The 55,646-nt window shown below is 55.9% G+C and carries 54 protein-coding genes, 5 tRNA genes and 1 pseudogene (1 of these 60 running past the window's edge); 44 read left to right on the top strand and 16 right to left on the bottom strand.

Annotated elements, in window-relative coordinates:
- From J1G33_RS25355 to J1G33_RS25340, 4 genes are all read left to right on the top strand, one after another.
- Positions 1-454, top strand: partial view of an SDR family oxidoreductase gene (locus J1G33_RS25355; RefSeq protein ID WP_032880253.1) — the 3' portion only. The gene continues 311 nt to the left of window position 1, outside the view; only the last 454 of its 765 coding nucleotides appear in the window; the start codon falls outside the window, past its left edge; the stop codon is at positions 452-454.
- Between the two features lie 107 nt (positions 455-561).
- Positions 562-637 (top strand) — tRNA-Val (locus J1G33_RS25350).
- Between the two features lie 56 nt (positions 638-693).
- A tRNA-Asp gene (locus J1G33_RS25345) sits at positions 694-770 on the top strand.
- 105 nt (positions 771-875) lie between these two features.
- Positions 876-952 (top strand) — tRNA-Asp (locus tag J1G33_RS25340).
- 206 nt (positions 953-1,158) lie between these two features.
- On the opposite strand, the gene J1G33_RS25335 is transcribed toward J1G33_RS25340, so the two are convergent.
- A complete protein-coding gene (locus J1G33_RS25335) occupies positions 1,159-1,338 on the bottom strand; it encodes a hypothetical protein (protein ID WP_032880254.1) in 180 nt (59 codons plus the stop codon).
- On the opposite strand from J1G33_RS25335, the gene J1G33_RS25330 reads away from it, so the two are divergent.
- Genes J1G33_RS25330 through J1G33_RS25320 form a run of 3 tightly spaced genes read left to right on the top strand, consistent with a single transcriptional unit; the run spans position 1,337 to position 5,938 of the window.
- Complete coding sequence (locus J1G33_RS25330) at positions 1,337-4,168, top strand: xanthine dehydrogenase family protein molybdopterin-binding subunit (RefSeq protein ID WP_223018996.1); 2,832 nt, start codon at positions 1,337-1,339, stop codon at positions 4,166-4,168. The genes J1G33_RS25335 and J1G33_RS25330 overlap by 2 nt on opposite strands.
- Positions 4,161-4,700, top strand: a complete 540-nt coding sequence (locus J1G33_RS25325) for a (2Fe-2S)-binding protein (protein ID WP_005789732.1) — start codon at positions 4,161-4,163, stop codon at positions 4,698-4,700. The genes J1G33_RS25330 and J1G33_RS25325 overlap by 8 nt, the downstream gene beginning before the upstream one ends.
- Positions 4,701-4,702: 2 nt before the next feature.
- Positions 4,703-5,938 (top strand): cytochrome c, encoded by a 1,236-nt coding sequence (locus J1G33_RS25320; RefSeq protein ID WP_223018995.1) that lies wholly within the window; start codon positions 4,703-4,705, stop codon positions 5,936-5,938.
- A gap of 63 nt (positions 5,939-6,001) precedes the next feature.
- Here the strand turns inward: J1G33_RS25320 and J1G33_RS25315 are convergent, their stop codons facing one another.
- Complete coding sequence (locus J1G33_RS25315) at positions 6,002-7,285, bottom strand: FAD-binding oxidoreductase (protein ID WP_223018994.1); 1,284 nt, start codon at positions 7,283-7,285, stop codon at positions 6,002-6,004.
- A 184-nt stretch (positions 7,286-7,469) separates the two neighbouring features.
- On the opposite strand from J1G33_RS25315, the gene J1G33_RS25310 reads away from it, so the two are divergent.
- The 5 genes from J1G33_RS25310 to J1G33_RS25290 all read left to right on the top strand — a co-directional run bounded on the left by J1G33_RS25310 (position 7,470) and on the right by J1G33_RS25290 (position 11,046).
- Positions 7,470-7,546, top strand: a tRNA-Val gene (locus tag J1G33_RS25310).
- Between the two features lie 638 nt (positions 7,547-8,184).
- Positions 8,185-8,901 carry a DUF969 domain-containing protein gene (locus J1G33_RS25305; RefSeq protein ID WP_005789724.1) on the top strand — a complete coding sequence of 239 codons (717 nt, stop codon included), beginning with the start codon at positions 8,185-8,187 and terminating at the stop codon, positions 8,899-8,901.
- Positions 8,898-9,848 (top strand): DUF979 domain-containing protein, encoded by a 951-nt coding sequence (locus J1G33_RS25300; RefSeq protein ID WP_032880266.1) that lies wholly within the window; start codon positions 8,898-8,900, stop codon positions 9,846-9,848. The genes J1G33_RS25305 and J1G33_RS25300 overlap by 4 nt, the downstream gene beginning before the upstream one ends.
- A 7-nt stretch (positions 9,849-9,855) precedes the next feature.
- Complete coding sequence (pcp, locus tag J1G33_RS25295; protein WP_223018993.1) at positions 9,856-10,470, top strand: pyroglutamyl-peptidase I; 615 nt, start codon at positions 9,856-9,858, stop codon at positions 10,468-10,470.
- A 78-nt stretch (positions 10,471-10,548) separates the two neighbouring features.
- The gene (locus J1G33_RS25290; protein ID WP_223018992.1) at positions 10,549-11,046 is read left to right on the top strand and encodes an anti-virulence regulator CigR family protein; all 498 of its coding nucleotides are present in this window, start codon (positions 10,549-10,551) and stop codon (positions 11,044-11,046) included.
- A 12-nt stretch (positions 11,047-11,058) separates the two neighbouring features.
- Here the strand turns inward: J1G33_RS25290 and J1G33_RS25285 are convergent, their stop codons facing one another.
- From J1G33_RS25285 to J1G33_RS25275, 3 genes are read right to left on the bottom strand one after another with little or no spacing between them, the layout of a single operon-like run.
- On the bottom strand, positions 11,059-12,459 hold the full coding sequence (locus J1G33_RS25285; RefSeq protein ID WP_223018991.1) for a heavy metal sensor histidine kinase: 1,401 nt from the start codon (positions 12,457-12,459) through the stop codon (positions 11,059-11,061).
- Positions 12,456-13,127 carry a heavy metal response regulator transcription factor gene (locus J1G33_RS25280; protein ID WP_122734617.1) on the bottom strand — a complete coding sequence of 224 codons (672 nt, stop codon included), beginning with the start codon at positions 13,125-13,127 and terminating at the stop codon, positions 12,456-12,458. Before J1G33_RS25280 ends, J1G33_RS25285 begins: the two co-directional genes overlap by 4 nt.
- 42 nt (positions 13,128-13,169) lie before the next feature.
- Entirely contained in the window at positions 13,170-13,430 is a 261-nt protein-coding gene (locus tag J1G33_RS25275; RefSeq protein WP_032880274.1) for a DUF2790 domain-containing protein, read from the bottom strand.
- A gap of 216 nt (positions 13,431-13,646) precedes the next feature.
- On the opposite strand from J1G33_RS25275, the gene J1G33_RS25270 reads away from it, so the two are divergent.
- A complete protein-coding gene (locus J1G33_RS25270) occupies positions 13,647-14,324 on the top strand; it encodes an HAD-IA family hydrolase (RefSeq protein WP_103733795.1) in 678 nt (225 codons plus the stop codon).
- A gap of 14 nt (positions 14,325-14,338) precedes the next feature.
- Here the strand turns inward: J1G33_RS25270 and J1G33_RS25265 are convergent, their stop codons facing one another.
- Both J1G33_RS25265 and csrA read right to left on the bottom strand, forming a co-directional pair.
- Positions 14,339-14,599 carry a hypothetical protein gene (locus J1G33_RS25265; RefSeq protein WP_223018990.1) on the bottom strand — a complete coding sequence of 87 codons (261 nt, stop codon included), beginning with the start codon at positions 14,597-14,599 and terminating at the stop codon, positions 14,339-14,341.
- Between the two features lie 210 nt (positions 14,600-14,809).
- Positions 14,810-15,004, bottom strand: a complete 195-nt coding sequence (csrA, locus tag J1G33_RS25260; RefSeq protein WP_003192511.1) for a carbon storage regulator CsrA — start codon at positions 15,002-15,004, stop codon at positions 14,810-14,812.
- 261 nt (positions 15,005-15,265) lie between these two features.
- On the opposite strand from csrA, the gene J1G33_RS25255 reads away from it, so the two are divergent.
- On the top strand, positions 15,266-15,631 hold the full coding sequence (locus tag J1G33_RS25255; protein WP_223019013.1) for an SPOR domain-containing protein: 366 nt from the start codon (positions 15,266-15,268) through the stop codon (positions 15,629-15,631).
- Between the two features lie 31 nt (positions 15,632-15,662).
- Here the strand turns inward: J1G33_RS25255 and J1G33_RS25250 are convergent, their stop codons facing one another.
- The 3 genes from J1G33_RS25250 to J1G33_RS25240 all read right to left on the bottom strand — a co-directional run bounded on the left by J1G33_RS25250 (position 15,663) and on the right by J1G33_RS25240 (position 17,863).
- A complete protein-coding gene (locus tag J1G33_RS25250) occupies positions 15,663-16,352 on the bottom strand; it encodes an endonuclease I family protein (protein WP_005789706.1) in 690 nt (229 codons plus the stop codon).
- Positions 16,353-16,354: 2 nt separating this feature from the next.
- Complete coding sequence (locus J1G33_RS25245) at positions 16,355-16,606, bottom strand: DUF1654 domain-containing protein (RefSeq protein ID WP_005789704.1); 252 nt, start codon at positions 16,604-16,606, stop codon at positions 16,355-16,357.
- A 168-nt stretch (positions 16,607-16,774) separates the two neighbouring features.
- Positions 16,775-17,863, bottom strand: coding sequence for an asparaginase (locus tag J1G33_RS25240; protein ID WP_005789702.1), 1,089 nt, complete (start codon positions 17,861-17,863; stop codon positions 16,775-16,777).
- Positions 17,864-18,417: 554 nt separating this feature from the next.
- Between J1G33_RS25240 and J1G33_RS25235 the strand changes: the two genes are divergently transcribed.
- From J1G33_RS25235 to J1G33_RS25205, 7 genes are read left to right on the top strand one after another with little or no spacing between them, the layout of a single operon-like run.
- On the top strand, positions 18,418-19,374 hold the full coding sequence (locus tag J1G33_RS25235; protein ID WP_223018989.1) for a sugar ABC transporter substrate-binding protein: 957 nt from the start codon (positions 18,418-18,420) through the stop codon (positions 19,372-19,374).
- 57 nt (positions 19,375-19,431) lie between these two features.
- On the top strand, positions 19,432-20,985 hold the full coding sequence (locus J1G33_RS25230) for a sugar ABC transporter ATP-binding protein (protein WP_005789698.1): 1,554 nt from the start codon (positions 19,432-19,434) through the stop codon (positions 20,983-20,985).
- Positions 20,982-21,959: an ABC transporter permease gene (locus J1G33_RS25225; protein ID WP_032880283.1), complete on the top strand. Its 978-nt coding sequence runs from the start codon at positions 20,982-20,984 to the stop codon at positions 21,957-21,959. The genes J1G33_RS25230 and J1G33_RS25225 overlap by 4 nt, the downstream gene beginning before the upstream one ends.
- A 3-nt stretch (positions 21,960-21,962) precedes the next feature.
- Positions 21,963-22,985 (top strand): LacI family DNA-binding transcriptional regulator, encoded by a 1,023-nt coding sequence (locus J1G33_RS25220; protein WP_032880284.1) that lies wholly within the window; start codon positions 21,963-21,965, stop codon positions 22,983-22,985.
- 23 nt (positions 22,986-23,008) lie between these two features.
- Complete coding sequence (gene rbsK / locus J1G33_RS25215; RefSeq protein WP_005789694.1) at positions 23,009-23,926, top strand: ribokinase; 918 nt, start codon at positions 23,009-23,011, stop codon at positions 23,924-23,926.
- On the top strand, positions 23,923-24,327 hold the full coding sequence (rbsD, locus tag J1G33_RS25210; protein WP_005789692.1) for a D-ribose pyranase: 405 nt from the start codon (positions 23,923-23,925) through the stop codon (positions 24,325-24,327). The genes rbsK and rbsD overlap by 4 nt, the downstream gene beginning before the upstream one ends.
- A 27-nt stretch (positions 24,328-24,354) precedes the next feature.
- The gene (locus J1G33_RS25205; RefSeq protein ID WP_032880287.1) at positions 24,355-25,383 is read left to right on the top strand and encodes a nucleoside hydrolase; all 1,029 of its coding nucleotides are present in this window, start codon (positions 24,355-24,357) and stop codon (positions 25,381-25,383) included.
- 34 nt (positions 25,384-25,417) lie between these two features.
- Here J1G33_RS25205 and J1G33_RS25200 read toward each other — a convergent pair whose 3' ends face one another.
- A complete protein-coding gene (locus J1G33_RS25200; RefSeq protein WP_032880288.1) occupies positions 25,418-25,618 on the bottom strand; it encodes a hypothetical protein in 201 nt (66 codons plus the stop codon).
- 153 nt (positions 25,619-25,771) lie between these two features.
- Here J1G33_RS25200 and J1G33_RS25195 point away from each other — a divergent pair, with 153 nt between their 5' ends.
- The gene (locus J1G33_RS25195; RefSeq protein WP_032880289.1) at positions 25,772-26,077 is read left to right on the top strand and encodes a hypothetical protein; all 306 of its coding nucleotides are present in this window, start codon (positions 25,772-25,774) and stop codon (positions 26,075-26,077) included.
- Positions 26,078-26,221: 144 nt separating this feature from the next.
- On the top strand, positions 26,222-26,542 hold the full coding sequence (locus tag J1G33_RS25190) for an I78 family peptidase inhibitor (protein WP_032880290.1): 321 nt from the start codon (positions 26,222-26,224) through the stop codon (positions 26,540-26,542).
- 72 nt (positions 26,543-26,614) lie between these two features.
- Here J1G33_RS25190 and J1G33_RS25185 read toward each other — a convergent pair whose 3' ends face one another.
- Together J1G33_RS25185 and J1G33_RS25180 are read right to left on the bottom strand one after the other, a co-directional pair.
- Positions 26,615-26,827 (bottom strand): cold-shock protein, encoded by a 213-nt coding sequence (locus J1G33_RS25185; protein WP_003234260.1) that lies wholly within the window; start codon positions 26,825-26,827, stop codon positions 26,615-26,617.
- A gap of 289 nt (positions 26,828-27,116) precedes the next feature.
- A complete protein-coding gene (locus J1G33_RS25180; RefSeq protein WP_078821838.1) occupies positions 27,117-27,431 on the bottom strand; it encodes a hypothetical protein in 315 nt (104 codons plus the stop codon).
- A gap of 366 nt (positions 27,432-27,797) precedes the next feature.
- Between J1G33_RS25180 and thrS the strand changes: the two genes are divergently transcribed.
- From thrS to J1G33_RS25135, 9 genes are all read left to right on the top strand, one after another.
- Positions 27,798-29,720, top strand: a complete 1,923-nt coding sequence (thrS, locus tag J1G33_RS25175) for a threonine--tRNA ligase (protein WP_005789682.1) — start codon at positions 27,798-27,800, stop codon at positions 29,718-29,720.
- Positions 29,720-30,271: a translation initiation factor IF-3 gene (gene infC, locus J1G33_RS25170; RefSeq protein WP_169851780.1), complete on the top strand. Its 552-nt coding sequence runs from the start codon at positions 29,720-29,722 to the stop codon at positions 30,269-30,271. Before thrS ends, infC begins: the two co-directional genes overlap by 1 nt.
- A gap of 60 nt (positions 30,272-30,331) precedes the next feature.
- Positions 30,332-30,526: a 50S ribosomal protein L35 gene (gene rpmI, locus J1G33_RS25165; RefSeq protein ID WP_002553160.1), complete on the top strand. Its 195-nt coding sequence runs from the start codon at positions 30,332-30,334 to the stop codon at positions 30,524-30,526.
- A gap of 30 nt (positions 30,527-30,556) precedes the next feature.
- Positions 30,557-30,913 (top strand): 50S ribosomal protein L20, encoded by a 357-nt coding sequence (gene rplT / locus J1G33_RS25160; protein ID WP_005789679.1) that lies wholly within the window; start codon positions 30,557-30,559, stop codon positions 30,911-30,913.
- A 109-nt stretch (positions 30,914-31,022) separates the two neighbouring features.
- Positions 31,023-32,039 (top strand): phenylalanine--tRNA ligase subunit alpha, encoded by a 1,017-nt coding sequence (gene pheS, locus J1G33_RS25155; protein WP_003192486.1) that lies wholly within the window; start codon positions 31,023-31,025, stop codon positions 32,037-32,039.
- Between the two features lie 26 nt (positions 32,040-32,065).
- Positions 32,066-34,444, top strand: coding sequence for a phenylalanine--tRNA ligase subunit beta (gene pheT / locus J1G33_RS25150; protein WP_223018988.1), 2,379 nt, complete (start codon positions 32,066-32,068; stop codon positions 34,442-34,444).
- 3 nt (positions 34,445-34,447) lie between these two features.
- Positions 34,448-34,750, top strand: a complete 303-nt coding sequence (gene ihfA, locus J1G33_RS25145) for an integration host factor subunit alpha (RefSeq protein ID WP_002553164.1) — start codon at positions 34,448-34,450, stop codon at positions 34,748-34,750.
- Entirely contained in the window at positions 34,731-35,087 is a 357-nt protein-coding gene (locus tag J1G33_RS25140) for a MerR family transcriptional regulator (protein WP_003174972.1), read from the top strand. The genes ihfA and J1G33_RS25140 overlap by 20 nt, the downstream gene beginning before the upstream one ends.
- 90 nt (positions 35,088-35,177) lie before the next feature.
- Positions 35,178-35,254, top strand: a tRNA-Pro gene (locus J1G33_RS25135).
- 210 nt (positions 35,255-35,464) lie between these two features.
- Here the strand turns inward: J1G33_RS25135 and J1G33_RS25130 are convergent.
- Entirely contained in the window at positions 35,465-36,337 is an 873-nt protein-coding gene (locus tag J1G33_RS25130; protein ID WP_223018987.1) for a WYL domain-containing protein, read from the bottom strand.
- A 119-nt stretch (positions 36,338-36,456) separates the two neighbouring features.
- Between J1G33_RS25130 and J1G33_RS25125 the strand changes: the two genes are divergently transcribed.
- The 12 genes from J1G33_RS25125 to brxL all read left to right on the top strand — a co-directional run bounded on the left by J1G33_RS25125 (position 36,457) and on the right by brxL (position 54,678).
- Entirely contained in the window at positions 36,457-36,711 is a 255-nt protein-coding gene (locus J1G33_RS25125) for a hypothetical protein (RefSeq protein WP_223018986.1), read from the top strand.
- Between the two features lie 9 nt (positions 36,712-36,720).
- Entirely contained in the window at positions 36,721-37,005 is a 285-nt protein-coding gene (locus tag J1G33_RS25120; protein WP_223018985.1) for an ADP-ribosylglycohydrolase family protein, read from the top strand.
- A gap of 85 nt (positions 37,006-37,090) precedes the next feature.
- Positions 37,091-37,687 (top strand): DUF1819 family protein, encoded by a 597-nt coding sequence (locus J1G33_RS25115; RefSeq protein ID WP_223018984.1) that lies wholly within the window; start codon positions 37,091-37,093, stop codon positions 37,685-37,687.
- Positions 37,678-38,256, top strand: coding sequence for a DUF1788 domain-containing protein (locus tag J1G33_RS25110; protein WP_223018983.1), 579 nt, complete (start codon positions 37,678-37,680; stop codon positions 38,254-38,256). The genes J1G33_RS25115 and J1G33_RS25110 overlap by 10 nt, the downstream gene beginning before the upstream one ends.
- A 5-nt stretch (positions 38,257-38,261) precedes the next feature.
- Positions 38,262-41,939, top strand: coding sequence for a BREX system P-loop protein BrxC (gene brxC, locus J1G33_RS25105; protein ID WP_262416944.1), 3,678 nt, complete (start codon positions 38,262-38,264; stop codon positions 41,937-41,939).
- 84 nt (positions 41,940-42,023) lie between these two features.
- Complete coding sequence (locus J1G33_RS25100; RefSeq protein WP_223018982.1) at positions 42,024-42,653, top strand: hypothetical protein; 630 nt, start codon at positions 42,024-42,026, stop codon at positions 42,651-42,653.
- Positions 42,650-46,252 (top strand): BREX-1 system adenine-specific DNA-methyltransferase PglX, encoded by a 3,603-nt coding sequence (gene pglX, locus J1G33_RS25095; RefSeq protein ID WP_223018981.1) that lies wholly within the window; start codon positions 42,650-42,652, stop codon positions 46,250-46,252. Before J1G33_RS25100 ends, pglX begins: the two co-directional genes overlap by 4 nt.
- A gap of 52 nt (positions 46,253-46,304) precedes the next feature.
- On the top strand, positions 46,305-47,993 hold the full coding sequence (locus J1G33_RS25090; protein ID WP_223018980.1) for a DUF262 domain-containing protein: 1,689 nt from the start codon (positions 46,305-46,307) through the stop codon (positions 47,991-47,993).
- A gap of 175 nt (positions 47,994-48,168) precedes the next feature.
- Positions 48,169-48,933: a type IV toxin-antitoxin system AbiEi family antitoxin gene (locus J1G33_RS25085; protein ID WP_223018979.1), complete on the top strand. Its 765-nt coding sequence runs from the start codon at positions 48,169-48,171 to the stop codon at positions 48,931-48,933.
- On the top strand, positions 48,923-49,855 hold the full coding sequence (locus tag J1G33_RS25080; RefSeq protein WP_223018978.1) for a nucleotidyl transferase AbiEii/AbiGii toxin family protein: 933 nt from the start codon (positions 48,923-48,925) through the stop codon (positions 49,853-49,855). Before J1G33_RS25085 ends, J1G33_RS25080 begins: the two co-directional genes overlap by 11 nt.
- 163 nt (positions 49,856-50,018) lie before the next feature.
- A complete protein-coding gene (gene pglZ, locus J1G33_RS25075; RefSeq protein WP_223018977.1) occupies positions 50,019-52,640 on the top strand; it encodes a BREX-1 system phosphatase PglZ type A in 2,622 nt (873 codons plus the stop codon).
- Positions 52,624-54,678 carry a protease Lon-related BREX system protein BrxL gene (gene brxL, locus J1G33_RS25070; protein ID WP_223018976.1) on the top strand — a complete coding sequence of 685 codons (2,055 nt, stop codon included), beginning with the start codon at positions 52,624-52,626 and terminating at the stop codon, positions 54,676-54,678. The genes pglZ and brxL overlap by 17 nt, the downstream gene beginning before the upstream one ends.
- Before the next feature lie 92 nt (positions 54,679-54,770).
- Here the strand turns inward: brxL and J1G33_RS25065 are convergent, their stop codons facing one another.
- Together J1G33_RS25065 and J1G33_RS25060 are read right to left on the bottom strand one after the other, a co-directional pair.
- The gene (locus J1G33_RS25065; protein ID WP_223018975.1) at positions 54,771-55,391 is read right to left on the bottom strand and encodes a hypothetical protein; all 621 of its coding nucleotides are present in this window, start codon (positions 55,389-55,391) and stop codon (positions 54,771-54,773) included.
- Positions 55,384-55,646, bottom strand: a pseudogene (locus J1G33_RS25060) (DDE-type integrase/transposase/recombinase); the annotation flags it as partial. The pseudogene J1G33_RS25060 and the gene J1G33_RS25065, both read right to left, overlap by 8 nt.

Raw genomic sequence — 55,646 nt, 5'->3', positions numbered from 1 at the left:
CGATCTGGCGTACTGGAATCGCGTGCTGGCGGTGAACCTCGGCGGGCCGATGCTGTTGGCCAAGCATTGCGCGCCGTACCTGCGCGCCCACGGCGGTGCGATCGTCAACCTGGCCTCGACCCGGGCCCGTCAATCGGAGCCGGATACCGAAGCTTACGCGGCGAGCAAGGGTGGCTTGCTGGCCCTGACTCACGCCTTGGCCATGAGCCTGGGGCCAGAGGTTCGGGTCAATGCGGTCAGCCCTGGCTGGATTGATGCGCGTGATCCTGCTGCACGCCGTGCGGAGCCGCTCACCGATGCTGATCATGCCCAGCATCCGGCGGGCAGGGTCGGTACGGTAGAGGACGTGGCGGCGATGGTGGCCTGGTTGCTGTCGCGTCAGGCCGGGTTTGTCACCGGGCAAGAGTTTGTAGTGGACGGTGGCATGAGCAAGAAGATGATTTACAGCGAGTAGGGCGGTTAGCCGTCTTGAAGTGATTTTGTCTTTTTCAGAAAAACTTCAAGCAGGCTATTGACTTAGGTCCGCTACCTGCGTAAATTTCGCGGCCTCAACGAAGCAAAGGGTGATTAGCTCAGCTGGGAGAGCATCTGCCTTACAAGCAGAGGGTCGGCGGTTCGATCCCGTCATCACCCACCACTTCTTGAGAGTCTTGCACTTGTGGCAAGACGCAACTTTAAAGGTTGCACCGACGCGCAGCGGTAGTTCAGTCGGTTAGAATACCGGCCTGTCACGCCGGGGGTCGCGGGTTCGAGTCCCGTCCGCTGCGCCATATTTTACAGGTTCGATGTGTCGGGCTTGAGATTGAACAACCCAGGTTGATCGATCAGATGTTCAAAGGTGGTTGAGGGTTTACGCTCAATCAGCCAAGCGATACGCAGCGGTAGTTCAGTCGGTTAGAATACCGGCCTGTCACGCCGGGGGTCGCGGGTTCGAGTCCCGTCCGCTGCGCCATATCTGCATCAAGGCCCACTGAACGCCTTGAAGCACAAGAAAGCCACTGGCTGACTTGATCCGATAGCAAAGACCCTGGTCGAAAGACCGGGGTTTTTTGTGTCTGGCGTTTGAAAAAACGTCATGGTGTTTGTGACATCGTCCTCATTTATAGGCAAGCGGCTGACAGATCGTCTCGATCTTGTCGGCCGTTTTGCGTTGTTGTGTCAAAAAATTTCAATGTGGTTATTTGCCGCAGGCGCAGAAACCTTTAAAGTTAACCCTTCGGTCAACTTTGCACTGTCATCATGGCCTTTTGATTCGTCGTAAAAAGGCTTCTGCAAGTCTCGATATTCGGTGTACTTAACCATAAGGGCGGATTTATAACCGCTCAGAGGATGATCCATGTCCAACCGTGAAATAACCCGGCGCTCGTTCCTCCAGGGCGGCCTGGTGGCGGGTGTGAGCGTCACGCTGACACCGCTGAGCACCCAGGCGCTGGCTGCCCTGATGGAAAACAGCGTTACCGTGCCGTCCGAAAAATGGCTGGGCAATAACGGCAAGGCGCGTCAGCGTAACGATGCGTTGTCCAAAGTGTGCGGCAGCAAAGTCTTCGCCCGCGACATCCGCTCCAAGGACATGCCCGGCTGGCCCGTGCAGCAAGGTCACGCCATGCTGCTGAAAACCATCAAGGCCGACCATATTTATGCGGGCTACGACCTGGCGTGGCTCGGCGCCGATCTGCAGCCGGATCGTATCGTCACCGCTGCCGATCTGGACAAGGACGGTATTGTTTTCCCCGAGGAGCATGCTCCGGATCCGCTGCTGCCTGAAGGCAAGGTGCCGATGTTTATCGGTCACCCGGTGGCGATCCTGATCTGGAACGATTTCGAGCGTTTCCGCCAGGCCAAGAACAAACTCAAATTCAACGACAAGGCGATTCGTTACGGCGCCAAAGTGCCGTACTACGAAGGCGACCCTTACGGTAGCTTCCGCTATGTGCGCGTTGGCGGCGCCACCTCGGCCGATGAAGACGAATTTGCCAGCCTCAAGGATTCGATTCTGTTTCCGATGCTGAAAAACCGTCGCCCGGTATGGAATTCACAACCGAATCTGCACGGCAACCTGACCGAGCGCGGGCTGTTCTACGCCGACCGCATGAAGAGTCAGATCAACACACCGCCGGACAACTGGCTGGTGTTCGACGAGCGCTACAAGACCCCGTCAATCGAGCCGGCAGCCATGGAGCCGGACAACGGCAACGGTTGGTACGATCCGGCAACCAAGACCCTGCATTTCGTGGTGGCCACCCAGTGCCCGTTGGAGGTGGCCACCGAGACTGCGAAAATGATCTCGCCGTCGCGCTTCGGCCTGGCCAACCTGAACATGCACCCCGGTTACACCGTGGGGTACGGCTCCAAAGACCACAACATCTTTGTCTACTACGCCGCCCTCGCGGCGTTGTACGGCGCCGGCGTGCCGGTGCGTCTGGCCAATGACCGTTACGAGCAGTTCCAGAGTGGCATCAAGCGTCATCCGTTCGACATTCGTTACCAATTGGCTGTCGACAAGAACGATCACAGCTTCAAGATCTTCCTCGCCGACATGAGCGTCGACGGCGGTGGCCGGATCAACTACAGCCCCTCGGTAGCCGCTGTAGGCGCCACGGCCGCACAGTCGATCTACTACATGCCGCAGAACGACCTGCAAGTCACCGCGTATCACTCGCGGGGCGTTGAAGCCGGTTCGATGCGTGGGTACGGCACCCTGCAAAGCATGGCTGCGACTGAAATGATGGTCGATGAAATCGCCGGTCGTCTCGGTGTAGATGCTATCGAGTTGCGCCGCAAGAACGCACTGCGTTCGGGCATGAAAAACACCCAGGGCGCCATTCCTGCCGGTGCGTTGCGCCTGCACGAAATCCTCGACAAAGCCTCTGTGCACGAGGTCTGGAAAAACCGCGACGCGATCAAGCAACAACGCGAAGCCGCGGACCCGGATAACTGGTACGGCGTGGGTTTTGCTATCTGCCAGAAAGACTTTGGCACTGGTTCCGAAGCTCCGATGGCCAGTATCGAATTCAGCGCTGACGGTCGCATCAGCCTGCGTCATATCGGTATCGAAATCGGCACCGGTATGTCTACCTCGCAATCGCTGGTCGTTGCCGATTTCCTTGGCAGCCCGGCCCACGAAGTGAAGACTGGCGAAACAGAGTGGAAGGAAATGCAGCTGATCACCAGCGGCAACCCTTACATCATGAGCCAGGCCGAGCAGGACAACCTGCTGCGCAACCCGCGCTGGGTGGGCAAGCTCGCTTCGGCATCTTCGGCCACCAACTCGGCGTACTACTTCAGCCACGCCACCCGTGAAGCGGCGCGCGTGCTGTTCAACCATGGTTTGTGGCCGGCGGCGCTGGAGATCTGGCGTCAGGGCCCGTTCGGCGGTCAGGCCAACCCGTATGTGGTGCGCCGCGAAGATGCGCATTGGGTCGACGGCAAGCTCACCGCCAACGGCATGCAGCCGCTCAGTTTTGAAGAATTGGCCAAGCGTGCCCACGAGCGCGGCCTGGTCACCGCGGCGACTGTGCACGGTTTCAACCGCTGGAGTTGGGCCGAGGCTGAATACAGCATCGACGGCGTGCGTGAGCGCCTGCCGCTCGACGGCCTGGCCGTGAAGTACGGCGACGGCGCGCCAAAAGCCAAGCAGGCGCTGATGAGCACTGCCGGCTTCCATCTGCTGGATCGCCAGAATATCAGCTACCCCGCGACGCAGTTGAACAACGCTGCCGTGACTTACTACAGCCCGGTCGCCACATTGGTCGAGCTGAAGGTCAATAAGGGCTCGGCGCAGGTGGAGGTGCTCAATCACCATTCGTGGATCGAGTGCGGTCGCGTGTTGGTTGAGGAGTTAGTCAAAGGTCAGCTTGAGGGCGGTGTCGCCATGGGCATCGGCCACGCATTGATGGAGGAAATGCCGCTGTATGAAGGCGGGCCGGGGGAGGGTGACTGGAACTTCAACCGTTACCGTCTGCCGATGGCGCGTCACGTTGCCGTGTGGAAACAGACGTCGGAGATTTTGCCGGCGCTGTCGCCGAGCGATCCATCCAAGGGTATCGCTGAAGTGGTGATGATCCCGATCGTCGGGGCCATCGGTAATGCCGTGGCGCACGCCATCGGTAAACGTGTTCGCGACCTGCCAATCACTGCTGCGCGCATCAAGGAAGCCCTCAATGCCTAACCGTCCGCTTCAACTGACCCTCAATGGTCAATCCGTCGGCCCAGTGGACATCCCTGATGACCTGCCGATGATCGACTACCTGCACGAATACAAAAACCTCACTGGCTCGCGTCTTGGCTGCGGCCAGGGTATTTGCCACGCTTGCGTGGTCATCGTCGACAACCCGGACGGCACCAGCGAAGAAGTGCGCACTTGCATCACCGGCGCGCATTACTTTGAAGGCAAGCGAGTGCGCACCATCGAATCCCACGCCAAGCGCGATGAGTCGGGGCAGGTTATCGAACTGAACCCGATCCAGCAGCGCTTCGTGGATGAGTTTGCGTTCCAGTGCAGCTACTGCGCGCCGGGCTTCGTCAACGCAGCGACCGTGCTGGTGGAAAAGCTGCAACGTCAGCCGACCGTACACAGCAAACTGGAACAAGTCATCGAGGACAGCCTTGGGCATCACGTCTGCCGTTGCACTGGATACGTGCGTTATTACAACGCTACCCGCAACGTGCTGACCGATCTCGGCCTGGTCAAGGAGGGTTGAGCATGAAGCTTTTTCTGACCCGAATGACCCTGGCGGTCGGCCTGGCTGCGCCGGTGCTGTTTGCTCATGCCGATGATCAGGTCAAGCGCGGCGAATACCTGGCCCGCGCCGCCGACTGCATGGCGTGCCACACTGCGGCGGGCGGCGCGCCGTTTGCGGGCGGGCTGCCGATCGTCTCGCCGTTCGGCACGATCTACGGCACCAACATCACGCCGAGCAAAGAGCACGGCATCGGCTTGTACAACGATGACGAGTTCTTCGCTGCGCTGACGCAAGGCAAGCGTCGCGATGGGGCGAATCTGTACCCGGCGATGCCGTACACCTCCTACCACCTGATGCCGCGCGAAGATTCGGATGCGATTCATGCGTACCTCAAAACCATCGAGCCGATCGAACGTGCAGGGCCGGTGACGAGCCTGAGCTTTCCGTTCAACGTGCGCCTGGGCCTGATGGGCTGGAATGTGCTGTACGGCAAAGCGCTGAAACTGGAGCCGGCCGAAGGTAAAAGCGAAGCCTGGAAACGCGGCCAGTACATGGTCGAAGTGCTTGGTCACTGCGGCGAATGCCACACGCCACGCGGCCTGCCGGGCGCGATGGAGCTGGACAAGCGCCTGACCGGCGGCATCCTCAATGGTTATCTGGCGCCCAGCCTGCTCGCCACTGACCTGGCTGCGCGCGGCTGGAATGAACAGGACTTGGCCACATTCCTCAAGCACGGCATGAGCGCCCAGGGCACGATGTTCAACGAGATGTTCCCGGTGTTCCACAACAGCACCCAGGGCCTGAGCGATCAGGATCTGGCCGCGATGGCCACGTTCCTGCTGGGTGATAACCCGCCAGCCGCCAAAGCGCTGGTCGACGTGCCGGTGGATAAACTCACCCAGAGCGCTCAGCGCGGCCGCCAGGAATACCTGAACGTCTGCGCCGGTTGCCACGCCGCGGGTGGCGAAGGCAAGCCGCACATCGCGGTGGCCATGCGCGGCAACACCACGTTGCGACTGGAAGACCCGCGCAACCTGCTGCGTGTGATTGAGGACGGTATTGGCGAGCAGAAATTTTCCGGATTCGAGCACATGCAACCGATGCCGGGGTTTTCCGAGAAGCTCAGTGCGCAACAGCTGACTGATCTGCTCAATTACCTGCGTCAAGGTTGGGGCGGCCAATCGGCTGAGCTGGCCGTAGGCGATGTGCAGAAGCTGCAAGCCGAGGCGCCTTCCGTCGAACACAAGGCGCATTGACGGCAGCGTATGAAGCGTACAGCCGGTGTGGGAGTGAGCAAGTCGCTCTCACACCGGATGTGTTTACATTCCGAATTTATCGCGCAACCCGTAGTACCAAGCCCCCAGCGCTGCAAACGGCGTGCGCAACATCTGCCCGCCCGGGAACGGGTAATGCGGCAAGTCCGCAAACGCATCAAAACGCTCAGCCTGCCCGCGCAATGCCTCCGCCAGTACTTTGCCTGCCAGGTGCGTGTACGTCACGCCATGGCCGCTACAGCCCTGTGAGTAATAGATGTTGTCGCCAAGGCGGCCGACCTGGGGCAGGCGCGACAGGGTCAGCAGGAAATTGCCGGTCCAGGCGTAGTCGATCTTCACGTCTTTGAGTTGCGGGAATGCCTTGAGCATTTTTGGCCGGATGATTGCCTCGATATTCGCCGGGTCCCGCGCGCCATACACCACGCCGCCGCCGAAGATCAGGCGCTTGTCACTGGTGAGGCGGTAGTAGTCGAGCAGGTAGTTGCAGTCTTCGACACAGTAGTCCTGCGGCAACAGCGTCTTGGCCAATTCATCGCCAAGGGGTGCGGTGGTGATCACTTGGGTACCGCATGGCATCGACTTGGCCGCCAGCTCCGGCACCAGGTTGCCCAGGTAAGCGTTACCGGCAACGATAATGAATTTGGCCCGGACCCTGCCTTCGGCGGTGTGTACCACAGGGTTGGCGCCGCGCTCGATGCGCACCGCTGCCGATTGCTCATAAATCGTACCGCCCAGGGATTCCACGGCCGCCGCTTCGCCCAGTGCCAGGTTGAGCGGGTGGATATGCCCGCCGCTCATGTCCAGCAAACCGCCCACATAGTTGTCACAGGCCACCACTTCGCGGATGCGGCGCTCGTCGAGCAACTCAAGCTGCGTATGGCCGTAGCGCTCCCACAGGCGCTTCTGCGATTCCAGATGACCCATGTGCTTGCTGTTGAGTGCGGCAAATACACCGCCGTCCTTCAAGTCGCACTGGATCTGGTATTTAGCCACGCGCTCACGAATGATCTTGCCGCCTTCAAAGGCCATCTGCCCCAGCAACTGAGCCTGTCTGGGCCCGACACTGCGCTCGATCACATCGATATCACGGCTGTAGGTATTGACGATCTGCCCGCCATTACGACCCGAGGCACCAAAACCCACCTTGGCGGCTTCCAGTACCGTGACGCGAAAGCCGTTCTCCAGCAAAAACAGCGCGCTGGAAAGCCCGGTATAGCCGGCACCAATCACACAGACATCGGTTTCGACCTCACCTTGCAGCGTCGGGCGAGGTGGGGCTGCATTCGCGGAAGCGGCGTAATAGGACTGGGGGTAGGGGGTGTTCGCCATCCTGGAACCTCTGTTTTATATTTTTTACGAGTGCGGCGATCCTACCTGAGTTGAAAATTGCCTGCCAGCCACCCGGAAATCCCAGGTGTACCCGGCATAAATAAAAAATTCGCATATTCATAGGCTTAGCTGCAAAAAAGATGTTGACACCCCTCCGGAATTCCGTAGAATGCCGCCTCACAGCAGGCACGTAGCTCAGTTGGTTAGAGCACCACCTTGACATGGTGGGGGTCGTTGGTTCGAGTCCAATCGCGCCTACCAAACAAAATCCGCTCTGCTGGGCGGTCTGGAAGGGCTCACCGAAAGGTGGGCCCTTTTTTGTTGTCTGGAATTTGGGCAATAGCCATCCCTACACGGCTCAAGGCGTGTATTCAGGGGTTTGAACGCTCGATCAGCAGAACAGCGTAGCCACCGACAGCAGGCAAATTATCTGGACGAACACCTGGCAGCGTATTTCGCCAAACGTGGTCGCCATATCACTCATTTGTCCGGCATACATAGCGCGAGCCCTCATTGTCGGTATAACACCGTGAACGAACTGCAGGTACACACAGCTGCATGATGGAGTATAGGTTCTGATTGAGAATCTACACGGTTGAACGATTTTGAGCTCCTCATCAGGTTGGCTGCGCGACTTTCCCCTTGAGGCCTGGACGCTTTCTCCTGATAGCGCCCGACCGTCGGCGCCATCCCCCCACAAAATTTATTGGTGTGCAGCAACAATTTTTCTTGTTGGACACTCCCGGTCTCCAGACAGCAAAGTTGCCGCCACTGACGCTCGACCTTCCGGGTCAACAATAAAAAAACCGAGCCGACTGCACGCCACTTCCAAGCTGTGAGCCCTTTGCCCACATCCTGCTGTTATGGCGCCGCAGCGCGCACTAAAGGACCTCTGTGCCATGCAAACAGTTGTGAACCTATGGCCGCTGATCGGCGTGCTTGTCATCGTGGTCGGCTTTGTATTGCGCTTCAATCCGCTGTTGGTGGTCACCGCCGCCGCCATCGCCACCGGGCTTGCTGCCCAGTTCCCGCTGGAAAAAATTCTCGCCACCATGGGCGATGGTTTCCTTCAGACTCGTGCCCTGCAATTGATTCTTTTATTGCCGCTGGCGGTGATTGGCCTGTTGGAGCGTCATGGCTTGCGCCTGCATGCGCAGAACTGGATCGCGCGCTTTGAGCGGGCAACGGTCGGGCGCTTGTTGATCATTTATCTGTTTGTGCGTGAGTCCACGGCGGCCATGGGGCTGACCAGCCTGGGTGGGCATCCGCAAATGGTGCGGCCACTGTTGGCGCCGATGGCCGAAGGTGCCGCGGAAAAACGCTACGGCAAGCTGCCAGACAAGCTGCGCCACAAGGTCTTGGCCATGTGTGCGGCCACCGATAACGTCGGGCTGTTTTTTGGTGAGGATATCTTTGTCGCCTTCGGTGCTATTGCGTTGATGCACACCTTCCTGTTGGGCTCGGGCATTGATGTGGAGCCGCTGCACATCGCGGTGTGGGGCATTCCGACGGCGATTTGTGCGTTCATCATTCATGCGATCCGCCTGCATCGCTTTGATCGACGATTGACCCGCGAAATGAGCCCGGCCACCACGTCCGTGGAGGCTGCTCAATGATTATTTCCATTCAATACCTTTATTGGCTCGCCGGTGTTCTGTTGCTGATCACTGCGGGCATGATCCTGCTCGATCGCACCCATCCCAAACGCTGGTCCAGCGCGCTGTTCTGGTTGTTGTTCGCCATTCCGTTCCTGGTGGGGGAGCGTCTGCCCTCGGTGGCCATCGGCATCGGTGTGGTGGTGATGGCGTTGATCGCCGGCTTGGGTGGCGTTGGTCGCGGCCAGCACGCCGAATTGCACGTCAAGGCGTCCCGCGCCAGCGCCGGGCGCCTGGGCCACAAGTTGTTTATCCCGGCCTTGGCGATTCCGTTGACTACGGTGATTGGCTCGGTATTGCTCAAGCACACCGAAATCGGCGGTGTACCGTTGCTGGACCCGAAGAACACCACCTTCGTCTCCCTCGGCATCGGCTGCCTGATTGCTCTGGGCCTGGCCTGCTGGCTGACCCGCGATACGCCGGTACAAGCCCTGCGCGAATCCCGTCGCCTGACTGAAGCCCTGGGCTGGGCCATGGTGTTGCCGCAGATGCTGGCGATGCTCGGATTGTTGTTCAACGAGGCCGGGGTGGGCACGGCAGTCGCCCACGTCACCACCACCTACATCAACCTGGACTACAAGCTGGTGGCGGTGATGGTCTATGTACTGGGCATGGCCCTGTTTACGGTGATCATGGGCAATGGTTTTGCGGCTTTCCCTGTGATGACTGGCGGCGTCGGCGTGCCGGTGCTGGTAGGGATTTATGGCGGCAACCCTGCGGTGATGGCGGCGATCGGTATGTTTTCCGGTTACTGCGGCACGTTGATGACGCCGATGGCGGCCAACTTCAATATCGTGCCGGCGGCGTTGCTGGAGTTGCCCGACAAGAACGCGGTGATCAAGGCGCAGATCCCCACGGCGCTGATGATGCTGGTGGTCAATATCGTGCTGCTTTACCTGTTGATGTGAGGTCACTATGCAAACTGTACTGCTGACGGGGTTCGAGCCCTTTGATAACGACCTGGTGAACCCGTCATGGGAGGCTGCGCGCCAGTTGGATGGCGTGCAACTGGGCGAGGGTGCACGCATTGTCGCGCATTGCCTGCCCTGTGCATTTGCCACGGCGGGTGAACACCTGGCCCGATTGATCAGTGAGTTGAATCCGGCAATGGTGATTGCCACCGGCCTGGCGCCCGGGCGCAGCGAGATGTCTATCGAGCGTGTAGCGATCAATATCAATGACGCACGCATCCCCGACAACCTCGGGCAGCAACCGGTTGATACGCCAGTGGTAGCCGGTGGCCCGGCTGCATACTTCTCGACATTGCCGATCAAGGCCATGGTCAAGGCGCTGCGTGACGCGGGGGTGGCGGCTGCCGTTTCGCAAACGGCGGGCACGTTCGTGTGCAATCAGGTGTTCTACCTTTTGCAGCACCGGCTGGTCGAGGCCGGGGTGCGCAGTGGGTTTATCCATGTGCCGAGCGCGCCGCCGGCCGACCAGCCGCCTTTGGTTGAGGCCTTGCGACTGGCGGTCTCGACGGCCTGGCTAACCGAAACGGATGTGCGGGAAACAGGCGGGCAGGTGAGCTGACGGTCGGGCTGTGAATGGAGTCATTCGTGGGGCAACTTCGACTATAGTTCACAGGTGTATCCACCTTGGAAAACCATCATGATCAAGTACCCGAAGTTCGTATCTGTCGTGTTGTCCCTCGCGCTGTTTGCGGGTAGCGGTCTTGCCTTGGCCGATCCCGGTAATGGCAAGGGGCAGGGTAATAACCAAGGGGGGCAGGGCCAGGGTAACAAGGGCGGTCAGGGGCAGGGCAATAACAAAGGCAATAACCCCGCAGGGCAGGCCTACGACAAGCCCAAGGGCAAGGGCGGCTCAGGTGGTCCCGGCCCCAGCGTTGACCGAGGGAGCGTATTGAATGTGCTCGGCGGTTATCGCGATTACTGGAGCCCAGGGCCTGCATTGCCGCCGGGGATCCAGAAGAACCTGGCGCGCGGCAAGCCGCTGCCACCCGGTATCGCCAAGAAACTCGATGGTCGCCTGCTGGGGCGGCTGCCTCACTACGACGGTTATGAATGGCAGCAAGTGGGAACCGATTTGATTCTGGTCGCCATCGCCAGCGGCATCATCTACGAAGTACTTAATGGCGCCTTTGATTGAACGGAAAAACCCTCACGTCTCCTGCGCGGGGAAAAACAATTCAAAGCACGTCACGCCGTCTTCACTGCTGACGCCATACCGACCGTTATGCAGCTGCATGATGGTCGCCACAATCGACAATCCCAGTCCATTGGACTGGGATGAACATTCACGGGATTCATCCACCCGGTAAAAGCGTTCGAACAGCCTGGGCAAATGCTCCGCGGCAATGGTTGCACCCTGGTTGCTGACCTTGATGCAAGTGCCCTCGACTGTCGGGACGGCCCGGATGCTCAGCTCGGTGTTCGGCGCGCCATACTTGATGGCATTGGCGCACAGGTTCGCCAGGGCCCGGCGCAGCAGCATCGGTTCCGCCCAGATCACACCTTCGCCCACGCCAACGATGTGCATACCCACATCACCGGCCAGGCCCTCGAAATAATCGGCGATGCGCTCCACTTCATCGGCTGCGTCCAGCGCCTGGCGCTGACGCAGGGCGCTGGCGGGGTCGGTGCGGGCCAGGAACAGCATGTTGTCGAGCATCCGTGCCAGGCGTTCAAGCTCTTCAACGTTTGAGGCCAGCAGTTGCTGATAGTCTTCAATAGTGCGGCTCTGTTGCAGCGCGACCTGGGTTTCACCGAGCAAGTTATTGATGGGGGTGCGCAGTTCATGGGCCATATCGGTGGACACCTGGCCCAGTTGAATAAAACCTTTGGCCAGCCGTTCAAGCATGGTGTTGAAGGCGTCAATCATCGGCAGCAGCTCCTTGGGCGCGCCTTGGCTGCCCAGGCGCTCGGCCAGGTTGTTCACGCCGATGCCCTGTGCGTGTCCGGCCAGGCGCCGCAAGGGCACCAGCCCACGGTGTACCAGCACATAACCAACCAAGGCGAGAATGACCGCCGCGATGCTGGCCAGGATAAAAACACTCAAGCGATAACTGGCAAGCATGGCTGTGCGTTCAGCCATCAGGCGCCCGACGGTGACTTGCAGGCTCCCCAGGTCACCGGTGTCGATGAAAGCCGCCACGGTGGCGAAGGGCACGCCATCTACGCCGGGCAAATGGTGTACGTCGGCGAGTCCAAGGTCGTGGTCTTTTGCCACGGCCGGCACGGCCGGTATTTGAATGTTGCCCGGGTTGACGAGCAATAACGGAGTCTGCCCAGGTGCAGCGATGCTCAGTACCGACTCACTGTTGCCCAGCATGTTCTGGAACAGCTGGGGCTTGGTCTTGATCAGCTCGCGGGTATTGCCGTCATTGAGCACGTTGCGCAGTTGGTTGGCGCGCGAGATCAGCGCGGCGTCGTCACGCTTGATCAGCTCACGCTCCAGCTCGTGGTATAGCGTCACGCCCAGGGTGGCCAGCAGGGCGAAGGCGAGCAGGGCAAAGATCAATGCCAGGCGCAGGGTCAGGGAATAATGGCGATCGCGCTTCATGGTTGGGTATCGAAGCGGTAGCCAATGCCCCGCACGCTGTGGATCAGTTTGAGCTGGAACGGGTCATCGATCTTCAGGCGTAGGCGGCGTACGGCAACATCGACCACATTGGTGTCGCTGTCGAAGTTCATGTCCCATACGCGTGAAGCGATCAGCGAGCGCGACAGCACCTGGTCCTGGTGGGTGGCGAACAGGTGCAGCAAGGCGAATTCCTTGTTGGTCAGGGTAATGCGCGTACCGGCGCGGGTCACACGGCGCTTGAGCACGTCAATGTGCAGGTCGGCGATGTGCAGCTGTTCTTCTTCGCGGCTCGGGCCACGTCGGTTGAGGGTGCGCAGGCGTGCAACCAGTTCGGCGAAGGAGAAGGGTTTGATCAGGTAGTCGTCGGCGCCCAGTTCAAGGCCCTTGATGCGGTCGGCGATGTCATCGCGAGCGGTGAGGAACAGCACCGGTGTATCGGCCTCTTTGCGCAGGCGACGCAGCACTTCCCAGCCATCCATTTTCGGCATCATCACGTCCAGCACGATCACGTCGTATGGTGTTTCCAGGGCCAGGTGCAAACCCTCTACGCCGTCGCGCGCCAGGCTCACCGAGTGGCCCAGCTCCTGCAAGCCATTGAGCAGGTAATTGCCGGCCTTGGGTTCGTCTTCGACTACGAGGATGTTCATGGAAAGTGTCCTGCTTCAATAAGTGGCGCAAGTGTAGCCCGATCAATTGTCACTGGCGCAACCGACGCCCTGGACTTGGTAATCGAGTAGGTGTTCGCGGCCCTGATGGTCCAGGTAGCGCAAGTGCGCCGGGACAATCCCGCATTGGCCAGAGATGTCGGTGCTCGATAGCACCTTGTCGACATCCAGGTGTAGGAAGAAGCCGGTTTTGTCGTGGATGACATCGCTGGCAGACGTTACGTCGGCAGCGAAGGCAGTACCGGTGGCGAGCAAGGCGGCAAAGCCCAGGGCGAACAGTTTCATGACGGTCTCTCTCGTGGCTGGGGGCTGCCGGGTTGGCAGTGAGTTCACAGTAACCAGGCGACCCCAACAGCCAACCAACAGGATCATGACAAGTTCGTCATTCTTGGTTCGAGCCTGGCGCGTGGGCAATGAGTGTCCGGTCGAGGAGGCTCTACGTTTACAAGTGCCGAGGTGATCCGTAGATTGCAGGGGTCCAGCTCATGAGGAAGCCGCGCAGTGTCCATCTCAACTTCATCCGTGTTCAACCGGCGTTACCGCGCTTTCCTGTTCGATATGGATGGGACCCTGCTCAACTCCATCGCTGCGGCCGAACGTGTATGGAGCATCTGGGCCGAGCGCCATGGTCTGGATGTGGAAGCGTTTCTGCCTACCATTCATGGCGCGCGCGCGATTGATACGATCACCCGCCAGGCGTTGCCGGGTGTCGATCCAGAAGTTGAAGCCCAGTGGATTACCGACGCGGAGCTCAACGATGTCGACGGCGTTGTAGCGATTCCCGGCGCAGTGGCGTTTTTGAAAGGCGTGCCCGCGGATCAATGGGCACTGGTCACGTCTGCCCCCAAGGCGCTGGCGTTACGTCGACTGCAAGCGGCAGGCATTCCCGTGCCGGCCGTGTGGGTGACGGCCGAAGATGTGGCCAACGGTAAACCCGACCCTGCGTGCTATTTATTGGGCGCGAAACGCCTGGGGGTGTCGGTTGAGGACAGCCTGGTGTTCGAAGACGCCGCGGTGGGCATTCGAGCGGGTGAAGCAGCGGGGGCGGATGTTGTGGTTGTCACCTCGGCACACTTGGAGCCCATGGTGACTGCACACGCTTGCATCAACGACTATGGCGATTTATGCACCGAGCATGGCGCTGATGGCTTGTTGTCTTTGCGCAAGCTGGCGCCGTGATACGCAGCAGGTCCTCAGCGTGTGGTTTTCTGATGGGCACGATGCGCTGCGCGCTGGCATAGCTTGCGCAAGATAACTTTTTGGATGGGTTTGAGGCAGAACACCAGCAGGTAGCCGCAGAGAAGGAGCGCCAGGTCCAGCCAGGAATGGGCGTCGGGATCGGCGCCCTCGACTTCGACTCTCAGCCCATACCCAAGCGCCAGGAAGGCCAGCCCGATCAGCAGGGCGATCATCCAGGATCTGGAAACAAGAGGTGGCGTCGCGACTGGCCTCATCGACGTATTCCTGAATGCACACGGATGGCAGGATAAAGTGTCAGAAATTGGGCTGCGAATACTTCAACAAGTTCCAGATGCCCAGACAGTTTCATCTTGCAGCGAAGGGGCATGCTCAAAGCGCACTGGTCAGGCTGGAAGACGCGAGCAGGCCGATTGGGTTTTCGCCAGCCATTACAGTGAACGAAAGGGCTGGCTACTGGAGGCGTTTCAAGGCGTCTGGTTTTTGTCGGGTGCAGTCAGGCCGGCCTGGATGCGCTGGTAAATCTCCTCGCGATGCACGGCAACGTCCTTGGGTGCGTTGATGCCGATTCGTACTTGCTGGCCGCTAACGCCCAGAATGGTGATCGTAATGTCATCACCGATGTTTATGCTTTCACCAACTTTGCGGGTGAGTATAAGCATGGACTTCTCCTTGATTACTTTTAAGGACACATGTGTCAGACAGGGCAGGTGTCGGATGTGTGTAGCTTACTGCGAAGCGCTTCCCTGTGGCTGCCTCTTTTAGGACGCATAGAGGCGACATTAATTCCCATGGCGGCATCATACAGGTCGCGATACATCATTCGCATTGTTTAAGCCAACGTTTATGACGGCCAGAATAGACAGTGAATGGTAAAGTCGCCTCTTTATCCTCAAAGGAGCAGGGCAGTGCGTAAAGTAGCGATGGCAATTGTGGTGTTGGCGTTGGCCGGATGCGGTGAAGGTAAATCGGTCGATGCACCCAAGGCCAAGCCTGCCGTGACCGAAAGCCTGCCACAAACCGGCGCGATTGCCGCTCAGGAATGGGATGTGCGCGTCGGCCCGCCAGACCACAAGCTGCAGGCGATCACCGACCTGACCGCCTGGTTGCTGGAGCATGGTTTCAATTTTTATATCGTGAAGGCCGACGGCAAGGATGAGGTGCTGTTGGGTCCGTTCGCAACCAAGGCCGAGGCCGAGGCCAAACAAGCCTTGCTCAACGAAAAGATGGCCCGCGCGAAGAAAACCGACACCGTGTCTGAAATTATCGAACACAACGCCGCGCAGTGACGTGCCAAGTGGGCGGCAACCCCGCCCACGTTCAACCGCAGGCTTTGAGATTCACCGGGCCGACAAACTCGTTGCCCCGTCCCATCACGCAAGCCACGGTCTGGTTGCGCTGGCGCTCCCAGGTTTGCACCGGGTAAGTCTTGTTCCAGGCTTCATACAGCTGTCGATCCTGCTTCGACAGGCGCAGGCCGTATTGCTTGCTCATATAAAAATACGTGCGTGCGATCATGCCGCGAATGGACGGGCGTGGCATGACCTTCTTGGCCTTGAAATCCACTTGGGTCAGGCACGAGCCGTACTGCCCACTTTGCACGGGCAGCCAGCCAAAGCTGAAGTTGTTACGGTCGCCATTCACTTCGCCGATGCTCGGCACCAGATTGTGCAGGTCCGCCTCGGCGCGCTTGAACACATCGTCGTGGCGCGTGCAGTTCTTTCGCCCGCCGTTTTGCCAGCATTGGCGCTGATGCCCGATTTGCCAGGCCGGCACGATGTGTTCCCACTCGATGCGCGCGGCGCGATTGGCGTTTTTGCGCGGGATGTAACCGCAGGCTTTCAAATTCACGCGGTTACCGGTGTATTTGCAGCCGCAATAGAATTCGGTCGATTGGGGGGCGTAAAGCTTCCAGGCGATTTTCTTGGCTTCGCTAAAGGTCCGAGGGGCTTGGGCGTTGGCGGTTACGCTTAAAAACAGACAGCACACAGCAATAAAACGGGCACTCACAATCAATCTTCCTTCGGCACAACCCAAAAAATCTGCACGCCACCGTCATCCCGATAGGCGAGGGTGACGTTGTCGTTTTCTGCAATTTCTTCCAGTAGACGTTGCCACACGTCTTCCGGCTCATCGGGTAAACGGAAGAGCAAGGCTGCTTTGGCTTTCTGTGCGTTGGTCGAATTGATGATCTTTTGCACGCGAATAGCCAGGCGCTGATAGGCGTCAGGCGCTGCAGGTGCTGCGGAAGAGGGCTTTGCCACGGAGCATTCCTTAATTTGCTGTACGCACATACAGTATTTAACTGTAGGCGATTTCGCAACTGCTTAAATTTCAAGAAGTTCGTCTGACAGCGATTCGGGAAGTTTGTTGAGAAGGGGGAGCAATTGTGGGAGCGAGCAAGCTCGCTCCCACAGGTCGATCAGCAGTAATCAGTATTCCCAGAACATGCGTTGCAGTTCTTTGCTGTCCTGGGTCTTGGTCAGGGCTACCATGGCCAGGATGCGAGCTTTCTGCGGGTTCAGGTCCAGAGCCGCAACCCAGTCGTATTTGTCGTCTGGTTGTTCAGCGTTACGCAGAACCATACCGCCGGCGTTGACGTGGGAGGAGCGAATGATCTGTACGCCTTGCTTGCGCAATTCGACCAGCGCGGGAACGACTTTCGAGGATACCGAACCGTTACCGGTACCGGCGTGGATGATGGCCTTGGCGCCAGCTTGGGCCAGTGCTTTGTAGGCAGTGTCGCTCACGTTGCCATAGCCGTAGGCAATTTCAACGTCAGGCAGGCTCTTGATGGTCTTGATGTCGAATTCCGAATCCATGGTGTGACGCTTGGCCGGCAGGCGGAACCAGTAGGATTTGCCTTCAACGACCATGCCCAGCGGGCCCCACGGGCTCTTGAATGCCTCGGTCTTGATGTTGATCATCTTGCTGACGTCGCGACCCGATTGGATTTCGTCGTTCATGGTCACCAGCACGCCTTTGCCCCGCGCATCCTTGCTACCTGCGACAGCGACTGCGTTATACAGGTTGAGCATACCGTCAGCCGACATGGCGGTACCTGGACGCATGGAGCCGACCACGACGATAGGCTTGTCGGTTTTTTCTACCAGGTTCAGGAAGTAGGCAGTTTCTTCAAGGGTGTCGGTGCCGTGAGTGATCACGATGCCATCCACGTCTTTGCTGTCAGCCAGTTCTGCGACGCGGCGACCCAGTTGCAGCAGGTTTTCGTTGTTGATGCTTTCCGAAGCAATTTGCATCACTTGTTCGCCGCGTACGTTGGCGATCTGGCTAAGCTCAGGAACGCCGGCGATCAGTTGTTCGATGCCGACTTTGGCTGCCTGGTACGTAGCACTGTTGGCTGCACTGGCGCCGGCGCCAGCAATGGTGCCGCCTGTGGCAAGGATCACTACGTTGGACAGTTTGGTTTTGTTTTCGACTTCTTTTGCCTGTGCGGCAAGGGGGAACAGCAGCAGCAGGGCCATGGCGCCCGGGACAAAGTTCTTCAATGCAGATTTCATTATTTTTCTCTCTGGTTTTTGATGAGTGCTGTAGCCGGTTCATCTAGAACACCCGGGCGGTTCTGAACGCCGCGAGGTGCAGGGGAAAAGCAGGATTTGTACCAGGCCGAGTGTGTGGTTCTTCTTAAATTAACGTATTGATTTAAAACAACTTATGAGATTTTTTAAACTTGTTTTGAGTGAGTGGCGTCCGGCTTTCCGAACGGTTGAGGGGTAGTGTGTTCGGTTGTCCGACAGCGCTGTCACAAAATTCGAGTGCGATTAGCGTCAACACCTGTCGTTTTAGAGAGTGCGAGAAAGAGGTGGCCTTAAACGTTTCAGGCCCCAAGGTTGGTTGGACCAGGCCGAGGGCATGGGATTGAAAGGCCAGTTTCTACCGTTGACAAATCCCGACAAGGTTCTCATAGTTTGCTCAACGCAAACGTTTGCGAGATGTTTCACGAGCGCTCCAGGAGTATCGTGACAGCTCGCATCAGCCGCCCGGGTGGGAGGGCCGCCGAAGAGGTCTTCGGTGCAAGCGTTGCTCACAATAATCATAAGATCGGAGTGAACCCATGAAGCTGCCATTCGCTGGACGTCTTCTTGCTGTCGCTGTGCTTGCCGCATCCGCTGCTTTGCCTCTCTCTTCTGCACTTGCTGATGACGCTGCCAAAACACCTACTGTTGGTTTGGTCATGAAGTCCCTGGCCAATGAGTTCTTCGTCACCATGACCGACGGTGCCAAGGACTACCAGAAAGCGCACCCGGCAGAGTTCAAGCTGATCTCCAACGGGATCAAGAACGAAACAGACACCAGTGCGCAGATCGCCATCGTCAACGAGATGATCAACTCCAAGGTAGACGCGCTTGTCATTGCTCCCGCCGACTCCAAGGCACTCGCCAGTGTGCTGAAGAAGGCTTCTGATGCCGGTATCAAGGTCGTTAACATCGACAATCGCCTGGACCCGGAGGTACTCAAAAGCAAAAACCTCGATATCCCGTTCGTAGGTCCGGACAACCGCAAAGGCTCCAAGCTGGTGGGCGAATACCTGGCCAAGCAACTGGCCGCGGGTGACAAGGTTGGCATCATCGAAGGCGTACCCACCACGACTAACGCCCAGCAGCGCACCGCAGGCTTCAAGGATGCGATGGACGCAGCAGGCATGAAGATTGTTTCCACTCAATCCGGCAACTGGGAAATCGACCAGGGCAACAAGATTGCTGCAGCGATGCTGAGCGAAACGCCGGATATCAAGGCTCTGCTGGCCGGTAACGACAACATGGCCCTGGGCGCTGTCTCCGCCGTGCGTGCGGCAGGCAAGGCCGGCAAGGTATTGGTGGTGGGCTACGACAACATTGATGCGATCAAGCCAATGCTCAAGGATGGTCGTGTGTTGGCCACCGCTGACCAGGCTGCCGCGCAACAAGCGGTATTCGGTATCCAGAACGCACTGAAGCTGGTCAAGGGTGAGAAGGTCGATGCCAAAGATGGCGTGATCGAAACCCCGGTCGAACTCGTCATCAAGCAGTAATCCCGGCAGTACCCAACAGCGCTCGCTCGTCCTGAGCGGGCGCCTGGAGATTTTCCTATGTCATCTTCCGCCCCGAACGCTGTCCTCTCGGTCAGCGGTATCGGCAAGACCTATGCTCAGCCGGTTCTGTCCGACATCACCCTGACGCTCAATCGCGGGGAAGTGCTCGCGCTGACCGGTGAGAACGGCGCAGGCAAAAGTACCTTGTCGAAGATCATCGGCGGCCTGGTCACACCGACTACCGGGCACATGCAGTTCAACGGTCAGGAGTACTGCCCCGCCAGCCGCACCCAGGCCGAAGCCTTGGGCGTGCGCATGGTCATGCAGGAACTCAACCTGCTGCCGACCCTGACGGTGGCTGAAAACCTGTTTCTGGATAACCTGCCGAGCAACTGTGGCTGGATCAGCCGCAAGCAACTGCGCAAAGCCGCGATCGAGGCCATGGCTCAAGTTGGCCTGGATGCGATCGACCCCGACACGTTGGTTGGCAGCCTGGGCATTGGCCACCAGCAAATGGTCGAGATTGCGCGCAACCTGATCGGCGACTGCCACGTCCTGATTCTCGACGAACCCACGGCCATGCTCACCGCCCGTGAAGTCGAGATGCTGTTTGAGCAAATTACCCGTCTGCAGGCCCGGGGCGTGGCGATCATTTATATTTCACACCGGCTGGAAGAACTGGCCCGTGTCGCCCAGCGCATTGCGGTACTGCGCGACGGCAAGCTGGTCTGCGTCGAGCCGATGGCCAATTACAACAGTGAGCAACTGGTGACCTTGATGGTCGGTCGCGAGCTGGGCGAACACATTGACCTGGGCCCGCGCACCATCGGCGAACCGGCCCTGACGGTGAAGGGCCTGAGCCGTTCGGACAAGGTTCGCGACGTGTCCTTTGAAGTGCGCGCCGGTGAGATCTACGGTATTTCCGGACTGATCGGCGCCGGCCGCACTGAGTTGCTGCGCCTGATCTTCGGTGCCGACCAGGCCGACAGCGGCACCGTGGCCCTGGGATCGCCGGCCAGGGTGGTCAGTATTCGCTCGCCAGTGGATGCGGTTGGTCATGGTATTGCCCTGATCACCGAGGACCGCAAGGGCGAGGGCCTGCTGCTGACCCAATCGATCAGCGCCAATATAGCCTTGGGAAACATGCCGGAAATTTCCGGCGGTGGCGTCGTCAATAGCCGCAACGAAACCGCTCTGGCCAAACGCCAGATCGACGCCATGCGTATCCGCAGTTCCAGCCCGGGGCAATTGGTGTCCGAGTTGTCGGGCGGCAACCAGCAAAAAGTAGTGATTGGCCGCTGGCTGGAGCGCGATTGCGCGGTGATGCTGTTCGATGAGCCCACCCGAGGCATCGACGTCGGCGCCAAGTTCGACATCTATGCGTTGCTTGGCGAACTGACTCGCCAGGGCAAAGCCTTGGTGGTGGTGTCGAGCGACCTGCGTGAACTGATGCTGATCTGTGATCGCATCGGGGTGTTGTCCGCGGGGCGCCTGATCGAGACCTTCGAGCGTGACAGCTGGACCCAGGACGAATTGCTCGCCGCCGCCTTTGCCGGCTATCAGAAACGTGATGCGCTGCTCAATGAGGCAGCGCCTAGGAATACCCCATGAAAACAAGCATTTCCTCCGGTAAAACTGGCGGCAACTTCTATGGCCTGGGTACTTACCTGGGGCTGGCGGGTGCCTTGCTGGCGATGATTGCGCTGTTCTCGGTACTCAGCGACCACTTCCTGTCCTACGACACCTTCAGCACCCTGGCCAACCAGATTCCGGACCTGATGGTGCTGGCGGTGGGCATGACCTTCATCCTGATCATCGGCGGTATCGACCTGTCGGTAGGTTCGGTGCTGGCATTGGCGGCATCGGCGGTCAGCGTGGCAATCCTGGGCTGGGGCTGGAGCGTGTTGCCGGCTGCGCTACTGGGCATGGGCTGCGCTGCATTGGCCGGGACCATCACCGGCTCCATCACCGTGGCCTGGCGTATCCCGTCATTTATCGTGTCTTTGGGTGTGCTGGAGATGGCCCGGGGCGTGGCCTATCAAATGACGGGCTCGCGCACCGCTTATATCGGTGACTCGTTTGCCTGGCTGTCCAACCCGATTGCTTTCGGTATTTCCCCGTCGTTCATCATTGCGCTGCTGGTGATCATTGCGGCTCAGTTGGTGCTGACCCGCACTGTCTTCGGGCGCTACCTGATCGGCATCGGCACTAACGAAGAAGCAGTGCGCCTGGCTGGCATTAATCCCAAGCCATACAAGATTCTGGTGTTCAGCCTGATGGGCCTGTTGGCCGGTGTAGCTGCGCTGTTCCAGATCTCGCGCCTGGAGGCGGCAGACCCGAATGCAGGTTCAGGCCTGGAGCTGCAGGTAATCGCCGCGGTGGTAATCGGCGGCACCAGCCTGATGGGCGGGCGCGGTTCGGTCATCAGTACGTTCTTCGGTGTATTGATCATTTCGGTATTGGCGGCGGGGCTTGCGCAGATCGGCGCTACGGAACCCACCAAACGCATCATTACCGGTGCTGTGATCGTGATCGCCGTGGTCCTCGATACTTACCGCAGCCAGCGCGCCAGTCGGCGGGGCTGAGTCATGGCAACGATCAAGGATGTGGCAGCGCTTGCAGGTATTTCCTACACCACCGTGTCCCATGTGGTGAACAAGACGCGTCCGGTCAGCGAGCCGGTCCGCATCAAGGTCGAGGCGGCGATCAAACAGCTGGACTACGTGCCCAGCGCCGTGGCGCGTTCGCTCAAGGCCAAGACCACGGCCACCATTGGCCTGTTGGTGCCCAATAGCCTCAACCCGTATTTTGCCGAGCTTGCGCGGGGCATCGAGGATTATTGCGAGCGTAATGGCTACTGCGTGATCCTCTGCAACTCCGACGACGACGCAGAAAAACAGCGCAGTTATTTGCGCGTGTTGCTCGAAAAACGCGTCGACGGCTTGATCGTGACGTCGGTGGGCGGCGATGACAGCGGCTTGGCGGCGGGCTTGAGTGCAGTGCGCACGCCCATGGTGATTGTCGACAGGGCCCTGGATGGAATCGATGTCGACCTGGTGCGCATCGACCACGAACAGGGCGCCTACCTCGCGACCCGGCACTTGCTGGAGTTGGGCCATCGGGATATCGCCTGTATCGGCGGCCCGGGGCATACCCGCGTGGCACAAATGCGCCTGGCGGGTTACCAGCGTGCATTGCGCGAGGCGGGTGTCGAGGTGTTGGCCAGCCGGATCCTGGAAAGCGATTTCACCAGCACGGGGGGGCATGCCGCAGCCGTGCAATTGTTAGCGCAAAACCCGCCCAGCGCGATTTTCGCCAGCAACGATATGATTGGTTTCGGCGTGCTGCGCGCAGCCGCAGAACGCAGCATCCGCGTGCCGGCCGAGTTGTCGGTGATCGGTTTCGATGACATTCAGATGGGACGCTACGTCTATCCTGCGCTGACCACGGTTGGGCAGTCGATCCTGCAATTGGGCGAGACGGCGGCCGAATTATTATTGCAACGAATAGCAACACCCCAACGGTCGATCGATCAACGCATCGTGACGCCAAGTATCGTTTTGCGTGAGTCGACGGCGCCATTGGCCGGTGTGTTCGCCCAATACCGCTGAACCGAATTGATGAGTACTGATGTATGCCAGCAAAAGTAGTGGTAGTAGGCAGCTTGAACATGGACCTGGTCACCCGGGCCAGTCGCTTGCCGCGTGCCGGTGAGACCTTGATCGGCCAGAGCTTTTCCACCGTTGCGGGTGGCAAGGGCGCCAACCAGGCGGTGGCATCGGCGCGGCTGGGGGCCAGTGTTGCGATGATCGGATGCGTGGGCACCGATGCCTATGGCAGTCAATTGCGTGATGCACTGCTGGTGGAAGGGATCGATTGCCAGGCGGTCAGCACCGTAGAGGGCTCCAGTGGTGTGGCATTGATCGTGGTGGATGACAGCAGCCAGAATGCGATTGTCATTGTGGCCGGCAGCAACGGTGAGTTGACGCCCGCGTCTCTGCAAGCGTGCGACGCTGTGCTGCAGGCGGCAGACGTGATCATCTGCCAGCTTGAAGTGCCGATGGACACCGTTGGTCATGCGCTCAAGCGCGGCCGCGAACTGGGCAAGACAGTCATCCTCAATCCGGCGCCCGCGAGTGGGCCTTTGCCCGCTCAGTGGTATGCCTCGATCGATTACCTGATCCCCAATGAAAGTGAAGCCACCGCCCTGAGCGGCGTCACCGTCGACTCGCTCGACAGCGCCAAGGTCGCCGCAACAGCGCTGATCAAGGCGGGGGCGGGTAAAGTCATCATTACGCTTGGCGCCCAGGGGGCACTGTTTGCCGACGGTAGCAGCTTCGAGCATCTGTTGGCGCCGAAGGTCAAGGCGGTGGACACCACAGCCGCTGGCGATACCTTCGTCGGTGGCTTTGCCGCTGCACTGGCCGCGGGCAAGAGCGAAGCCGAGGCGATCCGTTTTGGCCAGGTAGCGGCGGCGTTGTCTGTGACCCGCGCCGGCGCTCAGCCTTCCATTCCTACGCTGCACGACGTACAAGGTTTTGTGCCCTCATGAAAAAGACACCTTTGCTCAATATCGCCCTGTCACGCGTGATCGCATCCCTGGGCCATGGTGATGTGCTGGTCATCGGCGATGCCGGCTTGCCGGTGCCGCCCGGCGTGGAGTTGATCGACCTGGCACTGACCCAGGGCATTCCGGATTTCATCAGCACGTTGCGCATTGTGCTCAGTGAGATGCAGGTTGAAAGCCACGTGCTCGCGGAAGAAATCCTGCTCAAGCAACCGCCGGCGCTGAGCGCGCTCAATGCGCTGACAGAGCAGGCAGCGCTGGGTGAGCGGCGGCTGCTCAGCCATGAAGAATTCAAGCAACTGAGCCGCACAGCACGCGCGGTTGTGCGTACCGGCGAGTGCCAGCCTTACTGCAATATCGCGCTGGTATCCGGCGTAACGTTTTAGCGTCCCCCCAATGACAAGGAGTGCTTTATGCAACGTGGTCTACCCATCCTGAAAAACCTGTTCCGGAGTGTTCTGCTTTTGTCCGCACTCACAGCTGCAAGCGCCCAGGCGGCGGAAAAAATCGACCTGATCATCGATACCGACCCTGGGGCCGATGACGTGGTGGCGCTGCTGTTCGCCATGGCCTCGCCGGAGGAGCTGAGCATTCGTGCGCTGACCACCGTCGCCGGTAATGTGCGCCTGGACAAGACCTCCCGCAATGCGCGTCTGGCGCGCGAGTGGGCAGGGCGTGAGGACATTCCGGTGTACGCAGGTGCGCCGGCGCCTCTGTTGCGCAAGCCGATCTACGCCGAGAATATCCATGGCAAAGAGGGCATCTCCGGCGTCACCGTGCACGAGCCGAAAAAAGGCCTGGCCGAAGGTAATGCCGTTGACTACCTGATCAAGACGCTGAGCACCGCCAAACCGCACAGCATCACCATCGCCATGCTCGGTCCGCAGACCAACCTCGCGCTGGCACTGACCCAGGCGCCGGAAATCACCCAGGGCATCAAGGAAGTGGTGGTGATGGGTGGTGCGCACTTCAATGGCGGTAATATCACGCCCGTGGCCGAGTTCAACCTGTTCGCCGATCCGGTGGCCGCTGAGATTGTGCTCAAAAGTGGAGTGAAGTTGACCTACCTGCCGTTGGACGTGACCCATAAAGTCCTCACCAGCGACGCCCGCCTGAAGAAGATTGCGGACCTGAACAACAACGCGAGCAAGGTCGTCAGCAGTATTCTGAATGAGTACGTCAAAGGCGACATGGAGCATTACGGCATTCCGGGTGGCCCGGTCCACGACGCTACCGTGGTTGCCTACCTGCTCAAACCATCGCTGTTCAGCGGTCGTCAGGCCAATATGGTCGTCGACAGCCGCGAAGGCCCAACCTTTGGCCAGACCATCGTCGATTGGTACGACGGCCTCAAGCAGGAGAAGAATGTGTTCTGGGTCGAGAACGGCGACGCCCAGGGCTTCTTCGATCTGCTGACCGAGCGTCTGGCGCGTTTGAAGTAATACGTTTTACCGGTCGGCGTTCGTCGGCCGGTTCTTATTCTTGTGCGCCCATGTAGTCGGCCGGGTATTTCTCGAATACCTGGCCGATGAACGCTTGTGCCGCCTGGGTTCCCAGTTCCTTGACCAACAGATCGATACCAATGATCGCCAGTTCTTCGGGGCTGCCGGGGCTATAGGAGCTTTGCCCCTGGGGCCACTTGGCTTTGATATCGGCTTGGAGCGTTACGGTGGTCATGGAAATCTCACGGCTGAAAGTACTGGGCAATGCGCTGGAACGCGGTTCCAGCGGCGCAGTTAACCATTTTGCGCGGCTTTTGGCACTGCTACTTAGGCATGAAGGAGGGGGTATGCGACACTGTTGGCTTGTTTAACAGCCGGGAAACACCGCGTGCAGATCGATCTGAACAAGCCTGAGAACCTGACGCTGGATGCCGTGCGCCAACTGCTTGCCCACGCCAGTGACGACGTACATACCCAGCTTCGGGTAACCAGGGCTGGTATTGCCTATATTTCTTCCGGCGTAGTCGGTGGAGCTCAGATAGATGGCCTGCTGTTTCGTCTGGAGACCTGGGCCAAGGGTTCTGGCTATGTCGGTATTGTGGCGGCCAGCGATGAGGTCTGGGTCATGCAGATCTTCAACGCGCTGAAACAGAACTGGCCATACCCACCATCTGACTACATCGACATCTACTGAGTGCGTTCATATCTAGTCACGATTGACTGGGCGATTGCCCCGCGCGAGTCAGTCAGACTTGCGCGCAGGCGATTAACGTCTTGAAACCAATCGTTCATATCGCTGTCGCACGATCTCTGTCCATTTTTTATCATAGGAGGCTTCATGCCTTGGAAGCTCGCTTCATTCGGTACTTTGTTGGCAGCACTCGCATTGGCGGGTTGCAGCACCCCGGGTGCCTCTGAGCCAGGCAAAGACGCCACCGTGACCGATGCCGGTCATAGCCGCTGTGAGTCTAAGGCCGCCGAGTTCGCAATCGGCCAGAAAGCCTCGCCGCAGTTGCTGGAGCAGGCTCGTACCCGTGCTGGCGCGCAGAATGCACGCATCCTCAAGCCCAACGATATGATTACCCTGGAATATCGTTCTGACCGCCTGAACCTCAACACTGACAACAACCTGGTGATCACGCGGGTCAATTGCGGCTGACAGCTTCGGCTTTTGCATCGCCCATAAAAAACCCCGTCACATGGACGGGGTTTTTTTTAGCTCAGCGGAGAATTACTCGCCGCGAACCTGTGCAGCTTGCATACCCTTTTGGCCTTTCTCAGCCACGAAGGAAACGGTTTGGCCTTCTTTCAGGCTTTTGAAACCGTCGCTTTCGATAGCTTTGAAGTGTACGAACAGGTCGTCACCGCCACCTTGAGGAGTGATGAAGCCGAAGCCTTTTTCATCGTTGAACCATTTAACGGTGCCGGTTTGGCGATTAGACATGGTGTATCTCCAAGAAACATATATTTTCAGTAGTGCTGTGCTGCTCAGGCCAACTGGGCACACTGGGCTATCATAGTCGAAATGTTCGACTTGGGAGCCCCCCCAAGGCATTGTTTGCTAATCAATCGCGTTGCATCTGATCCCTGGATCGGCGCAAAGCCGCGATCTACGGGGCTTTGCGCTGAAATATCAACTGTTAAAAAAAGCCGTAAAACCTGCATAATTTGTGTGAAATGGCAGTTTTCAGGCCATTTTTCCAGCGATATGGTCGTCAGATCAGTGGTCAATCTTACTTTTTCTTCACGACTTTGCAGGACGAAATAGCCGCTACCGCTTTGTTCTTAAGCTCAGGGCTGGCGTTCTGATTGGTCATCAGTTCCTTGATCTCGGCAGTGCTCAATTCGGCATTGATCTTGTCAGCACCACATTCGCAGTGAGCTTTGGCAGTTTTGGCGTCTACGTTCTGACTCGCGGCGGCACTGCAGTCGCTCACAAAGCTGTCACGGGCGCCGGCTGGCCAGTTGGAAGGGGCTGCAGCCTGCGCGCCAAGGGAAAGGAGGCTCAGGGTAGCGGCGACAGCGAGGGTAGAGGTGAAACGCATCATGGGATGCTCCTTTGGGTCGAGGACGAACGGCGATTCTCAGTGGGTTGGAGGCCCGACGTACAGCTCAAGTTCACTTTGCAGCTATAAAGCCTTGAATTGCGCTATACACAAAGCTTCGTCGGCGCGATGACCGTTCATCTGTGCTAGCATCGTGGGCTTGGCTAGTTTCAGGCGCGTCAATTACCGCCTTGCCATGTTTCTTTTTAGCTCAATCCAGTCACTCTGGTTCGATTATCGGTTGGCCGAAAGGCTCCTGCCGCTGTAAGGCAGGCGTTCATCACTGAACGGCCTGGTGTTGGATCTTGTACTGGCTCATCCCAACCCACGTGACCTTTGGTAGGGGTCACCACTAGGAGAGGAGGCGCCATGCCAACTATTACTCTACCCGACGGCAGTCAACGTTCATTCGATCATTCGGTTTCCGTAGCCGAAGTCGCCGCATCCATTGGTGCAGGCTTGGCCAAGGCCACCGTGGCCGGCAAGGTCGACGGCAAACTGGTCGACGCCAGTGACCTGATCACTTGCGATGCCAGCCTGCAAATCATCACGCCCAAGGATCAAGAGGGGCTGGAGATCATTCGCCACTCTTGCGCGCACCTGATTGGCCATGCGGTCAAGCAGCTGTACCCAACCGCCAAGATGGTGATCGGCCCGGTAATCGAAGAAGGCTTCTATTACGACATCGCCTATGAGCGTCCTTTTACACCGGACGACTTGGCGGCCATCGAGCAGCGCATGCACGCGCTGATTGAAAAAGATTACGACGTCATCAAGAAAGTCACCCCGCGTGCCGAAGTGATCGACGTGTTTACCGCGCGTGGTGAAGATTACAAGCTGCGCCTGGTGGAAGACATGCCGGACGAGCAGGCCATGGGCTTGTACTACCACGAAGAATACGTCGACATGTGCCGTGGCCCACACGTGCCGAACACGCGTTTCCTCAAGTCGTTCAAGCTGACCAAGCTGTCCGGTGCCTACTGGCGCGGTGATGCCAAGAACGAACAGCTGCAACGGATCTACGGCACGGCCTGGGCTGACAAGAAACAGCTGGCCGCCTACATCCAGCGCATTGAAGAAGCTGAAAAGCGCGACCACCGCAAGATCGGCAAGCGCCTGAACCTGTTCCACCTTCAGGAAGAAGCGCCGGGCATGGTGTTCTGGCACCCGAATGGCTGGACCCTGTACCAGGTGCTTGAGCAGTACATGCGCAAGGTTCAGCGCGACAACGGTTACCTGGAGATCAAGACCCCGCAGGTCGTTGATCGCAGCCTGTGGGAGAAATCCGGGCACTGGGCCAACTACGCCGACAACATGTTCACCACTCAGTCGGAAAACCGCGACTACGCCATCAAGCCGATGAACTGCCCATGCCACGTGCAGGTGTTCAATCAAGGCCTGAAGAGCTACCGCGAGTTGCCGATGCGCCTGGCCGAGTTCGGTGCCTGCCACCGCAACGAGCCATCCGGTGCACTGCACGGCATCATGCGTGTGCGCGGTTTTACTCAGGACGACGCCCACATCTTCTGCACCGAAGAGCAGATGCAGGCTGAATCCGCCGCGTTCATCAAGCTGACCATGGACGTTTATCGCGATTTCGGGTTTACCGAAGTTGAAATGAAGCTGTCCACTCGTCCGGAAAAACGCGTTGGTTCCGACGAGCTGTGGGATCGCGCCGAAGCGGCACTGGCCGCAGCACTCGACAGTGCGGGCCTTGCGTACGACCTGCAGCCGGGGGAGGGCGCGTTCTACGGTCCGAAGATCGAGTTCTCGCTCAAAGATTGCCTTGGCCGTGTCTGGCAGTGTGGTACCCTGCAGCTCGATTTTAACCTGCCGATCCGTCTGGGAGCCGAATACGTCTCCGAAGACAACAGCCGTAAACACCCGGTTATGCTGCACCGGGCGATCCTCGGTTCGTTCGAGCGGTTCGTCGGTATCCTGATCGAGCACTACGAGGGAGCGTTCCCTGCGTGGCTGGCTCCGACCCAGGCAGTGATCATGAATATCACTGATAAACAGGCAGATTTTGCCGCCGAAGTTGAAAAAACTCTCAACGAAAGCGGATTTCGTGCCAAGTCCGACTTGAGAAATGAAAAGATCGGCTTTAAAATCCGCGAGCATACTTTGCTCAAGGTTCCCTATCTTTTGGTTATCGGAGATCGGGAAGTCGAGATGCAGACTGTCGCTGTGCGTACTCGTGAAGGTGCTGACCTGGGCTCGATGCCCGTCGCCCAGTTCGCTGAGTTCCTCGCGCAAGCGGTTTCCCGGCGTGGTCGCCCAGATTCGGAGTAATTATTATTAAGCGTGAAATGAGACAAGATAAACGAGCTGCACCGAAAGCCCCGATCAACGAGAATATCTCGGCACGCGAGGTTCGGTTAATTGGGGCTGAGGGTGAGCAGCTTGGGATTGTGTCAATTGAAGACGCGCTTCTTAAGGCTGAAGAAGCCAAGCTCGATTTGGTGGAAATTTCCGCCGATGCTGTACCGCCTGTCTGCAAGCTGATGGACTACGGCAAATCGATCTTCGAGAAGAAGAAGCAGATTGCCGCAGCCAAGAAAAACCAGAAGCAGATCCAGGTTAAAGAAATCAAGTTTCGTCCAGGGACGGAGGAAGGGGATTACCAGGTAAAACTGCGCAACCTGGTACGTTTCCTGAGTGATGGGGACAGGGCCAAGGTATCCTTGCGATTCCGCGGCCGTGAGATGGCCCACCAGGAGCTGGGGATGGAACTCCTCAAGCGGGTTGAAGCTGACCTGCTCGAGTACGGTTCGGTCGAACAGCATCCTAAGATGGAAGGACGCCAACTGATCATGGTCATCGCCCCGAAAAAGAAGAAGTAATCAACAGGGCACGGCAGGCCTTCTGATTATGTTTATCAACTGAATGCGGAGTATCCGAACATGCCAAAGATGAAGACTAAAAGTGGTGCTGCTAAGCGGTTTCTGAAAACTGCTAACGGTATCAAGCACAAGCACGCTTTCAAGAGCCACATCCTGACCAAAATGTCGACCAAGCGTAAGCGTCAACTGCGCGGTAGCAGCTTGCTGCATCCGTCTGACGTGGCAAAAGTCGAGCGCATGCTGCGCCTTCGTTAATTTTTGGATCAAGACTAGAGGAAGTAACTCATGGCTCGTGTAAAGCGTGGCGTCATTGCCCGTAAACGTCACAAAAAAATTCTGAAACTTGCTAAAGGCTACTACGGCGCGCGTTCACGCGTATTCCGTGTTGCCAAGCAAGCGGTAATCAAGGCAGGCCAGTACGCCTACCGTGACCGTCGTCAGAAAAAACGTCAGTTCCGCGCTCTGTGGATCGCTCGTATCAACGCTGGTGCACGTGTTAACGGTCTGTCATACAGCCGTTTCATCGCTGGCCTGAAGAAAGCGTCCATCGAAATCGACCGTAAGGTTCTGGCTGAACTGGCTGTGAACGAAAAAGCGGTGTTTGCTGCGATTGTCGAGAAAGCTAAAGCCTCCTTGGCTTAAGTACCCCCGACAGTCATCCTGGGTTACTCCTGTAGCCCAAGGTGGTAAACGTCATAAATAGGGGAAGAGCCTTCAAGCTCTTCCCCTATTTTGTATCTGGAGTCTGTACATGGAAAACCTGGACGCGCTCGTTGCCCAAGCCCTTGAGGCCGTGCAAAGCGCTGAAGATGTAAATGCCCTGGAGCAAATCCGGGTTCACTACCTTGGCAAGAAAGGTGAATTGACTCAGGTGATGAAGACCCTGGGAAATTTGCCCGCTGAAGAACGTCCGCAAGTCGGTGCGTTGATCAACGTTGCCAAGGAACGTGTCACAGAGGTGCTCAATGCGCGCAAGGCGTCGCTCGAGGAGGCCGATCTAGCGGCCAAGCTCGCCGCCGAGTCCATTGACGTGACCTTGCCTGGCCGTGGTCAGGCCTCGGGCGGCCTGCATCCGATTACCCGGACTCTGGAACGTATCGAGCAGTTCTTCACCCACATCGGCTACGGCATTGCCGAAGGCCCTGAGGTAGAAGACGATTATCACAACTTCGAGGCGCTCAACATCCCAGGCCATCACCCGGCCCGGTCGATGCACGACACCTTCTATTTCAACGCGAACATGCTGTTGCGCACCCATACCTCGCCGGTACAGGTCCGCACCATGGAAGCGAACAAGCCGCCGATCCGCATTGTCTGCCCAGGCCGTGTGTACCGTAGCGACTCGGATATCACCCACTCGCCGATGTTCCACCAGGTCGAAGGCCTGCTGGTGGATCGCGATATCAATTTTGCCGACCTCAAGGGCACCATCGAAGAATTCCTGCGGGTGTTCTTCGAGAAAGAGCTGGCGGTGCGTTTCCGTCCATCGTTCTTCCCGTTTACCGAGCCGTCCGCTGAAGTCGACATGGAATGCGTGATGTGTAGCGGTAAAGGTTGCCGCGTCTGCAAGCAGACCGGTTGGCTGGAAGTCATGGGTTGCGGCATGGTCCACCCTAACGTGCTGCGCATGTCCGGGATCGATCCGGAAGAGTTCTCGGGCTTTGCCTTCGGCATGGGCGTTGAGCGCCTGGCCATGCTGCGTTACGGCGTGAACGACTTGCGTCTGTTCTTCGACAACGACTTGCGGTTCCTCGCGCAATTTCGCTAGTCGTAACGAATCTTTAGGAGAGCAGGATGAAATTCAGTGAACAATGGCTGCGTGGCTGGGTAAGCCCGCAGGTAGATCGCGACGCGCTGGTTGCGCGTCTGTCGATGGCCGGTCTTGAGGTCGATAGCGTTACCCCGGCCGCCGGTGTTTTCAGCGGCGTGGTAGTGGGCGAGGTGCTGAGCACCGAGCAACACCCTGATGCCGATAAATTGCGTGTGTGCCAGGTCAGCAACGGTTCGGAAACCTTTCAGGTCGTGTGCGGAGCGCCTAATGTGCGCCCGGGCCTGAAGATCCCGTTTGCCATGATCGGTGCCCAACTGCCTGGCGACTTCAAGATCAAGAAGGCCAAGCTGCGTGGTGTCGAGTCCAACGGCATGTTGTGCTCTCAGGCTGAGTTGCAGGTAGGCGAGGGCAATGATGGCCTGATGGAGCTGCCGGCAGACGCGCCTGTGGGTCAGGACATCCGGGTTTACCTGGAACTGGAAGACGCCAGCATCGAGGTCGACCTGACCCCGAACCGCGGCGACTGCCTGTCCCTGGCCGGTCTGGCCCGTGAAGTGGGCGCGCTGTACAACGCTCCTGTCACCCGTCCGGCGGTTGCTGTTGTGCCGCCGGTGCATGACGAAGTTCGCTCCATCGAAGTGCTCGCGCCGAACGCCTGCCCACGTTACCTGGGGCGTGTGGTCCGTAACGTCGACCTGTCCAAGCCGACCCCGCTGTGGATGGTCGAGCGCCTGCGTCGCGCCGACGTGCGCAGCATCGACGCCGCCGTCGACATCACCAACTATGTGATGTTGGAGCTGGGTCAGCCGCTGCACGCCTTCGATCTCGCCGAAATCAACGGTGGCATCCGCGTGCGCATGGCCGAGGAAGGCGAAAAGCTGGTGCTGCTCGACGGTCAGGAAGTCAGCCTGCGTGCCGACACCCTGGTTATCGCCGACCACTCTCGCGCCCTGGCAATTGCCGGCGTGATGGGGGGCGAGCACAGCGGTGTATCCGCGACCACTCGTGACGTATTCCTTGAAAGCGCGTTCTTCGACCAGATCGCCATCGCAGGCAAGGCCCGTTCCTATGGCCTGCACACCGATGCTTCGCACCGCTATGAGCGTGGCGTGGACTGGAATCTCGCCCGTGAAGCCATGGAGCGCGCCACCGGCCTGCTGCTGGAAATCACCGGTGGCGAAGCGGGTCCGATCACCGAAACCGTCAGCGAGCAGCACCTGCCGTCGATTGCGCCGATCACCCTGCGTGCCAAAAGCGTTGAGCAAATGCTCGGGCTGGTCATTGTGCCGGCTGAAATCGAGCAACTGCTGTCCGCCCTCGGCCTGGGTATTTCCTCGAATGGGGAAGGGCAGTGGCAGGTTGCAGTTCCTAGCCATCGCTTCGACATCAGCCTGGAAGTCGACCTGATCGAAGAGCTGGCACGTCTGTATGGCTACAACCGCCTGCCGGTTCGCTACCCGCAAGCGCGCCTCGCGCCGCAACCCAAGGCCGAAGCGCGTGCGCACCTGCCTGAGCTGCGCCGCCTGCTGGTTGCTCGTGGTTACCAGGAAGCCGTGACGTATAGCTTCATCGATCCAAAACAATTTGAGCTGTTCAACCCGGGTGTTGAGCCGCTGTTGTTGGCCAACCCGATCTCCAACGACATGGCCGCCATGCGTTCGTCGCTGTGGCCGGGCCTGGTGAAAGCGCTTTCCCACAACCTGAACCGCCAGCAAGACCGCGTGCGCCTGTTCGAAAGCGGCCTGCGTTTCGTGGGTCAGCTCGATGGCCTCAAGCAAGAGCCGATGCTGGCTGGCGTGGTCTGCGGTAGCCGCCTGCCGGAAGGCTGGGCGCAGGGCCGCGACGTCGTAGACTTCTTCGACGTCAAGGCTGACGTGGAAGCGGTACTGGGCTTTGCCGGCGCGCTGGATGCCTTCACCTTTGTGCCAGGCAGCCACCCAGCCTTGCATCCGGGCCAGACTGCGCGTATCGAGCGCGAAGGTCGCCTGGTAGGTTTTGTGGGCGCCATTCACCCGGAACTGTCGAAAACGTTGGGGCTGGACCGTCCAGTCTTCGTGTTTGAGCTAGTCTTGGCTGAAGTTGCGTCGGGCAAGATGCCTAAATTCAGCGAGTTGTCGCGCTTTCCTGAAGTGCGTCGCGACCTGGCGCTGATCGCCGACCGTGACGTCGCCGCCACTGCCGTTCTGGATGTAATCCGTGAAAATGCAGGGGAATGGCTGACAGACCTCAGGCTATTTGACGTCTATCAGGGTAAAGGCATTGATCCGCATAGAAAAAGCCTCGCAGTCGGCTTGACCTGGCAGCATCCATCGCGCACTCTTAATGACGATGAGGTGAATACCACGACACAAAATATCCTCACCTCGCTCGAACAAAGGTTGAACGCCACGTTAAGGAAGTGACGTATGGGGGCTTTGACGAAAGCTGAGATGGCGGAACGTCTGTACGAAGAGTTGGGTCTGAACAAGCGCGAGGCCAAGGAATTGGTCGAGCTGTTTTTTGAAGAGATCCGCCACGCTCTGGAAGACAACGAACAGGTCAAATTGTCCGGTTTCGGCAATTTTGACCTGCGGGACAAACGCCAGCGGCCTGGCCGCAATCCAAAAACGGGAGAAGAAATCCCGATCACGGCTCGCCGTGTGGTCACCTTTCGTCCAGGGCAGAAGTTGAAGGCCCGAGTTGAGGCTTATGCTGGAACCAAGTCATAACGACGAACTACCCGTCATCCCAGGCAAACGCTACTTCACCATTGGTGAAGTCAGCGAGCTGTGTGCCGTAAAACCGCACGTGCTGCGCTATTGGGAGCAGGAGTTTCCTCAACTCAACCCCGTCAAACGCACCGGGAACCGTCGGTATTATCAGCGCCAGGACGTGCTGATGATCCGACAGATCCGTGCATTGCTGTACGACCAGGGGTTCACCATCAGCGGCGCACGCCAGCGTATGTCCGGTGATGAAGCCAAAGACGACACCACCCAATACAAGCAACTGATCCGCCAGATGATCTCCGAACTGGAAGATGTGCTGGTGGTGCTGAAGAAATGATTCAAGCTTTAAAAATACTTCCACATTTCAAAAGCTTGCGGTATATTCCGGTTCGCTTCGTTAAGAAGCGAACCCAGTAACACGCCTAGTCGGGGCGTAGCGCAGTCCGGTAGCGCACTAGCATGGGGTGCTAGGGGTCGAGTGTTCGAATCACTCCGTCCCGACCATATTTCCTGAATAAAATCAGACAGTTAAGCCGATCTAACAAGGTCGGTTTTTTTGTGCTCCTGATTTTTTTAGTTTAGGGCACATATAGGGCACATCAGCGTGCTGTACCCTATGCGATGAACCAATTCGGTATGCCCTGTCCAAAACACCTTATAGATCCCAGCACTTATAGGGCGGAATGCGATCGCCCCCACGCCCTGATAATTGAATCACTCGTAAAGCCAGGGCTTCAAATCATCCAGATTCTTCACCACGATCTGCTGAGCTGCCGCCTTGGGATCTAGCTTTTTTGGATCAATTTGGAAGCGTTGAAGAACGTATTTGACTAGCGCGCGGCGCGTCGGAATCGACAGTACCCCCTCGCTCATCCCGAAATCGATTTCGATGATCGCCTTCTGTTCCGGCTTGAGGCGTGAGTCGGGTTCGATAATCACTTCGACTTCTGTATTCCAGTCTTCATCGGCGCTAATGAGATTTTCGGTTTTCCGTTCGAACTCTGGCAGGCCACGTAGGCGGCTAAGCACAAAGTCCCGGTACTCACGATTCTTTTCGCAATACGCCCGCACATGCCAGCGCATGCCTGTGTAGACCAGGGTATGCGGTGCGATCAAACGAGTTTCCGGGTTTGGATTGGCCAGTGAAACGTATTCGACTTCAATCACTTCGCTATGACGACAAGCTTTCAGTAGTGGGCGCAAAATCTCGGGACGGATTGTCCGATCTGGTACTTCTAAAACCATGGTGTGCGCATAGGCCAGGGCTAGCCCTTCTACATGCGGCGCGCGGGAGTGCGTCTGATTCAATAGATGCAAATAGGCGCTGGCGCTGTCATCAATGAACAGCGGCCTGAAGTGTTTGCTGGGTACGTAGCCTTTCAGTTGCTTATCATATGTAAGGTTTTTAGGCGCATGTTCAGTGATGTAGGTGTTGATGTCCTTCGAGGCCTGCTGACGGCTGATGCCGAAGCTCTGAATCAGGTGCCCTGTGGTCAGCCGGCCTTCCCACCAGACCACCGTCTCGATCAAGCGATAGCGAAGTGCCAGATCCCAGCGCACCTGCTTGATATCTTGTTGGCGTTTCATAACCCCTCCATGTGCGTGAATACTTTACCTGTATAAGTCTACATTCTATACCTGTCGTAAAACACTACATATCATTTGGCTGTCTTCGAGATGATTCGAACTCACGAAAGGATGTGGACATGACAACGTCGGATGCGATTTCGACAGGGGCTCTACTGATGATGTTGGTGATTGCAGTGGTACTGCTGCTTCACTACCTGAAACTGCAAGACATCTGGCAATTGATCGTCGACTGCAAAAGCTCTATGCGCTGGGCGCAGATCCAGGAAGTGGAAAACAGGGAGCTGCGCTCGGCCCTACGAGCGGAAAGAGCGCACGTCGAGCAACTGAAAAGAAAGTTGGTACTGCTGCAAGCACTGATTCCGGCAGCGTAAGGAACCAACATGAATAGGCTTGACCGTATCAAAGGATGCCTGCTGGGTGACGCATCGGATGCACCAGTTGTATTCCGTGAGTGGAATACCATCCGCGCAGAATTCGGGCCACAAGGTATCATCGATTTCTCTCCAGCTTACGGCATCTCCGGAGCCATCACTGACGACAAACAAATGATGCTCTTTACCGCCGAAGGCTTGCTGCGACCTTATGTTCGAGGTAGCTCTCGGAGCATCTGTCATGTTTCCGGTGTTATGAGATCGGTATGGATTCCTGAGTGTCGTGTTTTTTAAGGATCCTATGGTGTTCGCGCTGGCGCTGCCTGCCCTTGACCGTCAAAATGTGGCTCTTGTAGCGGTCGCAGAATAAAAGTCATTTATGAGCAATCAATCCCTAAACAGCTTCACTCGGTGCTCCCTCATCGTTCCTGAGACCCGTGTCGTCGCTGCGATGCTTTTACAGGGGGTCAGTAGGCAAGAGTGGCAAAGGCAGATAGTCGAATTGAACGTGTTGCAGAAACGGACCGCGAAGACTGCAACGACATACGCGAGCATGGCCCGATCAAGATTGGAGACGATGGATTCTGAGCTGTGGGAGCTTGTGCGAGATGGAAGCTTGCCGGTAGCGACCCAAGCCGTACTTGCGGCCACCGTGAAATTTTCTCCGTTATTTGGAGACTTTCTCCGCACCGTGGTTCGTGATCAATTTCGACGTTTCTCTACACACCTTGAACCGCGGCATTGGAATGCTTTTTTGGAGGATCGCCTCCACACGAATCTGGATGCACCCACATTCAGTGATTCGACTCGGGTCAAGTTAAGGCAAAATGCCATGCGTATGCTTGCCGAGGCTGGCTTCATTGATGACACCCGTAGCCTTCGTTTGCGTAGCCAGCACATTGAGCCTGCCGTTTTCCACTTTTTACATCAGCACAACGAGCAGTACGTGCTTGATTGCCTTCAGGTATGTCCGTGAATAACCTCGATGAACGCCTCAACAAGATTTTGGACCGAGTGACTTCTGATGATTTTCTCGGTGGGGAAGGATTAGGGAATGAGGTGCCGTTTTACGCCTTCGACTACCTACCCCAGGATGAACTTAAGGTTCGTGATCACGTAGGATTTCTCTTAGGTGCTATACCCAAGCGTCGGCCTGATCTGAAGGTTGCGTACATCAATCTGTTCGAGCTTGTGCTCGATATGCTTACCAGTCGAAATTTGCTGGAAAAATCTATCGAACGGCAAGCTCAAAAAGGGGACGAGGCTTTGCAAAAAGCCCTTAAAGCGCCACTCGACGCCGGCAAGGTCGCCAAAGAGTTAGTGGGTCGCTATCCACCCAATGAGTACGGGCTGCTCATGATAACTGGTGTCGGTAGCGTATATCCGCTTGTCCGTACCCATAATCTTCTGAACAACCTTCAGCCGTTCATGGGACAGACCCCCTTGGTGTTGTTCTACCCAGGTCGCTACGACGGTCAGTCTCTCCAGCTGTTCTGCCAGTTAGGCGAAAAACCTTATTACCGCGCTTTCCGTCTGGTGAGCTGAAAAGGATGTCCACATTGTTAATTAAAAATTTGTTTACGCGTCCCATCAACCGTTCCATCAACGGGGTAATCAAGGCTGACCAGAGCGATGCAGAGTCCGTCTGGCAGGAGCTTGATGAGTACGTTATTACCCGAGAGTTGGATCAACATCTTCGTAGCTTTTTCGAAAGCTACCTAGGGGCATTAGATAACCCCGAAGCAGCCTCTGGACGAGTAGGTGTGTGGATATCCGGCTTCTTCGGTTCTGGTAAATCCCATTTTCTGAAAATCCTGTCATATCTTTTGGAAAACAAACGCGTCAGCAAGGAAGGTGATACTCGCCAAGCCATTGACTTCTTTGAGCGCAAAATAGCCGACCCGATGCTCGCTGCCGATATCAAGCGGGCTATTGCGGCCGATACTGACGTGTTGTTGTTCAACATCGACAGCAAGGCTGACAGCGGCGATGGTCGTGACGCGATCCTTCGCGTATTCCTGAAAGTCTTCAACGAGCGCCTCGGCTTCTGCGGTGATCATCCACATATCGCGCATATGGAGCGTTACCTGGATGACCAGGGAAAATTTGTAGCCTTCAAGCAAGCTTTCGCCGAGGCTTCTCGATCTACCTGGGAAGATGAACGCGACGCGTACCACTTCCAGGTCGATGCACTGGCCACGGCCTTGTCACAAACATTGGGCCAGGAAATCAAGGATGCTGACGCGTGGGTAGAGCGCTTTGAGAACGACTTCAACCTCAATGTCGAGAGCTTCGCCAAATGGGTGAAGGACTACCTAGACAAGCGGGGCAAAGATCAACGCATCGTGTTCCTGGTGGACGAGGTAGGCCAGTTCATTGGCCAGGACACCCATCTAATGCTTAGTCTGCAAACCATTACCGAAAACCTCGGCACTGTCTGTGGCGGCCGCGCATGGGTATTGGTGACATCACAAGAGGATATCGATGCCGTCCTTGGTGAGGTGCGCGCGTCCAAGGCCAACGACTTCTCTAAGATTCAAGGTCGTTTCAAAACGCGGTTGTCGTTGTCCAGCGGCAACGTCGATGAGGTCATCCAGCGTCGCCTACTCGACAAGGAGTCAGAGCCCAAGGATGCCTTGCGTAAGATCTATCGCGAGAAAGCCGACATTCTGCGTAACCAGTTAAGTTTTACCAACACTGGGCGTACTTATAAGGCCTTTACCGACGAAGACAACTTCGCCGCCGTTTACCCCTTTGTGCCATATCAGTTCCAACTGGTACAACGCATCTTTGAAAGCATTCGCAAGGCCGGGGCCACCGGCACTCACCTAGCCCGAGGCGAGCGTTCGCTGCTGGATGCCTTCCAGTCAGCGGCCAAGGCGGTCAGCGAGAACACAATTGGTGTTCTGGTGCCGCTTTACCGCTTCTACCCGTCTATCGAAGGCTTCCTTGAAGGGGTGGTCAAATCGACCATCGACAACGCGGCCAGCAATCTCAGCCTGCAAGGGTTTGACACATTAGTTTTGAAAACCCTATTCCTCATCCGATATGTCGATGAGATCAAGGGCAACGTTGATAACCTGATCACGCTGTTTATTGATGAGATCGACGCCGATCGCCAAGCGCTACGCAAGCAGATCGAAGACAGCCTACAGCGTCTGGAAAAGGAAACTCTCGTCAGTCGCAATGGTGATGATTTCTTCTTCCTGACGAATGAAGAGCGCGATATCAGTCGCGAGATCAAAGAGATTGATCTCACCAGTGCCGACGAAGCTCGTGAACTGGGTCAATTGTTGTTTGATGAGTCCTTGCGTGGTCAGCGTAAATTCCGCTTCCCGGACAATGGCAAAGATTTTGGCCTCAACCGCCAATGCGATCTGCATCCTCTTGGTAACCGTGTCGACGGAGATCTGTTGATCTCGGTCATCAGTCCGTTGGTAGATGACCGTGACACCTGGAGTGAGCAACGCTGCATTCTGGAATCCAGTCAGGGTGAGGGTAGTGTGCTGTTGCGCCTGGACGATGAGCGCGATTTAGCGCGTGAACTACGCCTGTACCTACAAACTGACAAGTTCATCACGCGAAAGAACGATGGGACGTTGCCGCATAACACTAAACGGATCCTTCAGGATCGCGCCGAAGAAAACCGTCAGCGCCGCCAACGCTTGAGCACAAGTGTCGACCGCTTGCTGCGTGAGGCCGAGGTATATGTGGCGGGCAACAAGCTGGAAACCAAGGCCTCCAGTGCACCGATGCTGGCGGAGGAAGCGCTTGATTACCTGGTGCGGAACACTTTCAACAAGCTCAACTATATCCAGCACCTGAGCAGTGATCCGCAGAAGGAAATTCAGGCTTTGTTGGCCACGCCGCTCACACCGGGCCTCGGTCTGGAGAGCACTGGCGAAGCCAATCCGCGTGCGCTCAAAGAAGTAAGTCAGCACATCGAATTGCTAGCCTCCCAATCGCGGCGCATCGTCCTGCATGACCTCGCGGAAGGTCACTTCGGTCGGCGTCAGTATGGGTGGCCGGAGTGGGAAACGGTGCTTCTTATTGTGCGTCTGTTGCTCAAAGGTGAAGTCAGCCTGATCGGTAATGGCGGGCCATTGGCTCCGCAGCAAATCTGGAACGAAATTTCCACGCCGGCACGCTGGCGCACCACTGAAATTCAGAAGCGCCAGCAGGTAGGTTCTGGCGAACTGCAAAAGGCCCGTCAGCAGTTCAAGGACGTGTTCCAGAAGATTGCTCCGGACGGTGAAGACACCCTCTACGATCAGCTGCAAAGCAGCCTTGCTAAATGGGAGGGCGAGCTTAAGCAATGGCGGGTGCTGGCACAAAATGGCCAGTATCCTGGTTTGGACGAAATCGATCAGGGCCTCAAACTGATTGGCAAGCTCAAAGCTACCCCTGATAGCTTCGATGCCATCCAGTTATTTCTCAAAGAGCGCAACCCGCTACTCGATCTTTCCGACAGCTACGGTGACCTGGATAACTTCTACAGTAGCCAGAAAACCGCTTGGGACAAACTGCGCTCCGCACAGTTGGATTTTCAGCCCAACCGACCAAAGCTGGAGAAGGACGAGAAGGCGGCTCGTGCGTTGGCGCGTATCGACGAAATCCTAAACGCCAAAGCTCCATTCAATCTGATTCGCGAAAGCGAAAGCCTGATTCAGACAGCTACCCAGGTCAACGACGGCTTCCTCAAGGAAGCCCACGAGCGCGCAGACTTCTGGCTGGAGAAGCAACTAGCCAAGGTCAACGCGGAATTGGACGCGCTGCAAGCGAGTCCGGATCAACGTAACCGCAGCTTGCTGCTCTTGCAAAACCTCCGTCAGCGTCTCGCCGAGCAACGCAGCCTGGCTCATATCAGCCAGATGCAGGACGAGGCCCGTGAGCTGGCCGATGCGGCTATTGATCATTTACAGCTGTTGGCTGATCAAGCCGCTGCCAAAGCGAAAGTCGCAGCCAGTGCACCTAAGCCGACAACTGTGACATCGGGCGGTGGTAGTCCGGGTGTGCCAGTGGTGGAACAAACCGCTCCGGTGAATAGCGCGCCTGCGGCAGTAGTAGCGCCGGTTATACCGGTCAAGAAGCGGCGCATTATCGATACTCAACTGCTTGCCGGTTCTGGTTATATCGAAACTCAGACCGGCATTGATAACTTCCTTGCCAAGCTACGCAAGGAGCTGGAGGAAGCAGTGGCCGACAACCAGCGGGTGGAGATTCGTTAAGGAGTCCGGGTTCGTAAACAGGCAGAGCGGCTGTGTAGAGCACAGCCGTCGATCTTCGTAGTCGGTACACAGGAGCAAGCGACCATGGGAGCTGGGGAAGTACTTAGGCGTGCCGATTGGCAGATTATTGCAGGAGAGGTGCAGTCCACCTATAGCGAGCATTTTGCCCAATACAGTTATACCAAGTATCCAGCGCAAGACTACCAACGCTTCAAGCAGACATTTTCAGCATTTGAGCCTGACGTCGAACTGGATTTGGCTCTGCTCTGGAAATGGGGGCACTGGGGGAAGACCAACTATCCCGGTAAGCAAGGGGCCTTGATCACTGAGATCTCGGCGCTTTGGGGTGAGTATCTCAAATGGGTTGGTGTTCTCGCTGATGCCCCTTCGCCGAAGGATACCTTTCACTGGTGGAGCGAGCGGCTGGGGCGGCTGCGCTACATCACTTCTGCTTTCCTAACTCACCTGATTCATCCTCGCGACGTGCCGATCATTGATCAGCACAATTTCCGCGCAATGAATCATTTTCTACGCGTGCATCAACCGAAGAAAAAGCCTTCCGACTGGAGCGATATCGCTCACCTGAAACGCTTTCTAACCGAAGCAACTACCAAGCTTCAGTATTCAGAAAGCGACTTTGACAAATACCTGATGATGTATGGCCGTGCCCTTAAGCCGCATAAGCCCAAGACGTCTAGCAAGGAACACGCATGAACCGCTCTGCACTCAAGAAATACGCTCCCCAGGCCCGTCTCGATTTTATCGAGGCCGTCACCCTGCGTGCCCGGCGTTTGGGTCTCGATCCGACCCTGCTGGTCAATGTCGAACAAACTGGCGATGTGTTGTTAATCGGTGGCCAGCCTTTTGCGGCCAGCATTGGCAAGCAGCGTGCCACGTTGTCCCGGCGTATTCAGGAGCAGGGCTTTAGCGCTGTAGTCGAGGCGCTGGCCTACACTTGGTTCAACCGCTTGGTTGCCATTCGCTTTATGGAACTCAAGGGCTACCTCAGCCATGGCTACCGTGTGCTCAGCCATCCGCAGGGCCAGCAGCCGGAGATCCTCGATAATGTCCAGCATCTCGATCTGTTCGGGTTAGACAAGGCCGAAGTCATACGCTTGAAAACTGCGGGCAATCAGGACGAAGTGCTTTACCGCGAGATTCTGCTCGCCCAGTGCCACGAGCTACACCGCAATATGCCGTTCCTCTTCGAAGCACTGGACGATGCCACTGAGCTGTTACTCCCGGACAATCTTCTGCGCACCGACTCGCCGATTGCCCATCTGGTCAGCGACATCGAAGAGGGCGATTGGCAAGACGTCGAGGTCATCGGCTGGCTCTACCAGTTCTACATCAGCGAGAAAAAGGACGAGGTGATCGGCAAGGTGGTGAAGAGCGAAGACATTCCCGCCGCCACTCAGCTGTTTACCCCCAACTGGATTGTTCAGTACCTGGTGCAGAACAGCCTCGGTCGCCTCTGGCTAATGGCCAATCCCGGCTCCAGGCTCAAAGAAAAAATGCCGTACTACATCGAGCCTGCCGAACAGACTCCGGAAGTTCAGGCCCGGCTCGATGCACTGATCAAGGTCCGGGTGGAGGAGGATGGCGGTACGCTCAACCCCGAGTTCCTCTCCGTTCTCGATCCAGCCTGTGGTTCTGGCCATATCTTGCTCGAAGCCTATAACCTGCTACGCGCCATTTATGAAGAGCGGGGGTATCGAATGCGAGATATTCCCCGACTAATTCTGCAAAAAAATCTTTATGGTCTTGACATCGACGACCGCGCCACGCAGCTAGCTGGTTTTGCTCTGATGATGAAGGCCCGTGAAGACGACCGTCGTCTATTCGATGATGAGTCTAATCCTCCACATCTTAATGTGGTAGCCATTCAAGAAAGCACTGGCCTACCAGATGGAGACATGGCCAAAACTATCCTCGATGCAGCCATTCAGAATGAGGGCGGCGAGGTTATGCAAAGTGGCCAGCTCTTTGGTGGCGGGCAATTAGAAACACTGCACAGCTCTGGTCTCACTGTGCGCGATTTTCGAGAGTTGATTCAGATATTTGGGGGTGGCAAGACCTATGGTTCTCTGATTACAGTGCCAGAAAGCCTAAAGGGAAAGCTATCTACAATGATAGATCTTCTTAAGTCTGTGTCTTCCCATGGGAACGATTTGTCGCGGAGCTACGCTGCACAGATTTTAGTGCAATTTGCTCTGCCAGCAATGGCATTGTCAAAGCACTACGACATTGTTGTGGCAAATCCACCGTATATGGGGCGTAAAGGGATGCCCGTTAAGTTGCAGTGTTTCGTAGATGAAAACTGGCAGATGTCTAGATCGGACCTTTATGCTGTTTTTGTCGAGCGCGCCTGTATGCTGGGGAAGAAAACTGCGTTTTACTCCTTTATATCAATGGATAGTTGGATGTATGGTGAGGAATACTCTTCACTCAGAGGGAAGCTACTTGATGAAGTGAGTTTTCTTACGTTGGCACATTTAGGTCCGCGCGCCTTTCCAGAAATTAATGGAGAGGTTGTTCAAACTGTAGCATTCATTTTTGTTAATGAGTTTATTGATAAGTGTAAGGGAAGTTATTTTGACTTGACAGCACAGAAAGATACCGTTGAGAAGGCAAAGTCACTGATTTTGGGTGAGCAGCGCTATGATGTTGAGTCGGACTTGTTTCGGTTGTTACCTCGGCGCGTAATGGCCTATGCGGCGTCAGAAAGTACTATCTCTGCTTTTGCTGATTCAAGCGCTCTCCAAGAGTTTTCGGAGGCTTTAACTGGTTTACAGACTGGGGACAATGATGCTTTTCTACGCTACTGGTTTGAGGTTGATTTTGACCTGGTATCTTTCGGCTGCAAACAAATAGCTGACGCGAATAATGGGCGTCGCTGGTTTCCGTACGTGAAAGGTAGTGAATTTAAAAAATGGTACGGGAATCAGGTATTTGTCGTGAATTGGGAGGGCGGCGGGGCGGAGATAAGGGCTCACAGAAGCTCGACAGTCAGGAACTCCAATAAGTATTTCAATAGTGGTATTTCCTATAATAATATAGCCAAAAGTTTCTGTGCTAGATATGTTGAGGAAGGTTATATTTTTGATCAAAAAAACTCTATGTTTTTTTCAGAGGAGGAACATTTTGTATTGCCGACTTTAGGGTACCTTAACTCAAAAGTTGTATCCCCATTTTTGAAAGTGGTTGCCCCTAAAGATTTTAACCCTGGTAGCTTAAAGGTTTTGCCAGTTAAGAGAGAGGTCTTTGAGTCATCTGATGTTTCTTCGGTTGTGGCTGAGCTTGTTAGTATTGCTAAGCGTGACTGGGATTTAAAAGAAATTTCATGGGGGTTTACTGGGTTTGGAGTTTTAGGCTCTGAGAGAGCCGTGGGGTTGTTGGGGGCGTGTTATGAGGGTTATTCTAATTGGCTGTCTTTGGAGTTGAGTAAAGCCACTGCCCTAGAGGTCGAAAATAATAAAAATTTCATAAGGTTGTTTGGTCTTGAGGCGGAGTTGTCTCCGGAAGTCTCTCCTGATGTAGTGACGCTAAGCCGTGCTGAGCGTAATAAAGACATGCGAGCATTAATTTCTTATGTCATAGGTTGTATGATGGGTCGGTATAGCCTTGATGAGGAGGGTTTGATTTACGCTCGCAGTGGTGGCATTGGTTTTGATCGTTCGCGTTACCTTAAATTCCCCGCAGATATTGACGGCATTGTCCCTATAACCGAGGAGTTCTGGTTTGAGGACGATCCTGCTGAGCGTGTGCGTGAGTTCCTTATGGTGGTCTGGGGAGAGGGTGCCCTCCAAGAGAATATGGAGTGGTTAGCTAATAGCTTGGGCCGTAAGGTAGATGAGTCAGCCGGTGACTCAATTCGTCGCTACTTGTCCAGCGGTTTCTATAAGGATCATTTGCATACCTACAAGAAACGCCCAATTTACTGGTTGTTCTCCAGCGGTAAGGAAAAGGCCTTCGAGTGCCTGGTTTACCTGCACCGCTACAACGAGGGCACGCTCTCGCGTATGCGTATGGAGTATGTCGTTCCCCTACAAGGCCGTATGCAGGCCCGTATCGACAAGCTTGCTGACGACATCAACATTGCCACCGGCAGTGCCCAGCAGAAAGCCCTGCAAAAGCGCAAAGACAAATTCGCCAAACAGCTTGAAGAACTTCGTCGCTTCGATGAAGCGCTGCGTCCTTACGCGGACCAACGGATTTCTCTCAATCTAGATGAAGGCGTAAAGGTTAATTACGGGAAATTTGGTGATCTGCTGGCCGAAGTGAAAGCTATTACAGGTGGCAAGGAAGACTGACTGATTGGCGGCTCACTTAGGTGGGCCGCTTATCTCGACAATGAGGATGTAAATGCAAACCGGCAAATCCACTGTTAAAGACATCTTTGATGGCACCCGTATCTTCAGCGTTCCGACCTATCAGCGAGCTTACTCCTGGGAGCGTGAAGATAACCTTGAAGATTTTTTCAATGACCTATGCAGTCAACACCCTGATAGGCCTTATTTCCTAGGATCTTTTCTTTTTCATCTGAATGGAAACAAGAGCGAGTTCGCTCTAGTGGATATAGTGGATGGCCAGCAACGGTTGACCACCCTGGTCATCTTTATGCACGTGTTGCTTGGGAAGCTAATTTCCCAGAGTTCTATGCTCGTATCTGAGCGTACGCGGCGCATCTTTGTGCGTGATGGTGATGTCTTCAAGCTTGAATCGGCGAATGAGGGTAATGCCTTCCTACATGATCTGGTATTGGGCGACCGCCCGCCTGCAACCGAAGATGTAACACTAAGAACCCATTCGCAAAGGCTTTTGTTGGACGCACGGCAATATTTTGAGGAACAGCTGGTTCGCCATGATCTGGCCATGCTTGAGCGAGTTTATACGACCGCCATCAATGCTGATGTGCTGCTCTATGTGGTGGACAAGATCAGTACAGCTACGCAGATATTTGAGTTGTTGAATGATAGGGGGCGGCGATTAACGGATCTGGAATCGATCAAAAGTTTCCTGATGTATAACGCGGGAGTTGTCTACGATCACCCCGAGCAAGTGATAGGAAAAATCCAAGAAGATTTTTCTGAAATTTATCGGTTGATTGAGTCGCACAACATTAATGATCGGGATGTGCTGCGTTATCACACGCTTGCGTTTGAGACGTACCCGAGCGATTACACTGATAAACCGAAGGCCTACATCAAGGAGAAGATACTCGGATTGGTGAGTGATGCGGAGCGACGGGAGGAGGCGAGAGAGCAGATTAGAGACTATCCAGCTCGCCTGAAAAAAAGCTTTCAATTATTTGCTCAGATCCGAGATCGCCGATTCGTTGATCCGGAATTGGCGAAAACATTTATGATCGGCCGTGTTGCTCCATTTTATCCAGCATTGATGAAGGTGCATAGTGAAAGGCCATCTGATTTTTCGCGCTTGGTTAAAGCCATCAATGCCTTTACGTTCCGTTCCTCTTTAGCGCGACTGCGAAGCAACGGTGAAAGCTATCAGTTTACTTCTATGCGCAACGATAAAGATGTCATTGAGGTGATCGAGAGCTTTGTCTTGGAGAATTGGTGGAATATTAATGGGCGGGCTCGCGAAGCCTTCGATTATAATAATTATTATGATTGGCTTGAAAAAAACGTAGTCCGCTACATTCTTTTTTCTTACGAGAATAGTCTTCGTCATCGTAAGGGCTTTCCATTGTTGTCGAGCAGAGACTACGCTTCGAAGGATGCCCGTGAAAAGCTCAGTATTGAGCATATTACTGCGAAGAAAGCATTGTCTGTTGAGTTTGATGATGAGTTTAGAGAAAACTACCTGAACAATCTTGGTAACTTAGTGATTGATCATGCGGCCTCTAACTCCAGCAAGGGTAGAAAGGGCGGTGATGAGAAGGTTGTTCATTATAATTTGGCACCTTTGATGTCCCAAAATGAAATAAATGAGGCTGGTTGCGATTGGAATGATCTTGAATCAATAAAGAGATTCATTCGTCGCCGCGAGGAAAAGTTAAAGTCGGAAGTTTCGCTTGAGTTTAAAATTTGAATCACCGCGAGAGCGATAGTGATTTTCGCATCCTTTGATAGTCTTTGGAAAGGGGGCGTATCCGTGGTTTGGATCAGGCCCCCATAGGGGCACACCCACCGACATCCGACTGGCTGAACCCGGCTGACTGGTTTAAAATTTAGCTGAAAATCATCCTTATGGATAAATACTGGCTGTGAAAATAAACCAGCTCCTTTCCGATTGGCCCTCCGGTGCTGTAGCCACGCAGGCGTGGCTACATGAGCATGGCGTAGGGCCAAACCTGGTACAAAAGTATCAGCACAGTGGCTGGCTGGAGCGTATTGGTCACGGCACGTGGAAGCGGAGCGGCGATAAGATCGACTGGCAAGGCGGCGTTTTCGCATTGCAACAGGACGACCCATTACGGATTTGGCCGGGTGGGGCGACCGCTTTGAGCCTGGCTGGATACAGCCATTACCTATCATTCGGGAAGGAGACTGTCGAACTGTTCGCCACAGCCGGCACCAGCCTGCCTGGCTGGTTTAGCAAGCACGCATGGGAAGTCTCGGTAAATTTTCACTCCACCGGGCTCTTCGCCTCAATGGAGGACCCTGCGTTGCAAGCCTTCCAAGTGCCTTACTCTCAATTTGACCTGAAAATCTCTACGCCAGAACGTGCCGTGCTTGAGCTTATCCATCGAAGCGCGAACGAGATTCTTTTTAGTAGTGTGGTCGACGTGTTCAACGGGTTGGCCACGCTAAGTCCTCGATGCTTACAAAGGCTGCTTGAAGCCTGTAGCTCCATTCGAGTCAAACGCGTCTTCCTTCTGCTGGCTCGAAACAGTGGCCATGCATGGTATCAGCGATTAGATGTTTCAAGGATCGATATAGGCAAAGGCAAGCGTCAGATCACCCCGGGTGGTCGGCTCGATAAAGAGTTCCTCATCACCGTGCCAGAGAGTTTTGCCAATGTCGATTGATCCTCGTTATGCTGATCAGGTGCGCTTGTTAGTACAGGTAATCCCCTACGTGGCGGCCGAGCGTTGTTTTGCGCTCAAGGGCGGAACTGCCATCAATTTGTTTATTCGGGATTTACCTCGTCTTTCAGTGGATATTGACCTGGCTTACCTACCCAGTTCTGACCGTCAGCAGGCTTTGACGGACGTGCGTCTTGCGCTTCGACGGATTGCAGATGCAGTGGGTCGAGGCTTGCCTCAGGTTGGTGCAACCGTGCAGAGCAACCGCGACGATGAGTTGCGAGTTTTGGTAAGGAGTCCGCAGGCTCAGATTAAGGTTGAGGTATCGCCTGTCTTGCGTGGCACTGTGCATCAGCCTGTCGAGCGCGATGTGGTGCCGCTAGTTGAGGACGAATTCGGTTTTGCCTCTATCTCTGTCGTCTCCTTGCCTGATCTGTACGGTGGTAAAATTTGCGCCGCGTTAGATCGGCAACACCCCAGGGACCTCTTCGATGTCATGTTAATGCTCCGCGAAGAAGGGCTGACACGCGAAATCTTTGAGGGCTTTTTGGTGTATCTGATCAGCCATGGCCGGCCCATAGCTGAGCTTCTTTCCCCTCGGTGGAAGAAGCTGGACGGCATCTTCCAGGCTGAGTTCGCGGGTATGACTCGTGAACCGGTCACGCTGGAGCAGTTGGAGTCTACTAGGGCTGCGTTGCTTGCTGCGATCCAGGAGCAGTTCACCGAGCAAGATGCCGCGTTTCTGCTCTCGCTTAAACGGGGAGAACCTGACTGGGCACTGTTGAATTTGCCAGGGGTTGATCAGTTGCCGGCGGTGCGATGGAAGCTGCGTAACATTATGGAAATGTCTGCTTCAAGGCGGGCGGGAGCGGTTGATAAGCTACAAATTGTCGTCGACCAAATGCTGGCAGGCCGAACCTTTTGATTTGTGTGGACCGTTCCTGCTTACCATTTGGAATGGGCGTTATGGGCAGGGCTTGGCGTACGAGATTCAATCCAAAATCGTGATTGGTTTATTTTTTTTTCCTAAGGCACCCTTATTGGTGCTTTTTTAGTATTTTTTTAAACCCGCTCGGGGGCGGTAAATTATGTCGGAGCAGTCTGCACAACTCGAAAAAATTGGCGAGGGGCTGTTGCAGCTGTTCAGTGTTTGCCGAGTGGTCTGGTGGGAAGACGCGCAGGGCGAGTTCAGTGAGCTGCTAGAGAGCGTTGTCATGCCTGATGTGCAGGTGTTGAGGCGCACTTCGGTTCCTGCACTATCAATCAAGCAGAAGGTGGAACTCGAAAGGCCTGATGGGCGTTTTCTGATCTACGAAGAGGGCAGTCCGCCTTCGCCGGAAAACGACTGGCTGCTCGATATCCGACTTTACGCTGCATCTTTTGCTGCTGATCGTACGTCTATGCTGTTGCAGGAGTTGGGATTGCGTCGGCCAAGCCTGCGTGACCACCTGAAAGCCCGTAGCGCTTTTTTTGCTAGCAAAGAGAGAGTGGCTAAAATACAGCGGCTGTTGAGTCCGGACGATGATGAAGCCGCCGTGGACCTGAAGATACTTGCTGTGCTGGCGAAGGTTGAACAGGCGGAGCAGTTTGCAGTTTTCACTGCGGTATTTTCATCTCTCGCAGACTCTGAGAATCTTGAAGATAACGTGCTGTGGGGCGCGATTTGCAAGTTCGAAATGCAGCCGGTTTTCTGGCAGCTCATGTTGCAAGCCTTCGGTTATCAACATGCTGATCCTTCGGTAAAACATTTCCTCGTTCGCCTGTTTTCCACTGATATTGGGTATGTACTGAATGCTCATGCTCCCAGCAGCCTCCGAGCGCTTCAGCTGAATCCGTTACGAGCGGCCAATGTCGCTGTTTTTCTCTCTCAATGGCGAGACAGTACGCTCCGACAGCGGTCCTATGATCGACTATCCAGACGTATTGCCATTGACTTGCGCCCCGGAGATTTGCTGGCCCAAGCGCCCTTGGAAGCGCTTATGCTGGTCAGTACCTTCGTCGATATCGAGCGGCAGATAGCCGAGCGTCTTCGTGATGCTGTACTCAACAACACCAGTGAAACGGTGGGCCAACAATTGAGGGACATGGCCAGTCGTCGTATGGACGGCTACTGGGCCAATCCGCGCTGGCCGGATAACGACGACGCGAACCGCTCTGTCTGGCATGCGTATTACCGCTCGCTGATCGCGGCTTCGGAGTTGTTCGAGCTGAGGATGCGTTACTCGGGTGGCTTTTCCTTCGCCTCGGCTGAAGCCTGTTACAGCGCATACACCCAAGAGCTGTATCGCTTCGACCAGCTCTATAGGATTTATCACGAAGCCGCAGATGTCTTGTATGCACGTAGCCCGGATGCGTTGTCTCCACTGACCTCTCGGGTTGAGCAGGATTACCTGACAGGCTTTCTTCAACCTTTTGCGCAGAAGTGGGGGAGTTTCCTCGATGGAGGCTTGCTGCAACAGTGGAGATTGCCTGGGGTTTCCAATCAGCAAAATTTCTATGCCGAGCAGGTTGATCGCTATCTGAAGGGGGGAGAGGATCGGCGCGTGTTTGTGGTGATCAGCGACGCGCTACGCTACGAGGTTGCCCAGGAGCTGAGTGATTCTCTTAACGGGAAGTATCGTTTTGCAGCCGAGCTGGGCAGTCAACTGGGTGTGTTGCCGTCCTATACGAAGCTAGGAATGGCTAGCCTGCTCCCACATCACACCCTCAGCTATACCGATGCAGGCTTAGTTCAAGTGGATGGCCTGAGCAGCGATGGCCTGGAGGCTCGCAACAAGATCCTTGCAGGTGTAAATGGTCTGGCGCTACGTGCCGAAGACTTCTTGAACATGAATAAGACCGACGGGCGTGAGCTGATCAAGCCATATCGTGTGATTTACATCTATCACAACAAGATCGACGCCGTAGGTGATACCGCAAGCACTGAAAGCAGTACCTTCAGCGCTTGTCGTGATGCGATCCACGAGCTGGAATCTATCGTTAGCCGTATCATCAATAACCTCAATGGACATAGAGTCCTCGTCACGGCAGACCACGGCTTCCTATTCCAGGATTCGGCGCTAGAGTCTTTAGACAAGAGCAAGCTGCTTACCAAGCCAGTAAGCAGCGTGGTGTCGAAAAAACGTTACCTGATTGGACGTAACCTGGGTACCAGCGACCAAGTACACAGTGGGTACATCAAAGAAACAGCGGGCATCAGTGACGATATGATGTTTTGGTCTCCACGTGGGGTGAACCGATTCCATTTTGTCGGTGGCGCGCGCTTCATCCACGGTGGTGGAACCTTGCAGGAAATCGTTGTTCCTGTGCTCAAGGTGCAGCAAATCAGAGGACAGAAGGTCAAGGACACCGCAGTACGCAAGGTACCGGTAACGGTGCTAGGTAATAATTTCACGATCACCACCAACCGTTACGTGTTTAACCTTTTGCAGACCGAAGCTGTATCCGAACGTATTCAACCTGCCGCATTACGTGTCGGGGTTTTTGATGCAGCGGGCGAAGCCGTGTCGGTCGTCGAGCAGGTTTCATTCGACAGCGATTCCCCAAACCTTGATCAGCGTCAGCGCAAGGTGATCCTGACTCTTCTGAACCGGCCGTTTTCCTCCAGTGAGAGTTATTTCTTTAAGCTGCTAGATGCCGAAACCGACGTAGAGCAGTTCCGCATTGATGTCCGTATAAACTTGGCGATCAGCAATGACTTCGATTTCTGACAGTGACAATCTCGACCTTGATCTTGATGGTCGGCTGAACCAATTCTTCATGGGGAAGGTAGTACGCAAGGATCTCACCAAGCGTTTGAAGGAAGGTATCAACGTACCTGTGTACGTGCTTGAGTACCTGCTCGGCATGTACTGTGCCTCAGACAATGAAGAGGTGATCGCAGATGGTCTGGAGACGGTTAAGCGTATCCTCGCCGAGAACTATGTGCGTCCCGACGAGGCAGAGAAGGTCAAATCGAAGATCCGTGAGCGTGGGAGCTTTAAGATCATCGACAAGGTATCTGTCAGTCTGAATGAGCGTCGCGATATCTATCAGGCGCTGTTCATGAACCTAGGTGTCAAGGACGCTGAAATACCCAGCCGTTTTATCAAAGAGTTTGAGAAGCTCCTGGCGGGTGGCATCTGGTGCATCGTGACGATGAACTACTTTTTCGAAGAGGGAGCGAAAGGTTCTCCGTTCACTGTCCATGACCTAAAGCCTATTCAGATGCCAAACATGGACATAGATGCGCTGTTGGAGGCCCGTAAGCAGTTCACTGAAGATCAGTGGATGGATGTCTTGCTACGTTCAACCGGGATGGAGCCGGCGCATTTCAATCAGCGCACGAAATGGCACTTGCTCACGCGAATGATCGCTTTCGTTGAAAACAACTATAACTGCTGCGAGCTGGGGCCGCGCGGGACAGGTAAGAGCCACATCTACAAAGAAGTCAGCCCCAATAGCATTCTGGTTTCCGGCGGCCAAACCACGGTTGCTAACTTGTTCTACAACATGTCTAGGCGTCAGATTGGTCTGGTCGGGATGTGGGACGTGGTTGCTTTCGATGAGGTAGCGGGGATCTCGTTCAAGGACAAGGATGGTGTTCAGATCATGAAGGATTTCATGGCCTCGGGTTCCTTTGCTCGTGGTCGTGACTCCATCTCAGCCTCGGCCAGCATGATGTTTGTTGGCAACATCAACCAGCCTGTGGACACCCTCGTCAAGACCAGTCACCTGCTGGCACCGTTCCCTTCAGCGATGATTGACTCGGCTTTTTTCGACCGCTTCCATGCCTATATTCCGGGCTGGGAAGTACCGAAAATGCGGCCTGAGTTTTTCACCAACCGCTACGGATTGATCACCGATTACTTGGCCGAATTCATGCGTGAGATGCGTAAGCGGAATTTTGCCGATGCTATCGACCGCTATTTCAAGCTGGGTAACAATCTCAATCAACGAGACACCATCGCTGTGAGGCGCACGGTCTCCGGCCTGCTAAAGCTTCTCCATCCAAGCGCTGACTATGATCAGGAAGCGGTTCGCCGTTGCCTTGAGTACGCCTTGGAAGCCCGCCGCAGGATTAAGGAACAGCTGAAGAAAATCGGTGGTATGGAATTCTACGATGTCCACTTTTCTTATATTGATGCGGATTCTTTGGAAGAGACCTTTATCAGCGTGCCGGAGCAGGGAGGTGGGGGACTGATCCCAGAAGGGCAGGGCAAGCCTGGGGCCATGCACTTGGTCTCTACGGGGGCGAATGGACATTTGGGGCTGTACCGGTTGGAAACACAGGTAACAGCGGGCAGTGGCAGATTAAACATGTCTGGTCTCGGGAATAGCTCCTCAGCGAAAGAAGCCTTGAAGGTCGCTTTCGATTACTTCAAAGCCAACATCAATCGCGTCAGTGCCGCATCAAAAGTCGGTGACCATGATTACCACCTGCATGCTGTTGAGCTTCATAACACCGGAGCGCCGAAAGCGCTGACGCTGGCCGGATTTATCGCCTATTGCTCCGTGCTGATGCAGAAACCACTCCAAGCGCAGATGGTAGTACTGGGTGATATGAGCTTGGGCGGCAATGTAATACCCGTAGAAAACCTTGCTGAGTGCATGCAGGTGGCGTTCGATGCGGGGGCTAAACGTATTCTTCTGCCTATGGCGAGCGTGAAGGATATTCCGACCGTCCCTGGGGAGTTGTTCGCGAAATTCCAAACGAGCTTTTACAGTGATCCCGTTGATGCAGTGTTCAAGGCTTTGGGTGTTAGCTAAAGTATGAAATGCGCGGTGCTGGGCCGCAGCGCGCAATTTCAGATGCGAGTCAGATCGACTCAGTTAGTAGAGAGGGGACTGGGCTTGCTTCTCTAAGCCTTCGAAGAGATGGCGTAGGCCTCAGATATCCGTCCGTGTTCCACCTTTAACTGCATAACGACAGACTGTGGTTTTTGCTGCTCCACCATCAATCGATCCATCAAGATAAGCGTGGAATTGCTAGCTTCGGTAAAAGCAGGTAATTCCAGCTTCTTCCACTTGCTGAGTCGAATTCGGTTTGCGTGAATGGTCGTCTTCGAATCAACGAAAGACGATAGGCCCTTAATCCTGATATCCATCGCACGCTCAAATTTTCTAACCGGTCCAGATTCAGACAAAAACTGTTCCAGTTTACCCTTCAGTGTATCGAGACGCCGAGCAGCGACAGGTGCAGATTCTTCAAACTTACTCAATAGTTGGCACGCAATCATTCGTGCTCCCATGCACAGTTTCCATTGCTCTAGAACAGGGGTAAGTGCAGTTTGCCGCTTCAGCAACGACTCCGTCAGGCTGTCTGAACCAAATAGGCTGGAGTCCTTTTGGTTGGAAACCTGGCCGGCCATTTTATTGATTTCGATATCGAGGTGGTTTTGCACCGCGCCCAGCTCCACTTCGCAACGTTCGAGTTCATTGCTTATGGCTGGATACTGAATCGCCCCGGATTCTTTAGACACCTTGCAAACTCATTGCGTAACGTTTTTCAAACTCTACCGGTGACAGCTGATTGTTGAAACCATGGCGGCGTAGTGAACCATCACCTCCTGTTTCGGTTTTCGCCTCCAAACCGCCATCAATAACGCATCAATGGCCAAATCACAGGTCATCTGCGACTTCATTGACCAGCCAACGACCTGACGGGAAAACAGATCCAGCACCACCGCCAAATACAGCCAGCCTTCATACGTACGAATATAGGTGATGTCGGTGAC

The organism is Pseudomonas sp. P867 (assembly GCF_019891455.1).
GTDB classification, from domain to species: Bacteria; Pseudomonadota; Gammaproteobacteria; order Pseudomonadales; family Pseudomonadaceae; genus Aquipseudomonas; species Aquipseudomonas synxantha_A.
The sequence above is the reverse complement of the archived record's forward strand: the minus strand, read 5'-3'. Positions and strand labels throughout refer to the sequence as shown.

What these genes read in the sequence shown, in the direction of transcription:
- rpmI (WP_002553160.1), top strand. Translation starts at nt 30,332, where the DNA reads ATGCCAAAGATGAAGACTAAAAGTGGTGCTGCTAAGCGGTTTCTGAAA.
- J1G33_RS25225 (WP_032880283.1), top strand. Translation starts at nt 20,982, where the DNA reads ATGAAAACAAGCATTTCCTCCGGTAAAACTGGCGGCAACTTCTATGGC.
- J1G33_RS25185 (WP_003234260.1), bottom strand. Translation starts at nt 26,827, where the DNA reads ATGTCTAATCGCCAAACCGGCACCGTTAAATGGTTCAACGATGAAAAA.
- J1G33_RS25255 (WP_223019013.1), top strand. Translation starts at nt 15,266, where the DNA reads ATGGCAATTGTGGTGTTGGCGTTGGCCGGATGCGGTGAAGGTAAATCG.
- J1G33_RS25140 (WP_003174972.1), top strand. Translation starts at nt 34,731, where the DNA reads ATGCTGGAACCAAGTCATAACGACGAACTACCCGTCATCCCAGGCAAA.
- J1G33_RS25330 (WP_223018996.1), top strand. Translation starts at nt 1,337, where the DNA reads ATGTCCAACCGTGAAATAACCCGGCGCTCGTTCCTCCAGGGCGGCCTG.
- J1G33_RS25130 (WP_223018987.1), bottom strand. Translation starts at nt 36,337, where the DNA reads ATGAAACGCCAACAAGATATCAAGCAGGTGCGCTGGGATCTGGCACTT.
- J1G33_RS25300 (WP_032880266.1), top strand. Translation starts at nt 8,898, where the DNA reads ATGATTATTTCCATTCAATACCTTTATTGGCTCGCCGGTGTTCTGTTG.
- J1G33_RS25190 (WP_032880290.1), top strand. Translation starts at nt 26,222, where the DNA reads ATGCCTTGGAAGCTCGCTTCATTCGGTACTTTGTTGGCAGCACTCGCA.
- brxL (WP_223018976.1), top strand. Translation starts at nt 52,624, where the DNA reads ATGACTTCGATTTCTGACAGTGACAATCTCGACCTTGATCTTGATGGT.
- J1G33_RS25320 (WP_223018995.1), top strand. Translation starts at nt 4,703, where the DNA reads ATGAAGCTTTTTCTGACCCGAATGACCCTGGCGGTCGGCCTGGCTGCG.
- rplT (WP_005789679.1), top strand. Translation starts at nt 30,557, where the DNA reads ATGGCTCGTGTAAAGCGTGGCGTCATTGCCCGTAAACGTCACAAAAAA.
- rbsK (WP_005789694.1), top strand. Translation starts at nt 23,009, where the DNA reads ATGCCAGCAAAAGTAGTGGTAGTAGGCAGCTTGAACATGGACCTGGTC.
- J1G33_RS25290 (WP_223018992.1), top strand. Translation starts at nt 10,549, where the DNA reads ATGATCAAGTACCCGAAGTTCGTATCTGTCGTGTTGTCCCTCGCGCTG.
- J1G33_RS25110 (WP_223018983.1), top strand. Translation starts at nt 37,678, where the DNA reads ATGTCCGTGAATAACCTCGATGAACGCCTCAACAAGATTTTGGACCGA.
- J1G33_RS25125 (WP_223018986.1), top strand. Translation starts at nt 36,457, where the DNA reads ATGACAACGTCGGATGCGATTTCGACAGGGGCTCTACTGATGATGTTG.
- brxC (WP_262416944.1), top strand. Translation starts at nt 38,262, where the DNA reads ATGTCCACATTGTTAATTAAAAATTTGTTTACGCGTCCCATCAACCGT.
- J1G33_RS25235 (WP_223018989.1), top strand. Translation starts at nt 18,418, where the DNA reads ATGAAGCTGCCATTCGCTGGACGTCTTCTTGCTGTCGCTGTGCTTGCC.
- J1G33_RS25205 (WP_032880287.1), top strand. Translation starts at nt 24,355, where the DNA reads ATGCAACGTGGTCTACCCATCCTGAAAAACCTGTTCCGGAGTGTTCTG.
- thrS (WP_005789682.1), top strand. Translation starts at nt 27,798, where the DNA reads ATGCCAACTATTACTCTACCCGACGGCAGTCAACGTTCATTCGATCAT.
- J1G33_RS25180 (WP_078821838.1), bottom strand. Translation starts at nt 27,431, where the DNA reads ATGATGCGTTTCACCTCTACCCTCGCTGTCGCCGCTACCCTGAGCCTC.
- J1G33_RS25230 (WP_005789698.1), top strand. Translation starts at nt 19,432, where the DNA reads ATGTCATCTTCCGCCCCGAACGCTGTCCTCTCGGTCAGCGGTATCGGC.
- csrA (WP_003192511.1), bottom strand. Translation starts at nt 15,004, where the DNA reads ATGCTTATACTCACCCGCAAAGTTGGTGAAAGCATAAACATCGGTGAT.
- J1G33_RS25315 (WP_223018994.1), bottom strand. Translation starts at nt 7,285, where the DNA reads ATGGCGAACACCCCCTACCCCCAGTCCTATTACGCCGCTTCCGCGAAT.
- pheS (WP_003192486.1), top strand. Translation starts at nt 31,023, where the DNA reads ATGGAAAACCTGGACGCGCTCGTTGCCCAAGCCCTTGAGGCCGTGCAA.
- pglZ (WP_223018977.1), top strand. Translation starts at nt 50,019, where the DNA reads ATGTCGGAGCAGTCTGCACAACTCGAAAAAATTGGCGAGGGGCTGTTG.
- rbsD (WP_005789692.1), top strand. Translation starts at nt 23,923, where the DNA reads ATGAAAAAGACACCTTTGCTCAATATCGCCCTGTCACGCGTGATCGCA.
- J1G33_RS25090 (WP_223018980.1), top strand. Translation starts at nt 46,305, where the DNA reads ATGCAAACCGGCAAATCCACTGTTAAAGACATCTTTGATGGCACCCGT.
- J1G33_RS25265 (WP_223018990.1), bottom strand. Translation starts at nt 14,599, where the DNA reads ATGAGGCCAGTCGCGACGCCACCTCTTGTTTCCAGATCCTGGATGATC.
- J1G33_RS25280 (WP_122734617.1), bottom strand. Translation starts at nt 13,127, where the DNA reads ATGAACATCCTCGTAGTCGAAGACGAACCCAAGGCCGGCAATTACCTG.
- J1G33_RS25115 (WP_223018984.1), top strand. Translation starts at nt 37,091, where the DNA reads ATGAGCAATCAATCCCTAAACAGCTTCACTCGGTGCTCCCTCATCGTT.
- pheT (WP_223018988.1), top strand. Translation starts at nt 32,066, where the DNA reads ATGAAATTCAGTGAACAATGGCTGCGTGGCTGGGTAAGCCCGCAGGTA.
- ihfA (WP_002553164.1), top strand. Translation starts at nt 34,448, where the DNA reads ATGGGGGCTTTGACGAAAGCTGAGATGGCGGAACGTCTGTACGAAGAG.
- pcp (WP_223018993.1), top strand. Translation starts at nt 9,856, where the DNA reads ATGCAAACTGTACTGCTGACGGGGTTCGAGCCCTTTGATAACGACCTG.
- J1G33_RS25285 (WP_223018991.1), bottom strand. Translation starts at nt 12,459, where the DNA reads ATGAAGCGCGATCGCCATTATTCCCTGACCCTGCGCCTGGCATTGATC.
- J1G33_RS25335 (WP_032880254.1), bottom strand. Translation starts at nt 1,338, where the DNA reads ATGGATCATCCTCTGAGCGGTTATAAATCCGCCCTTATGGTTAAGTAC.
- J1G33_RS25200 (WP_032880288.1), bottom strand. Translation starts at nt 25,618, where the DNA reads ATGACCACCGTAACGCTCCAAGCCGATATCAAAGCCAAGTGGCCCCAG.
- J1G33_RS25305 (WP_005789724.1), top strand. Translation starts at nt 8,185, where the DNA reads ATGCAAACAGTTGTGAACCTATGGCCGCTGATCGGCGTGCTTGTCATC.
- J1G33_RS25100 (WP_223018982.1), top strand. Translation starts at nt 42,024, where the DNA reads ATGGGAGCTGGGGAAGTACTTAGGCGTGCCGATTGGCAGATTATTGCA.
- J1G33_RS25275 (WP_032880274.1), bottom strand. Translation starts at nt 13,430, where the DNA reads ATGAAACTGTTCGCCCTGGGCTTTGCCGCCTTGCTCGCCACCGGTACT.
- J1G33_RS25220 (WP_032880284.1), top strand. Translation starts at nt 21,963, where the DNA reads ATGGCAACGATCAAGGATGTGGCAGCGCTTGCAGGTATTTCCTACACC.
- J1G33_RS25240 (WP_005789702.1), bottom strand. Translation starts at nt 17,863, where the DNA reads ATGAAATCTGCATTGAAGAACTTTGTCCCGGGCGCCATGGCCCTGCTG.
- J1G33_RS25325 (WP_005789732.1), top strand. Translation starts at nt 4,161, where the DNA reads ATGCCTAACCGTCCGCTTCAACTGACCCTCAATGGTCAATCCGTCGGC.
- J1G33_RS25120 (WP_223018985.1), top strand. Translation starts at nt 36,721, where the DNA reads ATGAATAGGCTTGACCGTATCAAAGGATGCCTGCTGGGTGACGCATCG.
- pglX (WP_223018981.1), top strand. Translation starts at nt 42,650, where the DNA reads ATGAACCGCTCTGCACTCAAGAAATACGCTCCCCAGGCCCGTCTCGAT.
- J1G33_RS25080 (WP_223018978.1), top strand. Translation starts at nt 48,923, where the DNA reads ATGTCGATTGATCCTCGTTATGCTGATCAGGTGCGCTTGTTAGTACAG.